At 55.3% G+C, this 57,671-nt stretch carries 53 protein-coding genes, 1 tRNA gene, 2 pseudogenes and 1 other annotated feature (1 of these 57 running past the window's edge); of the genes and pseudogenes, 30 read left to right on the forward strand and 26 right to left on the reverse strand.

The window, feature by feature from the left end; translation table 11 throughout:
- The first annotated feature begins 139 nt into the window (after positions 1–139).
- From HGP12_RS31705 to HGP12_RS31725, 5 genes are all read left to right on the forward strand, one after another.
- Positions 140–634, forward strand: a complete 495-nt coding sequence (locus tag HGP12_RS31705) for a maturase (RefSeq protein ID WP_246703624.1) — start codon at positions 140–142, stop codon at positions 632–634.
- A gap of 132 nt (positions 635–766) precedes the next feature.
- Entirely contained in the window at positions 767–3,901 is a 3,135-nt protein-coding gene (locus tag HGP12_RS31710) for a xanthine dehydrogenase family protein molybdopterin-binding subunit (protein WP_168841984.1), read from the forward strand.
- The gene (locus tag HGP12_RS31715) at positions 3,898–4,422 is read left to right on the forward strand and encodes a (2Fe-2S)-binding protein (protein ID WP_168841985.1); all 525 of its coding nucleotides are present in this window, start codon (positions 3,898–3,900) and stop codon (positions 4,420–4,422) included. The genes HGP12_RS31710 and HGP12_RS31715 overlap by 4 nt, the downstream gene beginning before the upstream one ends.
- Positions 4,415–5,404 carry a hypothetical protein gene (locus tag HGP12_RS31720; RefSeq protein WP_168841986.1) on the forward strand — a complete coding sequence of 330 codons (990 nt, stop codon included), beginning with the start codon at positions 4,415–4,417 and terminating at the stop codon, positions 5,402–5,404. The genes HGP12_RS31715 and HGP12_RS31720 overlap by 8 nt, the downstream gene beginning before the upstream one ends.
- A gap of 214 nt (positions 5,405–5,618) precedes the next feature.
- Positions 5,619–5,674: a sequence feature (sul1 is cis-regulatory element that is thought to sense ions involved in sulfur or methionine metabolism; They are found in Alphaproteobacteria), on the forward strand.
- 67 nt (positions 5,675–5,741) lie between these two features.
- Positions 5,742–7,229: a SulP family inorganic anion transporter gene (locus HGP12_RS31725; RefSeq protein WP_168841987.1), complete on the forward strand. Its 1,488-nt coding sequence runs from the start codon at positions 5,742–5,744 to the stop codon at positions 7,227–7,229.
- A gap of 299 nt (positions 7,230–7,528) precedes the next feature.
- On the opposite strand, the gene HGP12_RS31730 is transcribed toward HGP12_RS31725, so the two are convergent.
- Positions 7,529–8,233, reverse strand: coding sequence for a DUF4336 domain-containing protein (locus tag HGP12_RS31730; protein WP_312862960.1), 705 nt, complete (start codon positions 8,231–8,233; stop codon positions 7,529–7,531).
- 335 nt (positions 8,234–8,568) lie between these two features.
- Complete coding sequence (locus tag HGP12_RS31735; RefSeq protein WP_168880095.1) at positions 8,569–8,919, reverse strand: hypothetical protein; 351 nt, start codon at positions 8,917–8,919, stop codon at positions 8,569–8,571.
- Positions 8,920–9,671: 752 nt separating this feature from the next.
- Here HGP12_RS31735 and HGP12_RS31740 point away from each other — a divergent pair.
- Complete coding sequence (locus HGP12_RS31740; RefSeq protein WP_168880096.1) at positions 9,672–9,983, forward strand: hypothetical protein; 312 nt, start codon at positions 9,672–9,674, stop codon at positions 9,981–9,983.
- Between the two features lie 38 nt (positions 9,984–10,021).
- Here the strand turns inward: HGP12_RS31740 and HGP12_RS31745 are convergent, their stop codons facing one another.
- Entirely contained in the window at positions 10,022–11,890 is a 1,869-nt protein-coding gene (locus HGP12_RS31745; protein WP_168841991.1) for a chloride channel protein, read from the reverse strand.
- Between the two features lie 255 nt (positions 11,891–12,145).
- Between HGP12_RS31745 and HGP12_RS31750 the strand changes: the two genes are divergently transcribed.
- Positions 12,146–12,643, forward strand: coding sequence for an invasion associated locus B family protein (locus HGP12_RS31750; RefSeq protein ID WP_168880097.1), 498 nt, complete (start codon positions 12,146–12,148; stop codon positions 12,641–12,643).
- Positions 12,644–12,893: 250 nt separating this feature from the next.
- Here HGP12_RS31750 and HGP12_RS31755 read toward each other — a convergent pair whose 3' ends face one another.
- The 3 genes from HGP12_RS31755 to HGP12_RS31765 form a co-directional block, all read right to left on the reverse strand.
- Positions 12,894–13,034 (reverse strand): hypothetical protein, encoded by a 141-nt coding sequence (locus tag HGP12_RS31755; protein WP_168841993.1) that lies wholly within the window; start codon positions 13,032–13,034, stop codon positions 12,894–12,896.
- 148 nt (positions 13,035–13,182) lie between these two features.
- Positions 13,183–13,458, reverse strand: a complete 276-nt coding sequence (locus tag HGP12_RS31760; RefSeq protein ID WP_168880098.1) for a hypothetical protein — start codon at positions 13,456–13,458, stop codon at positions 13,183–13,185.
- 77 nt (positions 13,459–13,535) lie between these two features.
- Complete coding sequence (locus HGP12_RS31765) at positions 13,536–14,885, reverse strand: chloride channel protein (protein ID WP_168880099.1); 1,350 nt, start codon at positions 14,883–14,885, stop codon at positions 13,536–13,538.
- A 330-nt stretch (positions 14,886–15,215) separates the two neighbouring features.
- On the opposite strand from HGP12_RS31765, the gene HGP12_RS31770 reads away from it, so the two are divergent.
- Positions 15,216–15,638 carry a MarR family transcriptional regulator gene (locus HGP12_RS31770; protein WP_312862961.1) on the forward strand — a complete coding sequence of 141 codons (423 nt, stop codon included), beginning with the start codon at positions 15,216–15,218 and terminating at the stop codon, positions 15,636–15,638.
- Positions 15,639–15,725: 87 nt separating this feature from the next.
- On the opposite strand, the gene HGP12_RS31775 is transcribed toward HGP12_RS31770, so the two are convergent.
- Together HGP12_RS31775 and HGP12_RS31780 are read right to left on the reverse strand one after the other, a co-directional pair.
- Positions 15,726–16,025, reverse strand: a complete 300-nt coding sequence (locus HGP12_RS31775) for a hypothetical protein (RefSeq protein ID WP_168841997.1) — start codon at positions 16,023–16,025, stop codon at positions 15,726–15,728.
- A gap of 13 nt (positions 16,026–16,038) precedes the next feature.
- The gene (locus HGP12_RS31780; RefSeq protein ID WP_168880101.1) at positions 16,039–16,452 is read right to left on the reverse strand and encodes a response regulator; all 414 of its coding nucleotides are present in this window, start codon (positions 16,450–16,452) and stop codon (positions 16,039–16,041) included.
- A 544-nt stretch (positions 16,453–16,996) separates the two neighbouring features.
- On the opposite strand from HGP12_RS31780, the gene HGP12_RS31785 reads away from it, so the two are divergent.
- The 3 genes from HGP12_RS31785 to HGP12_RS31795 are packed head-to-tail and all read left to right on the forward strand — an operon-like array spanning position 16,997 to position 20,050.
- Complete coding sequence (locus tag HGP12_RS31785) at positions 16,997–18,178, forward strand: NEW3 domain-containing protein (RefSeq protein ID WP_168880102.1); 1,182 nt, start codon at positions 16,997–16,999, stop codon at positions 18,176–18,178.
- On the forward strand, positions 18,175–19,107 hold the full coding sequence (locus tag HGP12_RS31790) for an ABC transporter ATP-binding protein (protein ID WP_168880103.1): 933 nt from the start codon (positions 18,175–18,177) through the stop codon (positions 19,105–19,107). The genes HGP12_RS31785 and HGP12_RS31790 overlap by 4 nt, the downstream gene beginning before the upstream one ends.
- Positions 19,108–19,141: 34 nt before the next feature.
- Positions 19,142–20,050 carry an ABC transporter permease gene (locus tag HGP12_RS31795; protein WP_312862963.1) on the forward strand — a complete coding sequence of 303 codons (909 nt, stop codon included), beginning with the start codon at positions 19,142–19,144 and terminating at the stop codon, positions 20,048–20,050.
- A gap of 388 nt (positions 20,051–20,438) precedes the next feature.
- On the opposite strand, the gene HGP12_RS31800 is transcribed toward HGP12_RS31795, so the two are convergent.
- The 4 genes from HGP12_RS31800 to HGP12_RS31820 all read right to left on the reverse strand — a co-directional run bounded on the left by HGP12_RS31800 (position 20,439) and on the right by HGP12_RS31820 (position 26,032).
- Positions 20,439–20,819: a DUF4174 domain-containing protein gene (locus HGP12_RS31800; protein WP_168880105.1), complete on the reverse strand. Its 381-nt coding sequence runs from the start codon at positions 20,817–20,819 to the stop codon at positions 20,439–20,441.
- A gap of 650 nt (positions 20,820–21,469) precedes the next feature.
- On the reverse strand, positions 21,470–21,868 hold the full coding sequence (locus HGP12_RS31810; RefSeq protein WP_168842004.1) for a type II toxin-antitoxin system VapC family toxin: 399 nt from the start codon (positions 21,866–21,868) through the stop codon (positions 21,470–21,472).
- Positions 21,865–22,131 carry an AbrB/MazE/SpoVT family DNA-binding domain-containing protein gene (locus HGP12_RS31815; RefSeq protein WP_168842005.1) on the reverse strand — a complete coding sequence of 89 codons (267 nt, stop codon included), beginning with the start codon at positions 22,129–22,131 and terminating at the stop codon, positions 21,865–21,867. Before HGP12_RS31815 ends, HGP12_RS31810 begins: the two co-directional genes overlap by 4 nt.
- 346 nt (positions 22,132–22,477) lie before the next feature.
- A complete protein-coding gene (locus HGP12_RS31820; protein ID WP_168880106.1) occupies positions 22,478–26,032 on the reverse strand; it encodes a DEAD/DEAH box helicase in 3,555 nt (1,184 codons plus the stop codon).
- A 324-nt stretch (positions 26,033–26,356) separates the two neighbouring features.
- Here HGP12_RS31820 and HGP12_RS31825 point away from each other — a divergent pair.
- Positions 26,357–26,452 (forward strand): annotated as a pseudogene (locus HGP12_RS31825) (IS6 family transposase); the annotation flags it as partial.
- A gap of 179 nt (positions 26,453–26,631) precedes the next feature.
- Here HGP12_RS31825 and HGP12_RS34375 read toward each other — a convergent pair.
- Positions 26,632–27,315, reverse strand: coding sequence for a DUF746 domain-containing protein (locus HGP12_RS34375; RefSeq protein ID WP_246703626.1), 684 nt, complete (start codon positions 27,313–27,315; stop codon positions 26,632–26,634).
- A gap of 127 nt (positions 27,316–27,442) precedes the next feature.
- Positions 27,443–28,360: a DUF1003 domain-containing protein gene (locus HGP12_RS31835; protein ID WP_168880107.1), complete on the reverse strand. Its 918-nt coding sequence runs from the start codon at positions 28,358–28,360 to the stop codon at positions 27,443–27,445.
- Between the two features lie 472 nt (positions 28,361–28,832).
- On the opposite strand from HGP12_RS31835, the gene HGP12_RS31840 reads away from it, so the two are divergent.
- The gene (locus HGP12_RS31840; protein ID WP_168880108.1) at positions 28,833–29,807 is read left to right on the forward strand and encodes a phytanoyl-CoA dioxygenase family protein; all 975 of its coding nucleotides are present in this window, start codon (positions 28,833–28,835) and stop codon (positions 29,805–29,807) included.
- Positions 29,808–29,839: 32 nt separating this feature from the next.
- On the opposite strand, the pseudogene HGP12_RS31845 reads toward HGP12_RS31840, so the two are convergent.
- The 5 genes and pseudogenes from HGP12_RS31845 to HGP12_RS31865 form a co-directional block, all read right to left on the reverse strand.
- Positions 29,840–30,352, reverse strand: a pseudogene (locus HGP12_RS31845) (DoxX family protein).
- A gap of 15 nt (positions 30,353–30,367) precedes the next feature.
- The gene (locus HGP12_RS31850; protein ID WP_168880109.1) at positions 30,368–31,123 is read right to left on the reverse strand and encodes a DUF2063 domain-containing protein; all 756 of its coding nucleotides are present in this window, start codon (positions 31,121–31,123) and stop codon (positions 30,368–30,370) included.
- Between the two features lie 10 nt (positions 31,124–31,133).
- The gene (locus HGP12_RS31855) at positions 31,134–31,988 is read right to left on the reverse strand and encodes a DUF692 domain-containing protein (protein ID WP_168880110.1); all 855 of its coding nucleotides are present in this window, start codon (positions 31,986–31,988) and stop codon (positions 31,134–31,136) included.
- Positions 31,989–32,131: 143 nt separating this feature from the next.
- Positions 32,132–32,416 carry a DUF2282 domain-containing protein gene (locus tag HGP12_RS31860; protein ID WP_168880111.1) on the reverse strand — a complete coding sequence of 95 codons (285 nt, stop codon included), beginning with the start codon at positions 32,414–32,416 and terminating at the stop codon, positions 32,132–32,134.
- A 46-nt stretch (positions 32,417–32,462) separates the two neighbouring features.
- Positions 32,463–32,729 carry a DUF2282 domain-containing protein gene (locus tag HGP12_RS31865; RefSeq protein ID WP_168842012.1) on the reverse strand — a complete coding sequence of 89 codons (267 nt, stop codon included), beginning with the start codon at positions 32,727–32,729 and terminating at the stop codon, positions 32,463–32,465.
- Between the two features lie 285 nt (positions 32,730–33,014).
- Between HGP12_RS31865 and HGP12_RS31870 the strand changes: the two genes are divergently transcribed.
- The 7 genes from HGP12_RS31870 to rfbC all read left to right on the forward strand — a co-directional run bounded on the left by HGP12_RS31870 (position 33,015) and on the right by rfbC (position 38,156).
- Positions 33,015–33,581 (forward strand): sigma-70 family RNA polymerase sigma factor, encoded by a 567-nt coding sequence (locus HGP12_RS31870; RefSeq protein ID WP_168880112.1) that lies wholly within the window; start codon positions 33,015–33,017, stop codon positions 33,579–33,581.
- Complete coding sequence (locus HGP12_RS31875; RefSeq protein ID WP_168880113.1) at positions 33,568–34,203, forward strand: NrsF family protein; 636 nt, start codon at positions 33,568–33,570, stop codon at positions 34,201–34,203. The genes HGP12_RS31870 and HGP12_RS31875 overlap by 14 nt, the downstream gene beginning before the upstream one ends.
- A gap of 159 nt (positions 34,204–34,362) precedes the next feature.
- Positions 34,363–34,436: transfer RNA gene (locus HGP12_RS31880), tRNA-Gln, on the forward strand.
- A 176-nt stretch (positions 34,437–34,612) separates the two neighbouring features.
- Entirely contained in the window at positions 34,613–35,680 is a 1,068-nt protein-coding gene (gene rfbB, locus HGP12_RS31885) for a dTDP-glucose 4,6-dehydratase (RefSeq protein ID WP_168880114.1), read from the forward strand.
- Positions 35,677–36,579: a dTDP-4-dehydrorhamnose reductase gene (rfbD, locus tag HGP12_RS31890; RefSeq protein WP_168880115.1), complete on the forward strand. Its 903-nt coding sequence runs from the start codon at positions 35,677–35,679 to the stop codon at positions 36,577–36,579. Before rfbB ends, rfbD begins: the two co-directional genes overlap by 4 nt.
- A gap of 85 nt (positions 36,580–36,664) precedes the next feature.
- Positions 36,665–37,552: a glucose-1-phosphate thymidylyltransferase RfbA gene (rfbA, locus tag HGP12_RS31895; protein WP_168880116.1), complete on the forward strand. Its 888-nt coding sequence runs from the start codon at positions 36,665–36,667 to the stop codon at positions 37,550–37,552.
- A gap of 55 nt (positions 37,553–37,607) precedes the next feature.
- A complete protein-coding gene (gene rfbC, locus HGP12_RS31900) occupies positions 37,608–38,156 on the forward strand; it encodes a dTDP-4-dehydrorhamnose 3,5-epimerase (RefSeq protein ID WP_168880117.1) in 549 nt (182 codons plus the stop codon).
- Positions 38,157–38,170: 14 nt separating this feature from the next.
- On the opposite strand, the gene HGP12_RS31905 is transcribed toward rfbC, so the two are convergent.
- Positions 38,171–38,539, reverse strand: a complete 369-nt coding sequence (locus tag HGP12_RS31905; RefSeq protein WP_205926775.1) for a phosphomannose isomerase type II C-terminal cupin domain — start codon at positions 38,537–38,539, stop codon at positions 38,171–38,173.
- Positions 38,540–38,835: 296 nt separating this feature from the next.
- Here HGP12_RS31905 and HGP12_RS31910 point away from each other — a divergent pair, with 296 nt between their 5' ends.
- The 10 genes from HGP12_RS31910 (at position 38,836) to HGP12_RS31955 (ending at position 51,069) form a co-directional block, all read left to right on the forward strand.
- Entirely contained in the window at positions 38,836–39,942 is a 1,107-nt protein-coding gene (locus tag HGP12_RS31910; protein WP_168880118.1) for a glycosyltransferase family 4 protein, read from the forward strand.
- A 199-nt stretch (positions 39,943–40,141) separates the two neighbouring features.
- Positions 40,142–41,515: a phenylacetate--CoA ligase family protein gene (locus tag HGP12_RS31915; protein ID WP_168880119.1), complete on the forward strand. Its 1,374-nt coding sequence runs from the start codon at positions 40,142–40,144 to the stop codon at positions 41,513–41,515.
- Complete coding sequence (locus HGP12_RS31920) at positions 41,512–43,104, forward strand: hypothetical protein (RefSeq protein ID WP_168880120.1); 1,593 nt, start codon at positions 41,512–41,514, stop codon at positions 43,102–43,104. Before HGP12_RS31915 ends, HGP12_RS31920 begins: the two co-directional genes overlap by 4 nt.
- Positions 43,094–44,230 (forward strand): non-hydrolyzing UDP-N-acetylglucosamine 2-epimerase, encoded by a 1,137-nt coding sequence (gene wecB, locus HGP12_RS31925; RefSeq protein ID WP_168880121.1) that lies wholly within the window; start codon positions 43,094–43,096, stop codon positions 44,228–44,230. The genes HGP12_RS31920 and wecB overlap by 11 nt, the downstream gene beginning before the upstream one ends.
- Positions 44,231–44,568: 338 nt before the next feature.
- The gene (locus HGP12_RS34380) at positions 44,569–45,411 is read left to right on the forward strand and encodes a glycosyltransferase (protein ID WP_312862962.1); all 843 of its coding nucleotides are present in this window, start codon (positions 44,569–44,571) and stop codon (positions 45,409–45,411) included.
- Between the two features lie 292 nt (positions 45,412–45,703).
- Positions 45,704–46,486, forward strand: a complete 783-nt coding sequence (locus HGP12_RS31935) for an ABC transporter permease (RefSeq protein WP_168880122.1) — start codon at positions 45,704–45,706, stop codon at positions 46,484–46,486.
- A gap of 11 nt (positions 46,487–46,497) precedes the next feature.
- Positions 46,498–47,211 carry an ABC transporter ATP-binding protein gene (locus tag HGP12_RS31940; RefSeq protein ID WP_168880123.1) on the forward strand — a complete coding sequence of 238 codons (714 nt, stop codon included), beginning with the start codon at positions 46,498–46,500 and terminating at the stop codon, positions 47,209–47,211.
- A gap of 120 nt (positions 47,212–47,331) precedes the next feature.
- On the forward strand, positions 47,332–48,087 hold the full coding sequence (locus HGP12_RS31945; RefSeq protein WP_168880124.1) for an SDR family NAD(P)-dependent oxidoreductase: 756 nt from the start codon (positions 47,332–47,334) through the stop codon (positions 48,085–48,087).
- Between the two features lie 105 nt (positions 48,088–48,192).
- On the forward strand, positions 48,193–49,959 hold the full coding sequence (locus HGP12_RS31950; RefSeq protein WP_168880125.1) for a glycosyltransferase: 1,767 nt from the start codon (positions 48,193–48,195) through the stop codon (positions 49,957–49,959).
- Entirely contained in the window at positions 49,960–51,069 is a 1,110-nt protein-coding gene (locus HGP12_RS31955; protein WP_168880126.1) for a glycosyltransferase, read from the forward strand.
- A gap of 63 nt (positions 51,070–51,132) precedes the next feature.
- Here HGP12_RS31955 and HGP12_RS31960 read toward each other — a convergent pair whose 3' ends face one another.
- From HGP12_RS31960 to HGP12_RS31985, 6 genes are all read right to left on the reverse strand, one after another.
- Positions 51,133–52,119, reverse strand: coding sequence for a glycosyltransferase family 2 protein (locus HGP12_RS31960; RefSeq protein WP_168880127.1), 987 nt, complete (start codon positions 52,117–52,119; stop codon positions 51,133–51,135).
- A 2-nt stretch (positions 52,120–52,121) separates the two neighbouring features.
- Positions 52,122–53,696, reverse strand: coding sequence for a glycosyltransferase family 1 protein (locus HGP12_RS31965; protein ID WP_168880128.1), 1,575 nt, complete (start codon positions 53,694–53,696; stop codon positions 52,122–52,124).
- A 24-nt stretch (positions 53,697–53,720) separates the two neighbouring features.
- Positions 53,721–54,824 (reverse strand): glycosyltransferase, encoded by a 1,104-nt coding sequence (locus HGP12_RS31970; protein ID WP_168880129.1) that lies wholly within the window; start codon positions 54,822–54,824, stop codon positions 53,721–53,723.
- On the reverse strand, positions 54,821–55,624 hold the full coding sequence (locus HGP12_RS31975; protein WP_168880130.1) for a glycosyltransferase: 804 nt from the start codon (positions 55,622–55,624) through the stop codon (positions 54,821–54,823). The genes HGP12_RS31970 and HGP12_RS31975 overlap by 4 nt, the downstream gene beginning before the upstream one ends.
- A gap of 282 nt (positions 55,625–55,906) precedes the next feature.
- Positions 55,907–56,977 carry a glycosyltransferase gene (locus tag HGP12_RS31980; RefSeq protein WP_168880131.1) on the reverse strand — a complete coding sequence of 357 codons (1,071 nt, stop codon included), beginning with the start codon at positions 56,975–56,977 and terminating at the stop codon, positions 55,907–55,909.
- Positions 56,967–57,671, reverse strand: the 3' portion of a protein-coding gene (locus tag HGP12_RS31985) for an iron-containing alcohol dehydrogenase (RefSeq protein WP_168880132.1). 408 nt of this gene lie beyond the right edge of the window; only the last 705 of its 1,113 coding nucleotides appear in the window; the start codon falls outside the window, past its right edge; it ends in the stop codon at positions 56,967–56,969. The genes HGP12_RS31980 and HGP12_RS31985 overlap by 11 nt, the downstream gene beginning before the upstream one ends.

A 57,671-nucleotide genomic window follows, 5' to 3' on the forward strand; every position in this document is an offset into this window, starting at 1 on the left:
TCCGACCAACCAGCCGCACGGCGAATTTTTGACCTTCATTCATAACTAGGTGTCCACCTCTTTTAGGCGGACACCTCATGCCAAAGCTCACTCAACTAAAGAAGGTGCGGAGAAACTCGCGCTTACGCTTGAGGAGTTCATGCTGTCGCTCCATCCGGACAAGACCCGCCTGATTGAGTTTGGCCGCTTCGCTGCAGTCAACCGCAAGCAACGCGGGCTCGGCAAACCGGAGACCTTCGCCTTCCTGGGGTTCACGTTCATCTGCGGGAAAACACGCAAAGGGCACTTCCAGCTTATGCGGAAGACCCGAGGCGACCGCATGCGGGCGAAGCTCAAGGACATCAAGGCGGACCTGCGGCGGCGGATGCACTGGCCGATCTCCCACCAGGGAAAATGGCTGAGGCAGATCGTCGGCGGGCATTTCGCCTACTTCGCGGTTCCAACGAACATCCGGGCGCTCACCGCGCTTCGGTATCGGGTGATTGGTCTCTGGCGGCGATGCCTACCGCGGCGCAGTCAGAGGGCCGACGTCACGTGGGAACGGATCGTGCAGTTAGCCAACAACTACCTACCCAAGCCTTGCATCCTTCATCCATGGCCAAATGTACGCTTCGCCGTCAAACACCCAAGGTAAGAGCCACGTGCGGGAAACCCGCCCGCGTGGATCTATGCGGGGGGGGGCGCCCAGTAATGGGCGTCCCTACCGCGATACGCCAAGCGTAGCTCATGTCGTGGAATATTGGCGCGTCATTCCCCGATCATCGGCATGATCGCGTTCGCCAGGTTCATAAACCCGTCAAATGGCCAGCTGATGTCGCAATTCGTCTTGACTTACTTATGGGTGCAAATATGGTGTCGAGGCGAGTTCGATTGCACGCTTGCCGGGTGGCGTTTCCTGCAGCGTAAGTGCTTATACAAAAGCACTTATACAAAAGCATATGTCAACGATACGCGTCGTTGGCATTCGTATCCCTTACACCTCGTCTTCGTGCAGTCCGATCGGCTGAAGTGCCCAAAGTCTCTTCACTTTATTGGCGAGAGGTGCGCGATGAACGATACGACTTTCCAAAACCTTCATATAAGTTCATCCATTAAGCGACGCCGTTTCCTGCAAGGTGCGGCAGGTCTTATAGCGGTTACCGTCCTTGGGCCGCCAATGAGAGCCACCGCCAGTCAGTCATCAAGCAATTCGACAGGCGTGCAGACACCTGTTCCCGGCGTGGCCAGTGAGCGGATCGACGGCCGCGCGAAGGTGACCGGCCAGAAGGTGTTTGCCCGGGACTTCAATTCCGCCGATATGGGATGGGCAGGGGATCAGTGGTACGCGCTCTATCTGCCGGCTCTGACGACCGAGCACAAATTCCTGAATGTGGATTTGAGTTACCTGCCTGATGATGCAAAGCCAAAACGGGTCGTGCTCGGCAATCAGCTGAAATCAGCGGTTAGGTCTGCTCCGTTGGCTCGGTATCGTGATCTGCAGGTCGAGGCTGAGGCAATCGATCAACACAAGGGACTGACGGAGCTCTTTAAAACGCCGCTTGCCGCGTCTGTCCAGGCCTTTGCCTCAAAGGGATCCTCGTCGGTAGAATTCGATGTCATCGTTAAGCCCGGCAACGTTCCGAATTTCCTCGGGCAGGCGGTCGCCTTGCTCATGTTCGACAAGCGGGAGACTTATCGGGCGGCAAAGCGCTACATGCAATTCAACGACGCCAGCTTTCAGGTGTACGCGTTGGATGATGCGTCTTCACAGGGCATGGGCGCGCCGTGGTCGCCTCAAACGACCTATGTAAAATACTTCGAGGATAGCGAAACCTTCAGCTATGCCACAGCCGATCCAACAACCTATCAGCAGAACGTTCCCACCTATCGCGACAAGATCAACCAATATCTGGCACAGAATCCGGATCTGATCCGCCAGCCTTTCACCGTGGACACGCAAGCCATGGATCCGATGTTCATGGAGCCGGAAAGTGGGCTCGCCTATTATGACACCAAGTCTCAAAGCCTGTCTCTCGTGCTCGGGACACAGTCGCCGGACGGCGATGTCTCGAGTGCTGCATCCATGTTCAGCGGTGCGGACTCGCCCATTGTCGTCAAGGAGGTCGTACTCCACAGCTGCTACCCCGGCGGCGGCTTTGGTGGCCGTGACAGCTCGCCCTTCTCTCAACTATTGGCTTTGACCGCGGCATTCTCCGATGGAGTTCCCGTCAAGCTCGCCCATGATCGTTTCGAACAGTTTCGCTACGGCCTGAAGCGTCCCGGCGCCGCGATCAAGGGTGAGTTGGTTGCCGGACCCGACATGAAGTTGCGCTTGGTCGAAGCGACAATGAATTTCAATGGAGGAGGGCTGCGCAACCTCTCCCCTTATGTTGCTAATCTGGCGGCGCTCTGCGTAGGTGGATCTTATGAACTGCCGATGGCAAATGTTTTCGCGCAGTCAAAGCACACTCAGGATATTACCGGCGGCTCTCAGCGCGGATTTGGTGGCCCGGAAGCCTTTCTTGCGATCGAGACGGCGCTCGACGATATCGCGGCATTCAAAGGCTGGGATCCGATCGCGTTGCGGCGCGCCAATATTACCGACACCGGGGGCCGAACCATCGTCGGCGGTCCGATCGATCAAGAACTGCGCCTCGCGGAGATACTCGATCGAGCGGAGGCTCATGCCCTCTGGGCAGACCGGGAAAAAATCAAGGCTGACTATGCCGCTCGCGGGCTGACCTACGGCACGGGCATAGCGTTGTCCATGCAGGCTTATGGCACGTCTGGCGACGGAATGGTCGCAGCTGTCCTGGTTGATCCCGACGGTAAGTTGACGGTCCAGTCCGATGCCGTCGACATGGGAAATGGTTCGGCAACGACGTTGGGCGTGGTCATCGGGCCAATTCTCGGCGCGAATGCGTCTGACGTCGACATGGGTGGCTATCTCCTGTTCGGTCAAACCGGACTGACCACCAAGAGCAATGGAAGCGATTGGAATAATCCGCACTGGACGGCCAAAGGCGTTGGTTCCTCTTCCGCCTGTCTGACTGGCCTCCATCAGGTCCACACCGTACAGCAAACGGCGCTTGCCTTCATGCAAGCCAGTATTCTGCCCGCAGCTGCAGCAATCTGGGGGCTGCAGGATCTTGGTCTCGACGATGTCAAATGGGACAATGGGCGGTTGGCCTTTGTCAATGGTGGGACCGAGCCGATAACGTGGGCTGATCTTGCAAAACTCATCTACAGCAAGGGCCTGCCGAGGGGAGCGCTCGGGCACGCGTTCATTCAGGGAAGTTGGGTCGAGGCTGACTTTGCAGGGCCGGGCGGCAGCATGCATTTGCAGCTCGACGGTTTGTCCTTCTATTTGCCAAACGCCAAGGATCCGACGTTTGTCGGTCGAACGAACACGAAGCCGCCACCCGCAATAGCACAGCGCTACTCCCGTTATGTTTGGGCACCTTGTGCAAACGTCATCGGGCTGACGGTGGACAAGGCCAATGGCTCGGTAAAGATCGAGAACGTCCTTTCTATCCTCAACGCCGGCAGATTGCTCGTGCCCCAGCTTGTCTCCGGACAAAGCCAGGGTGGGATCGCGATGGCGATCGGCTATGCGTTGATGGAAGACATGCCGAACGGCATGGCGGGACCCGCTGACGGAACCTGGAACCTGAACCGCTATCACGTGCCCCGTTGGAGTGATGTGCCATTAAACACGGCTTATGAGGCGGGCAAGCGTGCGCAGGAGCTGGTGACATTGCCGGAGAGTGCTGGCGACCGTGGTGCAGGCCGCGGCATTGCGGAGGCGGTGATGTGCTCCGTTGCACCAGCGATTTCCAATGCCCTGCATGACGCATTGGGCCGTCGTTACACATCCCTGCCGATTACGCCGGCGAAAATTCTGGAGGGACTGCGAGCATGACGATTTCCTTCAAAGTCAACGGCATCGCTCATGAGGTGGATTCGGCTCGCGCGGACGATCGGCTGATCGACTTCCTTCACGACGATCTCGGCCTAACCGGAACCAAATTCTGCTGCGGGATAGGCATCTGTCGTGCCTGCACAGTAGCTTCCATCCACTCGCCCACCGAAGCGGCGACACCGGTCATCAGCTGCTCCACCGCACTGGCGATGGTCGATGGCACGGAGATCACCACGATCGAAGGCATCACGCCAAACGAAGGATTGCTTCCTATTCAGGAGGCATTTCTGCAGGAGTTCTCGTTTCAATGTGGCTATTGCGCTCCCGGCTTTGTCATAGCATCACAAATCTTTCTGGATGGGCTGCGGCAGCTGGGTAGTTTGCCAAGCGATCTCGATGCGGCAATCGAACAGGCCGTCGGTTCCCATATCTGTCGCTGTACCGGCTATGTCCGTTATTACGACGCCATCCGCAAGACAGCCGAAGCGATGTTCGCAAAGGAAGGTTCGCACAATGGCTAGCTATCCTTTCAATCGCCAATGTCTATCCCTTCTATTGTTGTTGTCAGCCGGGCAGCTGCTGGCAGGCAATGCGCGGGCCGATCAGGCCGACGCGGGTTCGACCAGGGAACTTTATGGTGCGGAATGCCGCAAGCAGGTGGGGGATATCCCCGAATTCTCCTGTAGCGATGGGGTTCCTGTGCCGATTACCGTCGATGGCAAGAGCGTGCCGGCAACGAAGAACATGACGTGCGATCGGCCGGCCTTGCTTCCAAATGGAGCGGAGTCTGATGGGCAATGCGTGCCGAACTCCCGCATCCTGTCCCTATCAACGAAGACCATGCAGATCGCGGTCATGTGCCGGCAAAAGATCATTCGACCGGCGGACAAAATGGAGTTCGATGAAATCGATATCGTGGCTCACAACCCGACAACAGGTGCTACTTGCTGGTTTCAGGCGGAAGGGAAGCCCAATCAACCCGTGAGCGGCGAGAAAGTGCCGTCTCCGACATCCCAGCCTCCAAGCGAATTTTGGAACACGCCGGAGACCACGTTCAAAGGCGGCTGTGGAAGCTGCCACGACAACGACCCATTCATGTTCTCTCCGTTTGTGGGCCAAGTCTGGAACCATATGCCCGTGAACCCCTTCGGCCCATACTATCATGTGGATCTTACTTCCCCTCATCGGATAGGTTTCAGCAGTTGGCCAACCCAGGCCCTCAATCCGACCGACAATACGTGCCTTGGCTGTCACCGGATCGGTATCGCGGAAACGTGCCGACAACTGACGGACGAGATGACTGGGCGTTTTCCCGAGGGGGCCGATGATTGGGCAAGTCGCTTTCCGGGCTCGCATGCAATGCCGCCGGATATCGGCATCACGCAGACCAGCTGGAATGCAATCTATAAATCCTCTGTGGATCAGATCAGATCGTGCTGCCAGAAGCCTGACCAGCCGGCATGTCGCGTAACTTCGATCCCCGCCTATCCGCCACCGAACTAAATGATTGCCCGCTCCGACGGAAGAGTGAAGGGTTTGCAGCGCCGATGGCCTTTCGCATGTCGCGGCCGATTTTTTCCACCTCCTTGACGATCTGCTTCAGGGTTTGCCGGTTCTCGTGACGAGATCGACGCTGCTGCCGAGAACTGGGTTGGAGTACATTGTACGCAATACTGTATTGCGCCGCATCATTTTGTCGGATACGAACAAGCATCCACAAGGACCCGGTGAGACCCCGGGTGGCTCTTCTGGCCGCCGATCCGCTAGACAACACAGCAACGCAACCTTACCTCCCAGGGCCGGCCCTCCGGTCGTTGCATTCAACTGTGAAATTTCTCCAATGCGATCTCTTTCAAACTACCATCACGAGTGGTTCTCCAACATTCGTGCCGATATTCTTTCGGGTATTGTCGTGGCGCTGGCGCTGATTCCGGAGGCCGTCGGCTTCTCAGTGATTGCTGGTGTCGATCCTAAGGTCGGACTGTTCGCATCTGTCGCTATTGCGTGCGTGACGGCAATTTGCGGCGGCCGGCCGGCTATGATCTCGGCGGCGACAGCATCGACCGCCGTGCTCATGGGGCCTCTCGTGCGCGATCACGGCATACAATACCTCTTTGCCGCAACCATTCTCATGGGCGTGCTGCAGATCATTGCCGGGATGCTGAAGCTCGGGCGGCTGATGCGGTTCGTGTCACGATCGGTGATGACCGGCTTCGTCAATTCGCTGGCGATCCTAATCTTCATTGCGCAGTTGCCGCAGCTGATCGGCGTGCCCGAGATCACATATCTGCTGATCGCCATTGCGCTGGCGGTGATCTATCTCTTCCCGTACGTTACCAAAGCCATCCCGTCGCCGCTGGTGGCGATCGTCGTCGTCACTTGCGTGACGCTCGGCTTCGGCATTCATGTGCATACGGTCGCCGATCTCGGCGAGATGCCGACGTCGCTGCCGCCCTTTGCGTTTCCGGCCATACCGTTAACATTCGACACGCTCAAGATCATCTTCCCCTATGCGGTGGCGCTTGCGGCCGTTGGCCTGCTGGAATCGCTTCTGACGGCGCAGATCGTGGATGACTTGACCGATACGCCGAGCAACAAGAGCCAGGAATGTGTGGGGCAGGGGGCCGGCAATATCGTCTCGGCTTTCTTCGGCGGCATGGGCGGCTGTGCGATGATCGGCCAATCGGTCATCAACGTGACCTCAGGCGGCCGCGGGCGGCTTTCGACCTTCGTCGCCGGTGCCTTCCTGCTGGTGCTGCTACTCGTGCTCGACGATATCCTGCGCATCGTGCCGGTGGCAGCCCTCGTTGCGGTGATGATCATGGTGTCGATCGGCACATTCTCGTGGAAGTCGATCATAGATATCAAGCGGCATCCCGGCACCTCATCGGTCGTCATGCTGGCGACGGTTGCGACCGTGCTTGCCACGCAGGATCTCTCCAAGGGCGTCGTGGTGGGAGTGCTGCTGTCCGGCATCTTCTTTGCCCGTAAGGTGGCACGGCTCTTTAGCGTGAGGCGGCTTGAGGATCCCGTGAGCGGTCTTGTGACCTACAGCGTCGAAGGACAGATTTTCTTCGCCTCGGCTGAAAGCTTTATCGGTGCCTTTGAATTCGGGGATACGGCAAGGAAGGTGATCATCGATGTCAGCAAGGCGCATCTTTGGGATATCACCGCAGTCGGCGCTCTCGACAAGGTGGTTATCAAGTTCCGCCGCGCCGATGTAGATGTGCGGGTGCTTGGCTTCAACGACGCGAGCGCAGACATGGTCGACCGCTTCGCACTACATGACAAGGATGAGCGGGCCGCCGCCAGTGCTTCTCTGCACTAATCCATCGCGATGTTGTCGGGTGCTTCATGCGGCCGGCAACATTTCCGGCCTCGCTTGGTTTTTCTGCTGGCCAAATTTTGTGTGGTCTTTTCCGCCGCATATGGAGAAGATGTGGGCAATGCGGCAAAGGCACCCACCCACGCATAACGCCTCGCGACGGACTGCCATTCAGGTGACGTTCGGGCGATTCAAGGAGAGCGTTTCGCCAACCATTTCGAGAGGCGAGGGCTCCAATAGAAACAAAAAACGTTTGGTAAATGGGTGAGCCTCCAGCGCCTCATGTAGAGCAAGGTGCGACGCTATCCAAGCAACCAAGCAAATGCGCGGCGCAGTTCCTGGGCGCCGTCAGCCTCGTACCAGCGCCCGTGCGCCAGGATAATACGCTCCGGATTCCACTCGATCATCTGTTCTACAGCAGTTTTGAGCCGCCTGCGGTTTCGCAGAAATGTCATTCTCATGTCTCTGGGCATGCTGCCATGCGGATCCTGCACACCGCCGAGCCATGTCAGCCAGCGCATGAGAGAGCCATTGAGCCGACAGAGTTCAAAATTTTCGATCAGGTCAGTCAGCACCAATGTACGGCTAGCACGATGGAAAAATTCGATCTCAGTCATGAAGCTGCCTTCAATGGGCAGGGTGATGAGTTCCTGATCCCAGGGGTAGCCGTTCGTCGATGACAGTGCATGTGCGGTAAAATTGATGCGCCCCTTGGACTGTTCATGGATATAGGGAGCAAGATAGATCTGCGCGCTCGGATAGGCATCTCTCCAATCGGGGATCCACCAATAGTGAATGCGGTTCGGTCCTACGATCCAGCGCGGAGAGCCCAAAGCTTCCAATTCCTTCTTTAGGTGGAGGGATAGAGCCGTCGGCGAATGAAGGAAGAGTCCATCGGCAAGCCTCATCACAGTCATTCGCGTCGGGAATGACATCTTCGGCCATGGCATGCCAAATCGAATGAGCGGACCATCCACAATCCAAACATTCTCGGCAACCGGCTTCAAGATGCCAATCGGCGGATAAGTTCCTTGGGGGCACAAGACAAAGCTCCTCCTCCTTGCGCTTAACTTCGGCAAACGGACGCGGGTAATACCCAGTTCCAGCCGCGCAGCGGCAGTTCGGCCGCCAAGCGCAAGAGATTGGTGATCGACATGGGCGCTTCTCGGAAGGCCGTGGGCTATCGAATACCGCCAGGGCAGGTTGGATGAGCCGATACGAAGCTGTCTTGCTTGCCAAGAGTGGCGTTCGAGAAAGCAAATTGTCGTTGTTATGTGGCACGACCGAATATCCGCTAACGATTGATAAGCCCCCTCCGCATCCATCTATTGGCAATGGAAATTCATTTCTCGAAACGGCTGTTCCGGGCATCCCAAAGATCGTCATTGTCGAGAACATCGAGAGCAAGGTCATCTTCATCGAGTTCGAGATCGCTGAGAACAAGAAGGTGGCTGCCGTGACGTAAGTCTCGCAAGAGAGCGCTCCTGTCGTCGTCCTCGAAAAGCAATGTCGCGAGCTTGTGCCAGAATCCGTTCTCCTCACTGGTCGCGAACGCTATGGCATCGGCTCCCGTCAGCACCTCGATCTTTGTCGGAGAGATGCCAACGGAAACCAGACGCTCAATCGCCTCGTTTGCACTGGCACGGTCATCGAAAAGCGCCGCTATTGCATTCGTCTTTTGCTTTGGCGCCATCGGTAGCAAACCTGTCCACACTGCGAGGTGAGAGGCAATTTATATCACGTCATGATATACTTCGTACAGATCGATCACAATCCGCAAGGAATAAAAATCATCCGAATCCAGAACTCCAAAGCGGCTTGTCCGATAGGATGCCATGCCAGCTTTCTTCGCCGGCGACAACGCAGCGCAAGGCGAGACAATCAAGTCGCGTCGATTTCAACCGACTATCAGCGTGGCCCTTTCAATTTATATCATACTATGACATATATTATGGAGAGGAGCGGAAGGAAGAGCGGTCGGTCCGGCCAGTGAAAGACGGGGCGCTTAACCACGGAGGAGTTTCTGGTGGAACGACTTGATGCGAGAATTGATGGTTCAATACGGCTTGATCGTGATGTGCGGTTTTACGGAATAGTCACCGGAAGTCTCACGGTCCCAAGGGGACGGACATTCGAACTTCACGGGACGATTTGCCATGATCTCATTGTCGAACCCGGCGCAATCGTCGTGGTCTATGGCATTGTCGGTGGAGTTCTGAGAAACGAGGGCGGTGATGCTCGCGTCTTCGGTTCCGTTGGATCGGTGATGGACTCTGACGAGACGAGGCCGACGGATCTGTCGTCTCGAACCACTGCCGCGCGAACCGGATAAGAGCTGCCCGCGCCCATGATCAGGGCGGCTGCAACTGATCAGCTCAACGACTGGCCGGCCGACGTTTGCAATCCGAACTCCTCGGATCCTTGTCAACCCCTGGGTATTTGAACATGGCTGAGGTGGTGCACTTCAAACCGATAAAAGCGCGATCCAGACGACGGCGCGTTGAGGCTGCCGGCCGTGAGGCGAACTCCCGCCTACCGGAATTGCGTAGTTCATCGAAAGTTCAGACCAATGCCAATGTCATAGGAAGCAATCCGGAAACAACGCCCTCCGTGATGGCCCTTTTAAAGACGGTCGTTGTGCCTATCGTCATTTTGCTTTGCTCAATCGCAGCTTTCGCTATCTTCGTCGCCCATGTCAGCGGGCAACCTGGCTATTCGGCAAGGAATAACGTGTCGTCTCCTTCGTTGGTCGAATAGTCGGCTCAAGCCCGCACGGAAAGTCAACGATCACTGCTTCATCTGGGATAGATCTTGAGACCGTCAGCCACCGAATTGGCGACGTGTTCTCTGGTAATAACGCCAACGACGTCGGCTTCTCGCGGGACCCCGTGTCCACCAACAACCACGGCCATGAACGCGTTCCTGCGCCATATGCGCTGAATAACCTCGGAGGCGATCATTTCGGTCCCGACGATGGTAAAATCGCGGCTTGCGATGTCGCCGAGGCTTACGCCCGTATGCCGCTCCTCCAGGCCGCGTCGTAATCCCGTATTGATGCGTATGACACCAAACACATGGCCGCCCTTGATGACCACGACGTGGCGAAGACGCCCCTCATCCTCGTGCTGGCGCAGGAACTCATCGAAACTTTGCTCGGCTTGCAAGACCAGAATATCGCTGTCCATCACTTCGCGGGCATGACGCACGAGAAACATGTTGGCATGCAGTGCCTTGGGTATCGGCTGTCCCCGGCGGACCAGCTTAAGCGTGTAGATGTTCTCTCGAGAAAGCAGCCGCCGGACACCGACGCTCGTGGCAACCGCAAGGATCATCGGCATGACGATGTCATATTCCCGGGTCATCTCGAATGTCATGGTGATGGCGGTCATCACCGCACCGGTGCCGCCGCCGACCATCGCGCCCATGCCGACCATGGCAAACGCCGGGATGCTGACCGGAAGCGGAATTCCGAGCATCTGAACGAGAGCCGCGAAGCCGCCGCCGATCGTTGCGCCCATGAAGAGCGATGGCGAGAAGATGCCACCGGAAGACCCCGCACCCAGACTGGTTGATGTCGCGATCAGCTTGCATGCGAACAGCAAGGCCAGGAGCGACAGAGATGTCATGTGCCCAACCAGAATGCTCTCGATCGTCGCGTACCCAACACCATCGACATAGTATTCGCCGAGCGAGTCAAAGAGAACGTACATGAGAAGGCCGAGAATCCACATACCGAGGATATGGCGCGTGTAGCGGCCCGGGATTCTGTCGAAACAGTCTTCGGCCAAATGCAGGCCGCGAATGAAGGCTGCGGCCGCGACGCCGGTCAATCCGCCTAGCGCAGTATATAAAACCAGCAGAACAATCGCGCTTGCGTCCGTCGTCAGCGCCTGCAAGGGCGGAACCAGAAACGCGGGCTGCTGACCGATAAACCAACGCCCGACGAACGTTGCGGCTCCCGTGGCGATTGCTACCGGCAGAAAGGTGCTGACGCTGACTTCCGGCATCATCAGCTCGATGGCAAACATGACGCCGCCGATCGGTGTATTGAACGTTGCCGCGATACCCGCGCCGGCGCCCGCCGCAACCATGACGATGCGCTGGCCGATCGGCATGCGAATGATCTGCCCAAGGGTCGATCCCAGTGCTGAGCCGATTTGGATGATGGGGCCTTCGCGGCCGACCGACGAGCCACTTCCAATCGCGACCGCAGAGGCTAGCGATTTCACAACAGCGACAATCGGCCGGATCCGGCCTTCGTGATGATAAATGGCGTTCATGACCTCCGGAACGCCGTGTCCCTTGGCCTCAGGTGCGAAGTTGCTGACGAGAAATGTTACGACAATTCCCCCAACGACCGGCGCGCCAATAACGAATACACCCCATCGGCTGGGTGCGGTGAAGACGTTTGCATCATAGACGATTGATAAAGTGCCGTTGAAGAACAGGTTGTGCAGAAGCGCGATCAAATCGCGAAAGAGGACCGCCCCCAACCCTGTCACGATGCCGAGGCCGAGTGCCAGAGCCGACAGCAGAAGCAAGCTCAACGGCAAGTCTTCGCTATGCTCCCGCTCACCATTCTTTGAAACGCGTCGGATAAGGGCATTGTCGGTCGGCTGAACAGCCTTTCCATAATCAAGGTCCGGATTCTCTGCTTCGACCATGGGGCGTGCCTTTTGGTGGACTGCGCGGTTTGTCGTTTCGAGGCCGATGCAAACCTGGGTGCTGATAGGTGGATCATCGGCATGCATATATATCATGACATGACATAAAATCCGAGCTATGAAAAGCCACCGATTCGCTTCGGCGGATCGGGTCCAAATCAATCTTGAAGGAAATTATCCGCGGCGAGCCACGCACCGGATATGCGCGTGCTAGCTCGGGCCGGACCTCCTTAACAGAGGAAATGATAGGAAACGATGACTGTCAAAATTCTTGCAGCCTCCCTCGTGTTCACCATGTCCGCAATCACAGCAGCGCACGCCGCACCGCCCGTTCGGCTCGATCAGTTCGGAGCATGGGGTGCGTTTTCGTATAAATCAGGTGGCGATACGAGTTGCTATATCCTGTCGACGCCGACGGTCCAGATGCCCGCCAATGTGGATCATGGCGACAATTTCTTCATGATCGCGCATTCACCGGGAAAGGACTACGTCCCGGAGGCAATGGCGGGTTACGATCTCAGGCAAGGTGCGCCAATGACGGCCGTGATTGGCGGCAAAGCCTTTGCGATGTTCACCCAGGACAGGCACGGCTGGGTTCAGAACGAAGCTGACCAGCCGTCCATGATCCAGGCGCTGAAGTCGGGCGACAAATTGGAACTGCATGCCACTTCGAAGCGGGGAACCGCCACCAGCTATTCTTATTCCCTCTCAGGCATCACCGCCGCGTTGAAACGGATCAGCGCCTGCAATTGACGTCTAGTAATTTCTCTCACTGGACAACTGCCCGGGGGCTGATTGTGGCGTTTGCCTCACTTAGGCCGGCACAAACATGATCCGCTACGCCCGTGCATCTAACGGAGCCCAGACCTCGATCGCTATCATGTCACGCAGGTCTGGGCTCCGAGCCGACGGGCTCGCATTAAGCTGGCGCACCGAGAATCCAAACACGCAAGAAACGGCCCCAAATCGGTCTGCTGCCGACGGGGCGATTAACGAGATCACCCTAGACCTTGGTGATCTCGCCGTATTTTTGATGACTTTCTGCCATCGGGCCATAGAATCGCATCAGAAGACCAAGTGCAGTCAGCACGATGAGAAACGCGCATACTAAAAACATTATTCTGCGCGTGATCTTGCCTGTCATGAACGATCATCCACTTCCATTGAACAAAACCATCAACTGAAAGCCGCTGAGGGCTTTAATATTGTATTTTCAGTTTCATCTTCAGAACGAGATATGCTAAGTTGCGCGAAGACGACAATCTATGATTGCTTCTTCACAGGGCGTAAGACTATTCGATCTTGTCATCGAAAATCTTGTTTCTATCGACCTTTACGATAACTTTTTCGGGACGCTCTCCTGCCTTATCCAGGAGAAAGATAACTATGCATTTATCCTTGGTTGAGCGAAAGGACAGGAGCCGGCCTTTTGTTTTGATCAGAACCTTCTCGACGACATCCACGCAATCGAGCGGTTGATCCGAAACGAAAGTCGGCTGGGGCGCTTCAACGTGCAACGAGATCGCAGCGACTGGGCAGATCACGGTTGCAGTCCAGAATGAGGTCATATCGTTGAGCTCCATTCCCGAGGTGCGTTGACACTTGTCGTTTGCAGGGCCTTGCTCGACAGCCCCTTCCGAGCCAACTAGGTGTGGGACATATTTCTTTCCGTGCTACGCCGGGCGCGGATCGCCGCTGCGATGAAGACGCGCGACAGGCCGTGATAGAGCGGCTCGCGCGACAGCAGCCGCGACGTCACATAGCCGATCATCGACACTGCCATGATCGGGATGACGGCCTGATGGTCGCCGGTCATTTCCAGGATGATGACGAAGGCGGTCATCGGCGCCTGAACCACGCCGGCGAAATAGCCTGCCATGCCGAGAATTGCTGCAAGCGCCACACCGCCGCCGACCAGCGTGCCGACCGTGCTGCCGAAACCGGCGCCTACGGCAAGCGACGGCGCAAAGATGCCGCCGGGAATGCCCGAGATCATCGACAGGAAGCTCGCCAGCAGTTTTTCGAGGAAGAAGAGTGCGGGCAGGGCATGCCCTTCGACCGCGCTGCGGGCCTGCTCGTAGCCGGTGCCGAAGGTCTGGCCGCCGGAGAGCACGCCGATGGCGGCAACGACAACGCCGCAGAGGCCGGCAAGGATCAGCATGCGCTTGAGCGGCTGCGGCTGTGCCCAGCGGCGGATGCGGATGCCGGCATAGAGTGCCAGCCCGCTGAAGGTAGCGCCGAGCGCGCCGCCGCCGACACCACAGATCAGCATGACGATCCAATCCCGAAACATCATTGGGGCGGCATCGGCCGTGCCGAAATAGTTGTAGCTGCCGGAAAGGCCGAGTGCGGCAAGGCCGGAAAGAATGACGGCGGTCAGAACGAGGCCATTGGCGCGGGATTCATAGGTGCGGCTCATCTCCTCGATGGCAAAGACGATGCCGGCAAGCGGTGTGTTGAAGGCGGCGGCGATACCGGCGGCGGAACCTGCAAGGATAAGCCCCTTTGCCTGCGCCATGCCACCGAAGCGGGCAACCGCCAGCATGAATGAGGCACCGACCTGCACCGTCGGCCCCTCGCGGCCGATGGAGGCGCCGCTCAGAAGCCCCAATATGGTCAGCACGATCTTGCCGAAAGCCAGCCGCAGCGAGAGCAGCTTCGTGCGATCCTCGTCATGATGCAGATGCCGCGCAGCGATCGCCTGCGGAATGCCGCTCCCTTGCGAATTGGGAAACAGGGTCGCGGCGAGATAGGCTGATAGCACGAAGCCGAGCGGCGTCAGCAGCAGCGGCAGCAGCCACATCCATTCACCCGATTGAGTCACACCGGTAAAGGCGCGCTGCGCCAGATCGGCAAGCTTGGCAAAGCCGACGCTGATCACGCCGATCGCCAATGCGCCCGTCCAGAAGACCAAACGCGGCCGCCAGAGATTGAAAGAGCCCCAGATGACACGGGAACGACGGATTAATTTCGGTCTGCGGAAGTGCGATGACATCATTTGCTCAAGGAAATATGGAAGCGGCAACTGCAGGTGCTATATGTCACGAAGTGATATAAAATACGAGACTTTATTGACGTGCCGAATTCGGATCAGAGCAATCAGGACGCAACGTTACCCGATTGAGGAGACTGAAGACGAAGCCAAGCGATATCGCCTTGTCCACGCTTGACGGGCAGCAGCGACATGCAGGTTGAATATCACGGCTACCGTGCGCGCTTGCCAGTCGTGGTGTGCGTAAAATATATCGTCTCGAGACATATATAGGAAAGAATGCGCATGCGCTCCGACAAGCGGCCAAGACGATCTCATAAACGGGTATTCGAGGTGAACGAGCCTCTGGATCCCGACGTATATCAAGGTCTTGCCGGCGTGCGGCTTGCCATGAGGCGGTTTCTTTCCTTCAGCGAGGCAGCACTTTCCGAAGTGGGCGTGACGTCGCAGCAATATCAGGCCTTGCTGGTGATCAAGGTTGCCCCGACGGGCCGGGTCATGATGCGGGAGCTCGCCGAACAGATGCTGTTGCAACACAACGGCGCGGTTCAGCTGGTAAACCGGCTGGAGGCCGCAGGCCTCGCGATCCGCATACCGTCCGCGGAAGACAAGCGCAGCGTCTTGATCGGCCTCACTGAGATTGGCGAAGAGTTGCTTGAGCGATTAGCGGCGATCCATCTGAAAGGCATGTTCGAGAATGAGGAACTGCTGGTTGAATCCTTAAGGCGGCTTCGGCGCCTGTCGCGATCCGATTGATCAGCGCCAAATCCGCTCTTGGCCGAACGGGTCCAACCGCGGCCGGCACCAGAGCGCAGTCCATGACGCAAGATGGCCCGAAGCACACTATTGTTTCACCTTGCGGTCCTCCAGCGCGCGGCAGACTTCCTCCATCATGATGTGCGCAGCATTCATCACGGCCGGGGAGAGCGATTTGCCGCGGCGTGCATCCCGCCCGGCTTCGATCAACCCTTTGAGTTCAGCCATGTTTTCGAGGAGACTGGACAGCCTGTGCTGCAACTCGGCCGGCAGCTCGCCAGCCCTGGCGATTTCCATCTGATCGTGTCCATCCGGAATCCCATGATGTTGCAGCAACTGCTCAAGGCGCAATGAAAGAAGGCTGAGAGATTCGCGCGTCGCATCCATGATGCTGGCCTTCCTAAAGCTGGCCGCGTCTGTCGGACGTAAACAGGCGTAGTGCTGGGGGATGAGCTACAAGTTGATGCTTGTAAGTCGACATAAACCCCAGCACCTGCTTGATTGTCGCCGGTTGCGCGGGCTTGGAGATGACGCCGATCACCCCAAAAATGCCATCGGCAACAACCTCCGGATTGGCCGTCACCATGACGACGGAGATACCGAATTCGCCGGCCAGAAACTGCCCGATGCGCGGCCCGGTCGCGCCGTCTACGAGGTTAACATCGACAAGGGCGAGATCCGAATGTGGCGCCAGCCGTTTTGCGCTATCGAAGCTGTTGGCTATTCCGGACGTCACATATCCCAGATCATGTATCATATGCTGGAGATCGATTGCGATGAGCGGATCATCCTCAACAATCAGCACACGTTGCATTTTTCCTTACCCCGCCCTCTATCGCAGATTTGCTACCCTTTATGCGCCCACGTGCGATCGGCATCGCTATCCACGTCTCACCACCCGGCCGAAGCAATGAAATAGCGTCACAAGATCCCCGAAATTTTCCATATATTCATCCCCTATTCAGAATCACTAAAAATCACTTGAGTTCAAAATATCATGGTATGATACAAAGTGCGAGAAGAAAGCGGTCAGGCAGCTGCCTGCGAACACGTGCTATTCCGAACCCATCAGCCAACCAATCAAGCGATATTCCCAATTCACGGATTGTAAATTAAATATCTGTTTCTCATAGATATATTTGCAATTTTCCGCTTGGTTTGCTGGGGCCGCCTCCAAACCATAGCTCCCCTTCAGAGTTGTCACGACCTGTCAGAAGCTCGCTGGCAGCGAGCCATCACATTAAGAAGATTTAATGTCGTTGCCCGATTGTTGTCACAATTGCGCCGGATCGTTTCAGCGTCTCGGCGCGTCAATAACAGCCGAGCCAGCGTGCCATTATTGATTTGGGAGTGATGCGATGAGTCGCTTTCGTCATTTCCTGCCGGCCTTAGTGCTTGCCGGCGGGATGGTTTCGTATGCCTCCGTGGTCTCGGCGCAGACGGCGTCAACCAAGCCCACAGGCTTGTGGCTGACGACGGATTTTCCGGTTCTGACCGAGCGTATCGGTGAGGACACCAGCCTGCCCTTGACCCTTTCCAATTCCAACTTGCCTCCGGCGCGCGTTGCCTTTTCCGTCAACGGCCTCCCGGAGAACTGGAGATGGGAACTGGATGGCGGCGGCAGGCCGGTCAGTGCGGCGATCGTCGGCGCCGACGACAGCCAGAGGCTGACCCTGAAGGTTACCGCGCCCGAAAACACCAAGCCGGGAACCTATAATTTCACCGTTCGCGGCACATCCGATACGAATGAAGCTCTGCAATTGCCGATTTCCATGACACTGGCTGCCGCGGAACCGGACAAGGTGACGCTGACCCCGAGTTTGCCGGCGCTACGAGGAACGCCGCATTCGAATTTCGACTTCGATGTCGCCATCAAGAACGACAGCCAGGAGAACCAGACCCTCAATCTTGTGTCGGACGCTCCGTCCGGCTTTGCCGCTACATTCAAAGAGCAATATGGCAGCCAGGAGCTGACCAGCCTTCCCTTCAAGCCCGGCGAAACCAAGACCGTAGAGGTTTCAGTCAAGCCGCCGCAGAATGTTGCGGCCGGCAAGTATCCGGTCATGGTTGAAGCATCCAGCCCGAAGGTAGAGGGCAAGACGCAGCTGGTGCTCGATGTCACCGGTGAACCGTCGATATCTCTATCAGGCCCGGATGGCCGGCTTTCCGGCAGGGCGGTGGCCGGCAGGGAACAGGTCTTCAACTTCACCATCAACAATTCCGGCACGGCGCCTGCCAACGATGTCAAGCTTTCCGCAAGCGCTCCCAGTGGCTGGAATGTTGAGCTCGACCCGAAGGCGCTCGATGTCATCGCACCCGGAGCACAGCAGACCGTCGCCGTCCACATGACGCCATCGAACAACGCGATTGCTGGCGATTACATGGTCAGCATAAGGGCAGATGGTAACGGCGCATCCGACAATGCGGACTTCCGTGTCACCGTGACGACGTCAACCATCTGGGGCGCTGCAGGCCTCGGCGTCATCGGCGCCGCCGTGATCGTACTCGCCATGGCCGTGACAAGGTATGGACGCAGATGAGTGCGCCGGTCATCGAGGCTGTGGGCCTCACTAAACATTACGGCCGCTTAGTCGCCGTCGAAGGGCTCGACCTGGTCGTTAACAAGGGAGAGATCTTCGGCCTGCTCGGGCCGAACGGCTCCGGCAAGACGACGACGATCCTGCTTCTGCTCGGCCTGACCGAACCCGACGGTGGTAGCGTGCGTGTGCTGGGTCACGACCCCTTGCGAGAGCCGCTGGAGGTCAAGCGCAGGGTCGGCTACTTGCCCGATGCCGTCGGCTTCTACGACAGCATGAGCGCGTGGGAGAACCTGCGTTACACGATGCGCCTCGCCGGTATCGCCGACGCAAAAGAGCGCATTGCGAGCGCCTTGGCGCGCGTGCGCCTCACCGAGGTTGCCGATCGACGCGTATCGACGTTTTCCCGCGGCATGCGACAGCGGCTCGGTATTGCCGATCTTCTGGCCAAGGGAAGTGAACTGGCCATTCTCGATGAACCAACATCCGGTCTCGATCCGCAATCGACCCAGGAGTTGCTCGACCTCATCGTGCAGCTCGCTGGCGAAGGCATGACGATCGTACTGTCCTCGCACCTTCTATCGATGGTCCAGGCTATCTGTTCCCGGGTGGCTTTGTTCCATCGCGGTAGGATCGGGTTAGTTGGCCGTGTTACGGATCTCGCCAGCCAGGTTCTGGGTGGTTCGTACATCATCGAGGTCGAAGCGGACGGGTGTGATGCTGCCAAAATACTAGCGGAAATTCCACAGATTACGCGGGTGACGGCCATCGCATCTGATGTCACCCGCGTCGACGCGGAGATCGATATTCGCGCCGAAATCGCGAACAGGATCGTTGCTGCCGACGGTCGTCTCAAGCGATTGTCAATGGATCGCTCAAGCCTTGATGAAGTCTATGTGCGCTATTTTGAACAGGTGGATCATGCGGCGTGAAGGTTCCCCATTTTCCGGTCTATCGACGGTTGCCATGAAAGAGGCTGCCGATCACATGACGAGTCCGCGCATGCATCTCGTGATGCTGCTCGTGCTCCTGACTGCGTTCGGCTCGATCTACGCGGCGATCGGCGAGATCAAGAATGCGCTGAGCGAAGATCAGTTTCTCTTCCTTCGCATCTTCACGACGGCCCGCGAACCGCTCCCATCCTTCGTCGCCTTCCTGGGCTTCCTCTTGCCGCTGGTGGCAATTGCACTTGGATTCGACGCCATCAACGGTGAATACAATCGCCGGACGATGAGCCGCATCCTGTCGCAGCCGATCTATCGCGATGCCCTGCTCGCCGGAAAGTTCATCGGTGGGCTTCTGGTCATTGGGATCTGCCTCTTAACACTCTGGCTGCTCGTGACCGGCATGGGCATTCTCATGCTCGGCCTGCCGCCATCGGCGGAGGAAATCATGCGCGGCCTGGCCTTCCTAATCGCATCGCTTGCCTATGCCGGTGTCTGGCTGGCAATCTCGATGCTGTTTTCGACGCTGTTCCGGGCGCCTGCGACCTCTGCGCTGGCGGGTTTGACGCTCTGGCTCGTCTTCACGATCTTCTGGAGCATGATCGGCCCACTCGTGGCTGGTACCCTAGCGCCCGTCGATCCGTTCGATCCGACGACGGCGGTGCATCAGGCGGAAATCGCCCACGCCATTGCGCGACTATCTCCCAACACGCTGTTCGGCGAGGCGACGCTTGCGCTTCTCAATCCCGCGACCAGGGCGTTGGGACTTATTTTCGTCAGCCAGCTTCAGGGAGCCTTGATTGGTGCACCATTGCCCTTCGATCAAAGCATCCTGCTTATCTGGCCGCAATTTTCCGGGCTAATCGCCGCCATGCTGCTCGTCTACACAATCGCCTATGTCGTATTCCAAAGGCAGGAGATCAGAGCATAGGGGCCAACACGATAGCACAATAAGGTTAGGGCCTTTTATGCGGTGACGATGGTGCGCACAGCTTGAACCGGATCGAAGCCCAGTATCTCAGCGAGTTCCAGAAACTCGATCACATTAACCTGTCGCTGCCCGCGCTCAAGACGGGTGACAAAGGACTGACTGGATGTCGGTGACAACCACTTCGACAAACAAACGCTGCTTGAACTGAGTGGCACGATTACTTCAACAGGCCAGGGCACTCACTATCCGAGATTATGAAATCGTGTCCAAGCTTGACCTGCAATTGCGTTCCCGGGCGGGGTTCGCATACCCCAAAGGCGCTCCGTCGGACATGCACGCCAGCGGCTTGATCACTTGTCGATGGGTACCCTTAGCCGCCGAGGGATCTCTATAGGAGGGTAAGGAGAACCGCACTGCTTACCGGTTTTGTAGACCGAAACAACGCCTTACCCTCCTTGCTGACCAATACGATGCAAAAGTCCACCACTGAATTGGCGCCAAGTTGGGAACGAAAGACTTTTGAACGCAATCCACTCACGGCGCCAAATAAAGGCGTCACCTTGCCGTCGTGCACGCGCACCACCGCAAGGTCAGCTTCTTTGAGCCCCTTGCGATCTTCAAGGATCAGACGCTCCTGCTCACGACCTGCTTCCCGGGCTAGATCGCTGAAAATCACCACCACCGGCTTCTTACCCCGAAAAATCTCAAGCCCCTGGTCGGATTTGCGCGGCTGCAGCTTCAGCTCACGATATTCATCGACAATCGTCATCGGTCTATCCTCTACCGAAGTTCTGGGGGACTACGCATTCGAAGAGGAACCCGCCCTGGCTGGCTTTGTTCCGATTTCTTTCCGTCAACAAATCAGACACCGGGTCGCAATCCGCGAGCGGGCTCTATCGACCGGTGGGACGTGTACCTCCGATGCCGACGTGCAAATCGGGGCAAGCCCCGATTATTTACCAGAATAAACCAGATTAACTGAGACTGAAGCTGCTCATCGACGAATGTCTCAGTCCCACGCTCGCCACCATCGCTCGTGAGCGTGGGCCGAAGAATCAACCTGCGTTCCGTGGTTGGGCATGTCCGGACAGGCCGACCGTAGTGTCGCACGACAAGCAGTCGACGATGGCTACATCCTTGTAACGCATAACACCGCCGATTTCTTGCCGCTCTATCAACAAGAGGAGGTTCATGTCATATTTGAGCAAGCACTGCTTCATTGAGCTGTCGCTACGCGCGTGAAAGTTGTCTCCGCATGCGATTTGAGTGATGGGAGAGGTCGGCGCGCACGGCGACTTTATTGACGATGCGGCGTTCGGCGGATCTCAAAATGTAATCCGGTTCAATGCCGGCAATGGCGCAGTGGTCGGCGTCGATGGCTATGGCCAACTTAAACGATATTAGGACTTAGTGGAGCTTCTAAGACAGGAGTTCCGTGGCTTCCCCTTGCTCCGAAAGCAGTTTTACAGCCTTCTTGTCAAACGACACGAAGGTTTCGCCGCCCAGCCAACGTCCCTCGTACGCCATGATCCCGTCGGCGAAATCACCTCCGGCTTCCAACAGCGCCAGCCCGGCCTCTACTGCTTGGCGATTCATAACCACGTTCCCAGCGTCGAGTAGAGCTCGGATCGCAGCGGCCACATCCTGCTTCTCCAGTTTGGCTCCTTGCTGCAATATCCAAACCAGCTCGCACAGAGATGGCAGCGACACCGCGATCAAGGTCGCGCCCTTGAGCAGCTTTCGGGCTGTTTGGCACTGGGCGGGATCGTCTTGCAGGATCGCCCGCGCGAGTACGTTCGTATCGGCGGTGATTTTCATTCGTCGCCCAGCTGTCCGGCCCACCCGGTCGCCGCAATCTCGTTCATTTGCTCGATCGTCAGTGGTTTTTTCAACTTCACTTTGCCGTCGAGGGCATGGAAGAAGTCTTCTATGCTGCCTGTTGCCCGTGCGGCCCGCACCCGCAGCTCGCCGTCGGGGAGCTTTTCAAAATTGATCCGATCTCCGGGCTTGATGCCGAGGTGTTGCAATAAGTCCCGCTTGAGCGTGATTTGCCCCTTTGCCGTGACTGCGAGCGATGCCATCACAACCTCCATTGAGCTTACTTAGGTGTATTTGGTAATGCAAAAATCAATTACCGTCAATACAGAACCAGTTCCAGACTGAGCTGAAGTCGCGCAATTCCTGATTTCTCGATCCGGATTCCAGCAAAGGCAGTTTCGCTTGAGGAGGCCCGGGGCGCGCTCTGAAAGCTAGCATCGCGATGCGTTGGCGAAAGCCACATAACGGATGAATTATCGCATTCGGTTATCCAAACCTTGTCGGGCATGGCATGAACGAGCAGCACTGGGGCGTCCAACAGGATGTCGTCCGCTGTGGCTTTCCAACTCCGATCTCGCCGTCGCGGCTGATCTGGTCAAAGCTTCCTCGCTAGTCTTGAAGCGGCCGAAACAGGGCTGCGATCTCGGCTTCGCCGAGGACGAACGGGTTGCTTTCGCCGCTGTCGAACAGGGCATCGGCCACGGCTTGCTTTCGCTCCTGCATCCCGCAAATGGCCTGCTCGACCGAGCCTTCGGCAATCAGCCGGTAGACGAAGACCTTGCGATCTTGCCCAATGCGGTGAACACGATCCATAGCCTGACGTTCGACCGCGGGGTTCCACCACGGATCATAAAGGATCACCGTATCGGCCGCAGTCAGCGTCAGGCCAGTTCCTCCCGCCTTAAGACTGATCAGGAAAATCGGCACGTCGCCGTTCTGGAAACTGTCGACGACCTCATCCCGGTTCACGGTGCGTCCGGTCAGCCGGGCATAAGCCCAGCCTTGGGCCTGAACATCGGCTTCTATCAAATCCAGCATTTCGACAAATTGCGAGAAGACCAGAACCCGACGCCTTTCCGCCACCAAATCCGACAGAAGTTCGATCAATCGTTCCCGCTTCGCGCTCTCGGTCACGGCTTTGACGTCGTCATGCTTGAGAAGCGTTGGGTCGCAACAAATCTGTCTCAGCTTTAACAAGGCGTCGAGAATAGTGATATGGCTTGCCGCCAGCCCTTTTTCGGCGATCGTTTTGCGAACCCGCTCGTCCATGGCCAGACGCACCGCCTCATAGAGTGAGCCTTGTTGGTTGCCTAAAGGCACAAGCTCGGTGATTTCGGTCTTCTCCGGCAGATCGATTGCAACCTGTTCTTTGGTTCGCCGCAGCATGAACGGTCGGATGCGGACATTGAGGGCGGCTTGCGCGCGCGAGTCTCCCTGCTTCTCGATCGGAGTGACAAAACACGATCGAAAATTCTTTCGATCGCCGAGAAGACCGGGAACCAGCCAGTCGTAAAGCGACCAAAGATCCATAAGGGAGTTTTCCATCGGCGTGCCGGTCAGAGCCAGCCGCATCCGGGCATTCAGGCTACGGATCGCCTTGGCAATGCCGGAGGCGGGATTCTTGACGGCCTGTGCCTCGTCCAGAATGACGACATCCCATTGCCGGGATGCCAGAACACCCAAATCGCGGTGAAGCAGCGCATAGGTGGTGATCACGACATGATGATCGTCGATGATCTCGACGTCTTTCTGCCGGCCTGGCCCATGCAGGGCCAGGACCTTGAGATCGGGCACGAACAGTGCTGCCTGTCGCCTCCAGGTGTGAACGAGACTGGTTGGCACCACAAGCAACGCCGGAATCTTCGGTGCATCTTGTCCCAAAAGGCGCCGCGCCAGAAATGCCAGCGTCTGTATCGTCTTGCCCAATCCCATGTCATCGGCAAGAACGCCTCCGAACCCGGTCTCTCCAAGTGCACATAACCAGCCGTAGCCGATCGCCTGATACGGCCGTAACGCTCCATGGAAACTGATAGGCGGCTCGACGTCCGGCGTATGCGAAAGGGCTTGTAGCCTGCGCCCGAGTGCAAGTAGTTCTGCGCCCCCGTCAAAAGCAACTCCGCAGCCATCGAGCGCATCGATGACATCGTGAACGCGACCTGCTTCGGCACGGTGAAAGCCGTCGAGAAGGCCGCTCGCCGTCAGAAACACGCGTAGAAGCGGAACAAGTAAGGGCGCGTCGAGAGCGACGTAACGTCCGTCTTCCAGTTGTGGATAGAGTTTCATCCCGTCAAGGACGGCGCCAACGGCATCCTCCCAGTCCTCATCGTCGCGATCGATAAAGTCCAGTTGCGCCAACAGTTGCAGAATTGTCGGCACCAGATCGACCTTGTGACCATCCGCCATCAGGTTGAGGCCGAACGAAAACCAGTCGTTATCTGCGGTCATCGTCTGCGGCATGGCCGCGCCGCGGATTTCGACAACCCCTTCATAAAAGGAAAACGGCCAGTCGGGGGAGATATCAATCTGCCAGCTTTCAGCTTTCAGGCGGGGAACAACCGTTGCCATGAATTGCAGCACATCGACTCGCGGCGCATCAATATCAGGATCTCCAAAATCGTCGAACTCCTCGTCATCTGGATCCGAGAAGTAGAGATCCTCATCCCTGGCATTACGCGGCCATGTTTCCATCATGTCCGCCGCATATCTCGCCCCGGCGTCCTCAAGCCGGCTGTAGGCCCGTTCTTCTGCCTGCTTATCGCGCAGGAAGGTGATCACCTTGCCACCTTCCAAAAATCGCTCTTTGTCACCGGATCCGCCTTCGACGACGTGTCCGTTATAATCGAAGCTGAGCCTGATCGTCGGCAGGCGCACGGTTTTCGTATTCCAGCCATAGGAATCATGCCGCGTCGCCTTGAAGACAAACAGCTTCAGACAGGGAACAGGAGCACGGCCCTGGCGGGTTTCGGCCGCGATCATGGACGGCTCCGGGATATCAGCAATACCGATCTCGAAAACCCCTTGAGCGACCGCGACGGCATGCTCGGGAGCGATGGCCGGCGCCTTCAGCAGAACCGAAAGCATACGAGGCGGAGTGTTGGTCACAAGAGGCCCAATCTCGCCAGTTTGCGTATCGATGAACATGGGGGGATCGATGGCGAGTGGGTGAATTAATTTCTCCTGCTTATCCTTCAGGACGAGCGTCTGGCAACCGTCTGCCTGCGTGTCCCAGAAAAACCGCGCCTGTCGTTCGCTCCCCATGAACAGGGCCGGTCCCTGTGGATCCTTCCATCTACCGCGTCCCGTCCGTACGATCATGTCGATGAGTGAAACGAGTTCCTCTGCGGCTGGAACTGTCGTTGCAGGATAGTAATATCCAGTATGAGCCGTGACACCGAGAATGCGGATCCGCCCGAGGATCCGCAGATCCTGCGGACGGATGAATTTAGGACAATCGATGCTCGTTAACCGAGAGGTGTCGTAGCGCCTTGCCTTTGCGTAACCGCCTGACTTCAGCACGGACGTCTTCATCGTCTCAACGGTCAAGCCGCTCCTCGCATTCTCATCGAGAATATAGAGCAAGCGATCCCTGACAGTCGCCGGCCAATCTTCCGGATCGTCATCACCTTGAGCTTTTGCACGCCGCAACATACCGAGCCATTGGGAAACCAATGTCGGCAACTCCTGCGGCAAGGCGGGTTTCCGACGATCAGCTGACAAGATCGCTTGGTCATCCCTCACAAAACTTTTGGTATGCTGGGCAGCGATGTTGTGGCACACCGCCGCCACATGTTTGCAATTGATGCCGACCGGGCAACTGCATCTGCCGCTTAAGCCCTGCTCGTCGCGGATCGGAGAAATCGTCTGGTTATACGTTTTTCCGCCGCTGCCGCGAACCGATGCGGTGATATTCCCGTCCGCCTCATGGCGAACGCGTGAAACTCGCCCCTGTCGTGCATAGGAAACGCCACGCTCCCAGGTACGCGCGTCGAACAGGGATCGAAACTGCCGTTCAGTCAAATCCATCGAGCACCAGGTCCAAATCGTATCCATTCCCCAGGGTTTGTTAACGCCAACAGCCCAACGGGCACAAGCCGAAACCTGCTGTAATCCTTGGTATGCCGGGATTAGATCACCCCCAGCCCCCAGCCCTGAGCCCTCAGCCACCTGCGTGAACAGCGAACCTGTACATTTGATGAGGCTGTGCGATCCGCGGTTACTCTGGTCGAATGGATGAAGCGCCCAAAGATTTTCGCGTTCGATGGATCACAATGTCGTTAGCCGCCCGGCTGTCACCTGTCCTGCGGACATGAGCGATCGATGTTCGGCAAGATCAATGGAGAATTCCCAAGAGAAGGTGGCTGTTCGTTTCTGTCGATCGGACAGGACAGGCCGCCGTCAGAGGGCGTTTATTTCAGCGGCAAAAACAGCTCCGCGACCGGCGACGTCACGTTGTCTGCAGCTTAACGGTTGGCGGATACTTCGGCGAGGATGAGCTCGACGACGATCAGTTACAAGAACCACCGCTTTCCGCCGCAGATCATCGCCCGTGCGGTGTGGCTGTATTTCCGGTTTCCGTTGAGCCTGTGACGTGCCACTGAACTTTCATCCAGCGGCGATCAGAGCTTCGGCGGTGGCGCGTCAGATCGCTTACCAACCAACTTCGAGTACCCGGAGGCAAAGCTCGGGCGCGGGCGGTTCGTAGAGGCGGTTTTTCCAAGACTTCGAGGATGAGCGCGGATTGATCACCCGATGACCATCATGCATCAGCTCTTGCGGCGCGACGATGGTGGTCGCTCCGAGATGCGATGCTCGAGCGCAAAATCTGGTCCCTGGTTGTGAAGCAGGTCGGACAGGCGGCGGTAATGCCCACAGGCGTCGCATCGGCATCTCCGCTCTCCTGTGTCGGCATCAAAGCCCCGATAATGCATGCGATCGACCGCGCCACACCGCGGGCATGGGATTTCAGGACGGATCTCCATACCCAGCCGGACCTTCGCCTCCCAATGTCCTGTCGGATCGAGCTCGAGGATCCACTGGCGTGTCCGCTTGATCCAACGCGCCACCGTCACCGCTTTGACGCCAAGGGCGTCTGCCGCGTCGTTGACCGGCCGCTGTTGCGACAAGAGCTTGATGAACAGTGGAAGGTTGCGGAACTTTAGCCCCGATAGCGGTGTACCGGTCGTACGGCGGAAGTGGACGTCACAGTCGAGGCATCGAAAGACGGGGATCACCGGTTTAGGGTGTGCGGCCCGCGTGGCAAGAACAGTTTCCGTACCCTGGCAATGGGGACATCGTGGCGGTACTTCGGACAGTGACAGGATTTCATCGAGCTGGCCTTCCAGCCAAGCGGTGAGTGCTTTGTCTTCGGTATCGGGAATCTGTCGATAGTGCCCAATGAGTGGCAGCATGGGGTCAAAGACCCGTTTGGGGGTCAACGTCGTTGTCATCCATCTATCGGTATTTCGTTGGTTTCTCGTAAGGTGCTGCCGCCCGAGTTCAGTGGGCTACCGAGGGAGTATCCATGAAAATAGATCTTTCAACTCCGCCCGTAATGCGCAGCCGCTTGGTCCATAGTCAGTTGGCGGATTCGTCCGGATCGGCGTCCTTGGCCTTGGTGAAGAGGCTCTTCAGCGCGCTGGTCTTCGCCTTTGCAGCCTTATTGGCCTTGATCGCCCGGGTGGCGGCCTTCGCCTGTTCCAGCATCATCTCGATCTGGATCTGCTGAATTTCTGTCAGCCGCTCCCATTGGCGATTGAGGAGATGATCGACCTTTTCATGCAGGTGGCGGATTTCCAGTTCTGCCTTCAGGTTGACCTTGTAGTCGTTGAGCGCGCGCAGGCGATCTTTCTCTTCCTGGCGCCGCTGGCTCATCATGATGACGGGCGCCTGCAGCGCGGCGATCGTCGAAAGGACGAGGTTGAGCAGGATGAACGGATAGGCGTCAAAGGCCTGCTTTTCGCCCATGACGATATTGACAGCCATCCAGACGGCGAGAAACAGACAGAAGGAGATGATGAAGACCCAGCTGCCGCCGAAGGAGGCGACGCCGTCGGCCATCCGGTCGCCGATGGAGCGGTGGTCCTCATAATCCTCTTCGATGTTTTCGGCGAGCGTATCATGCGTCTTCAGGCTTTCGACGACTTCGTCCTCAAGTGTGGAAAGTTCGCCGCGCTCGTCGGTCAGCAGTTCGGCGATATACTGAGCACGGTAGTCGTCCATCACCTTGCGGCTGATATAGTCGTCGGCGCGAAGTTCGGGGTGCTTCAGCCGCATGAAATCCGCCAGCGAGGGACGAAGGTCGTCGACATGCACCGCATCTTTTTTCTTGAGCACCTGACCGGTGATGGCGTCGATAAGCTTGACGGACTTGGCCTTCGCCTGGGCGAGGCTCTTCGTATAGTCGTTCATCTCCACCACGGTGGGGCTCTCGCCCTCGCCCGCGTCGAAATCGACTATGCCTTCCGCCGGTTCAAAGGTCTTCGTTTCTGCCATATAAGGAGGCCCTTTTTGAGGTTTTCGCTCATCTAACCAATAATGCGAACAGGAATATGACTATCGGAAGACTGTCGAAATCGCAGCCGCCACCAAACCATGTCGTCGGGTGGTCTCGATCCCGTCGTTCCGCCTGCGTGTTTAATAGCGCTATTGTCCTAAGCAACGGCAAATGAATCTGGTTTTTGCGCATCGGGCCGCGATGTTTTTCGATCCAGCAGCCCCAAAAACAACCGAACCGTGAGCTTTAGTAAACGCTTGCGAAAGCCCTGCGTGTCGATGCGGAAATTTCTATCGATCAAATCAGGTTTATGAATTTCCAGGCCCTTGACCGAGGGCGATGGGCTTCTATTTGCCGCAGTGCAGCAGACATTCGCTACAACGAATAAATGTTAAAGTTTCAATGAATTATCGTCAACAGTGTGTTGGGCCTGTTGCCACGGGTTTTTGCAAACGTGCGGAAAGGATAGCCATGCACAATTCCCCGGCAAGAGACTTGCCCCCTGCAAAAGATTTGGAGTCTATCGCCCGGCAGGGCAGCCGCTTCAAGCGTATGGCTGTCAGGATACCAACTTACCTGACCGATCTTAAAGAAAATCCGGCCTGGCTGCCCATGTTCCTATTGGCCAGAACCCTGCCCTTTCGGCGGATCCATTGGCTTGCGACCCGGCAGTCCGTAAAACTTCCCGTTTCCGGCGCTTCGATGTTTACCGATGTCGAGCGCAGCGCCGTCGTCAATGCCTTGCGGACGGATGGTATCTATCCGAGCCTGATGCTGCCGGATCACATCCATCGGGAGATTGCCGAATTTGCTGGAAATACCGGCTGCTACGGTAATTTCAACAGGCAGCTCGAATTCGTCGCGAGCGAACATGGGCAAGCGGAAGCCCGCTTCGGGCGGCCGATTCTCAGCGGGCACTTCTTCGAACGCTCGCTCGATTGCGAGGCCGTCATGGCGGTGCAGCGCGATCCGCTGCTGATCGATGTCGCCCGCCAATATCTCGGCGGGCAGGCCAAGGTGATCACCACCCGCATCTGGTGGAGCTTTCCCACGCAGGCTTCCGAAGCCGACAGAAGCCTCGCCTCGCTCGACAAGTATCACTTCGATCTCGACGATTGGCGGATGCTGAAATTCTTCTTCAATCTCGTCGACGTGGACGAGGACACCGGCCCGCACGTCTTCATCAAGGGAAGCCATAGGCGCCGCCGGGCCCGGCATCAGCTGACTTTGCTTGTGGGGCATCCGGCAAACGAGGTGCTCGATTATTATGGGCAGGCGAATGCGCTGACGCTGACCGGCAAAGCCGGATCCGGCTTCGTCGAGGATCCCTTCGGCTTCCATATGGGCACGGTGCCCACGCGGAAGCCGCGCCTGATGATGGAGGTGGGTTTCGGCGTCTCGAAGCCCTCGCAGCGCCGCTTCCATGGGGAGCCGGTCCTTCGATAGACTTCGTTTGGCCGTCATGCCAAGGAGCGCCGCTACCGGGCGCTCCCCTCGATCCCGCCTCGGGACGAGCGGCCAAACCACCTGGCGATCAGATGATCGAGAGCGATGCGCCCAGGCCCGCCAGCAATGATCACCAGAAAGCAGGTTGCCCAGGTGCCGTGCGTCGGCCAGGCATCGGGATAGACGAAAATCTCAATCACCAGCGTCATGCCAAGCAATGCCAGCGCCGAAAGCCGGCTTGCCAGGCCGATCACGAGCAGAAAAGGAAAGAAATGCTCGCTGAAAGCCGCGATATGAGCGGCGATCCAGGGATCGACCAGCGGTAATTTATACTCCGTCTGGAAGAGATAGACGGCATTATCGGTCGCATGCCAGCCTTCCACTTTCGTCTGTCCCGACTGCTAGAAGACGGCGGCGACCGACAGCCGCGCAATGAGCGCGATCAGATCATGCGGAATGCGGTCGAGAAGCTTTAAGCCGCCATAGAGCCTTTGGGGCACGGTTTCGCGTTCGGCCGGAGCGGCCGTCATCATCGGGTTCTGCATCTTGGTTCCTCTCGTTCAGCGAATGGCCAGGAAAGCGCCTGCCGTAAACGCACCGGCGAGGTTGGCGGAAAGATCGAAATCCGCGGCTTCGGCAAGAGACGTCTCGAAGGCGCTGCCGAGATCGGCGCCGGCAAATAGCCGCTCCAGGAAGACGGCGCCGCCTGGAGGCAGGCGATGCACTTCGACGATCATCTCCGGGCGGACGACGAGAGCATCCTCGGCCGTCCAATCGGCAATATCCGCAAGCTCGATTTCGCCGGTGTTCATCGCCCAGATGGTGACGGCCGGATGGGCGCAACGCACTATCGAGGCGGAGGGATGCGGCACGAAAGCGAGATCGGCCAGGCCCGCCGGCTCGATGTTCGCCAGCAAAGCGGCGTTGAGCGGCGTTGCATCGGCGGCATGATAGGCGTGGCCCCGGGCTGCCTCCAATCTCATAACGTTGGGCAGATAAGGGATTTCCCGCGCCGGCTCGAAATCCTCGGCGAAGTCGGGAAAATCATCGCCATAGGCAAGCAGCAGCGGCGATCGCGGGGGATGCAGGCGGACGAATTCCTGCGCCATGGCTGCAAAAAACTCCTCACCGACGATCCTTTCGGCTGCCGGAAAGCGTGAGGCGAGTGCACTGATCAGGCCGATCGCGACATTGTTGCGATAGACGCCAAAGCGCCGCGCCGGCTCCGGGCCGCTCCAGGCTGTAAGCCCCTTGGGCACGGCCAGGTCAGAATCTATGAGGGCCGCGGCGAATTCGGTTTGCGTGGCGAGAGACATAATCCTCTCCTCATGCCGCTCGGCGATTGGCCGCGCGTTTGAGGATGGCGTCAGCAGCCTCGGCCTCGGCTCTCAGAACGGGCCATTCCGGCACGTCGTTATCCCATTCGACCAGGCTGGCAATCGGCCCCGTCCGGCCGATCAGCTCTTCGTAAAGCTCCCAGACCGGATCCTTTACCGGGGTATCGTGGCTGTCGATCAGGAGCGGCGCGCCGGCATCGTCGATAGTCTCCGAATGGCCGCTCAGATGGATCTCGCGCACCCATTGCACCGGGAAGCGCTCGAGATAGGCCCGTGCATCCATATGGTGGTTGGTGGCGGCGACAAAGACATTGTTGACGTCGAGCAGCAGGCCGCAGCCGGTGCGGCGGGCGACGTCCGCCAGAAACGCCGTCTCCTCGATCGTGCTTTCCTCGAAGAGCAGGTAGGTAGCCGGATTCTCCAGCAGCATCTGCCGGCCGAGCAGCGCCTGAACCTGATCGATATGGTCGCAGATCTGCGCAAGCGTCGCCTCGGTATAGGGCAGGGGCAGCAGATCGTTGAGAAAGGTCGTGTCGTGGCTCGACCACGCGAGATGCTCCGAAAAGCTCTCCGGCTCGTAGCGATCGCAGACGATCTTCAGGCGGGCAAGATGTTCGGTATCCAACGGCTGCATCGAGCCGATGGAAAGACCGACACCATGAATGGACAAGGCATAATCCTGGCGCAGCCGGCCGAGCTGGGCATGCGGCGGGCCGCCGGCACCCATATAGTTTTCGGCATGAACCTCGAAAAAGCCGATCGGCTGCGTTTCGGCATCGATCGCGGCGAAATGCTTCGGCTTGAAGCCGACGCCGGCGCGGCGGGGAAGTTCTGACGGTTTCATTGTGGCCTCCGGGTAAGAGCACTTCCAGCAAAAGTGCGAAGCGGTTTTGCGTCCGGAATTGCGTGAAAACAAAGAGATCATTCCGTCGGGAGGTGAGCGGCGCCTGTGAGAAGATGCGCCGCCCGCGTGTTCGCGCTGCCTTGTCAGACGGGTGCCGGACCCTGCACCAGGGTACCGTGGCTGTTCGGCGTCTTGATCGTCTCGCAGGTTCCGGCGGGAACCAGCTTCCACGAGTTGCGCTGATAGTCGACCTTCGCTGTTCCGGCGCAGGTCGTGCCGGGGCCGGCGGCGCAATCGTTCTGTCCCTTGAGGGCGACGCCGTAGCATTTTTCCTTGGCGTCGGCGGCCGAGGCGCTGGTTGCGCCGGCAGCCAGCGTCACAGCAGTGGCAACCAATGCCGCCAGGGCGAGCGCGGATATCTTGTTCATGACATGCTCCTTACGACGGGTGATCGGCTGGCGATCCGGTTTCGGATCAGGCCGGGGTCAGCGAGCCATGGCCCTTCGGGGTCTTCATGGAGGTGCAGGTGCCTGTGGGAACGAGCTTGAAGGACATCTTGTCGTAGCTCATGGTCGATTTGCCGGCGCAATCATGCTTGCCGGCGGCGCAGTCGTTCTGACCCTTGAGGGCAACACCGTAGCATTTTTCCTTGGAGTCGGCTGCCGATGCCGGAACGGCGACGGATGCCAGTGCCGAGGCGATCGAGCCCGCGATGGCCAGGGTGATGATGCTGTTCTTCATGGATCTGTCTCCTTGATGGATGCGAGCCGCCATTGGCTTGCATCGAGGCTACGGAGCGTCACGGTCGGATGTTACAGCCATATCGAAATTTTTTCGAGATGGCGTCCATCATACCGCGCCGGCTATCTGCCAGTCGGGTTGATATGCTCCCCGTAATGGCGAGCCTGATACGGGTATCGAGGAAAGGCGCGGGTTCGGCGGCTCCCGATGGAAACGAAAGGGCTTGAAAAATAAGTGCCGTTGCCGGTAACGAAAGCCTGCGGATCCGCGTAGAGGAGATGTCGGATGAATCATTCGGCGCGGGAAGAGGAATGGGCAGTCTGGATGCGCGCCGCCATCAGCGGCGATGCGCAGGCGTATCACCGTTTCTTGTCCGCGGTGACGCCGCATCTGCGCGCCATGGCGAAAAGGCGCTGCGATCAGCTCGGTGCCCCGGCGAGCGAGGCCGAGGACGTGGTTCAGGAAGTGCTGCTGGCTGTCCATCTGAAGCGCGGAACCTGGGATTCATCGCGCCCGATCGGGCCCTGGCTGTCGACGATCGTGCGTAACAAGCTGATCGATAGCCTCAGGCGGCGTGGGCGGCATATGAGCGTACCGATCGACGATGTGATCGATTTTCTGGAGGCGGAAGACCATGCCGACGCCTTGGATCGGTTCGATGTCGATCGTATCTTAGAGCAGTTGAAGGATCCGCAGAAAACCATCGTACGCTCGATTTCCGTCGAGGGAGCCAGCGTGCGGGAAACGGCGGGTCGGCTGAAAATGACGGAAGGGGCGGTGCGCGTGGCGCTGCATCGCGCGCTGAAGGCGCTTGCGGCCATCTATCGGAGTGAGACCAGTGAAAACCGATGACCTCATTAATCTTCTGGCGCAGGACGCGCCGGTCCGCACACGGATCGGCAAGGCCCTGACCATGGCGGTCGTCGCGGGCATCCTGATCAGCGGTGGCATTTTCTTTGCGATGATCGGCTTTCGGGCCGACATAGACAGCGCGATGCAGACCGTCCGCTTCCTGTTCAAATTCGTGGTGACCATTGCGCTTGCCGTGACCGCTTGCGCCGTCGTCTTCCGCATCGGCCGGCCAGGCGTATCGCTGCGCATCTGGGGCTGGACGCTATTGGCGGCGCCGCTCCTGCTGCTTGCCGCCGCCGCCGTCGAAATGGCCATCATGCCGGCTGACAGCTGGAGCGCGCGAATGATCGGGCACAATGCCCGCTTTTGCCTGACGCTCATTCCGCTTTTGTCGATCGGGCCGCTTGCCTGCTTCCTTTTTGCGCTACGCCATAGCGCGCCGGAAAGCCCGGGTGCGGCCGGTGCCGTCGCCGGGCTCGCCGCCAGCGGTATCGCCGCGACCTTTTACGCCTCCAACTGCACGGACGACAGCCCGCTTTTCGTCATGCTCTGGTATCCAATCGCGATCGCCATGGTGACATCAGTCGGATACGTCCTCGGCAAACGCCTATTGCGCTGGTGAAATGACCAGCCCCATGCTTCCGGCATGGCCATCATTTCGGGCATGGATGCGCATTGCCAAAAAATCGCATTTGCTTGCGGTAAACTATTTGCATTTGCGACGAATTCGATTATAGAGGCGCAGCCTTCACCGCGAACGGTTTTATCGCCTGGCGGTCGTTGGGGAATAGTTCAATGGTAGAACGACGGACTCTGACTCCGTTAATCTTGGTTCGAGTCCAGGTTCCCCAGCCAATCTCAAGTTTCCTGATTTAAATACATATTTTGATTCGTCTCGGCTCGAGGCGGATATCAATCTTCCGATGATTGAAATCTTTTCGAAGGACAAACGCCTTCTTGTCGTAAGATTTGTTTTGTCGCTGATTCGTGTCGACAATTTAGCTTTGTGCCTAAAATAGAATAGGCTTTAGATGACGATATTGGTTTCGGGCGGAGCCGGTTTTATCGGTGCAAATTTTGTGCTGGACTGGCTTGAGGGACATGACGAGACGGTCGTCAACCTGGACAAGCTGACCTATGCCGGCAATCTGGATACGCTGAAGGGGTTGAAGGGTGATGATCGCCATGTGTTCGTGCATGGCGATATTGGCGATCGCGAGCTGGTGAGCGATTTGCTGTCGATTCACCGGCCGCGTGCGATCCTCAATTTCGCAGCCGAAAGTCATGTCGATCGCTCCATCCATGGCCCCGGCGATTTCATCCAGACGAATATTGTCGGTACCTTCAATCTGCTGGAAGCCGTGCGCGGCTATTGGGCTGGATTGCCGGAGGGGGAGAAGCAAGGCTTCCGCTTTCTGCATGTCTCGACGGATGAGGTCTACGGCACACTGTCGCAGGATGATGCGCCGTTCAACGAACTCAATCGTTATGAGCCGAACAGCCCCTATTCGGCCAGCAAGGCGGCCTCCGATCATCTTGTCCGGGCTTGGCACCATACTTATGGCCTGCCTGTCTTAACGACGAACTGCAGCAACAATTACGGACCTTACCATTTTCCGGAAAAGCTGATCCCGCTGGTGATCCTGAACGCGCTTTCGGGAAAGAACCTTCCGATCTATGGCGATGGCCAGCAGATCCGCGACTGGCTTTACGTCCGGGATCATTGCAGTGCCATTCGCCGCGTCCTGGAAGCCGGCAAGCTCGGTGAGACCTATAATGTCGGCGGCTGGAACGAGAAACCGAATCTCGATGTCGTTCATACGATCTGCGCCATCCTCGATGAGCTCAGACCGAAGGCTGATGGCGGCCGCTATAGTGATCAGATCACCTTCGTTAAGGACCGGCCCGGCCACGATCGTCGTTATGCGATCGATGCCAACAAGCTCGAGCGCGAACTCGGCTGGAGACCCGAGGAGACGTTCGAGACAGGCATTCGCAAGACAATCACATGGTATCTCGAAAATCAGGACTGGGTTCGTAACGTCACCAGCGGCGCATATCGCGAATGGGTCGGTAAGCAGTATGAGGTCGAGTTGTGAGTTCGATCCTGATCACCGGCGCCAATGGGCAGGTCGGTTTCGAGCTGCAACGCTCGCTTGGTGCCTTGGCGAATGTCGTCGCCCTGACGCGCGCGGATATGGATCTGGCCAGCGAAGCCAGCATCCTTGCTGCTCTTGACGAGCACAAGCCTGGTTTCATCGTGAACCCGGCCGCCTTTACGGCGGTGGATCGGGCCGAGAGCGATAAAGAGCCGGCGATGGCGGTCAATGCCACCGCTCCGGGGTTACTGGCACGCTGGGCCGCCGATCACGGCGCCGTGCTCGTGCATTACTCGACCGACTACGTCTTCGACGGCGCGAAAGCCGATCCCTATCGGGAAGACGATGCGGTCAATCCGCAGTCGGTATACGGCGAAAGCAAATGGCTGGGAGAGGAGGCGGTGCGCGCCTCCGGCGCGCAGCATGTCATTTTGCGCACCAGCTGGATCTATGGTCATCACGGCAGCAACTTCCTGAAGACCGTTCTTCGGCTGGCCGGTGAAAGAAGCGCATTGAACATCGTTGCCGACCAGATTGGTGCGCCGACGTCGGCCGCCTTGATTGCCGATGTCACACGCACGGCGATCGAGCGCATCACGGCCTCGCGAGTTCCCGGCGATCTCTCGGGGACCTTTCATCTCACGGCGCAAGGCAGCACCTCCTGGTATGGCTATGCCGCGCATATCGTTCGTGAGGCGTTAGCAGCAAATGTCAAGCTTGCGCTGTCTCTCGAGGCACTGAAGCCGATATCAACAGCTGACTACCCGGCCCCTGCCAAGCGTCCGGCCAATTCGCGGCTGAATTGCAGAAAGCTGATGGATCGGTTTGATGTTACTCTTCCCGCATGGCAGGACGGTGTCGACGATGTCCTGGCGAGATTGCGGGCCGCGGGGAATTGAAAAGCGTAATCTTGCCGATGATTTCCGGCCATGTGCTCCGGGCGATGATACAGAGGCAGATGGATCAAGGACAAGACGTAAAGCCATGACGAAAGCACGCAAGGGAATCATACTCGCTGGCGGATCGGGAACGCGGCTCTATCCGCTGACGCTCGCGGTCAGCAAGCAGCTTCTGCCGATCTATGATAAGCCGATGATCTACTATCCGCTATCGACTTTGATGCTGGCGGGTATCCGCGAGATCCTTATCATCTCGACGCCGCAGGACACGCCTCGTTTTGAGCAGCTGCTTGGCGACGGCAGCCAGTGGGGTATTAGGCTCGACTACGCCGTCCAGCCGAGCCCGGATGGCCTGGCCCAGGCATTCCTGATAGGCGAGGCATTTTTGGCGGGCGCGCCGTCGACCCTGGTTCTGGGGGACAATATTTTCTACGGACATGACTTTACCCGGTTGCTGCACGAGGCGAGCGCCAAGGAAACGGGTGCGACCGTCTTTGCCTATCACGTGCAGGATGCGCATCGCTATGGCGTCGTCGAGTTCGATCAGGGTGGACGGGCGATCAGCCTGGAGGAAAAGCCGAAGATTCCGAAGAGCAATTATGCGGTCACCGGCCTTTATTTCTACGATGAAAGCGTCGTCGACGTTGCGAAATCCATCCGACCGTCGCTGCGCGGCGAGCTGGAGATCACCGATGTCAACGTTCACTATCTTCAGGCCGGCCGGCTGGACGTCCAGACCATGGGGCGCGGCTATGCCTGGCTCGACACCGGAACGCATGAATCAATGCTGGAGGCTAGCCATTACATTGCAACGATCGAGAACCGGCAGGGCCTTAAGGTGGCCTGTCCCGAAGAGATTGCTTATCGCGGCGGCTGGATCAGTGCATCTGATGTCGAGGCGCTGGCGAGCCTGCTGAAAAAAAATGCCTATGGGCAATATCTCCTTGGGATCTTGCGCGAGCGGGTATTTTAAGTACGGCGCTCTTTACGCCGCACCTCCCTTGCTAACAATCCGAGCAGGACGACGAATGAAGGCCATCGACACCGCTATTCCCGATGTAAAGATTATCGAGCCGATGGTGTTTGTCGACGATCGCGGCTTCTTCTTCGAAAGCTTCAGCAAGGCGAAGTTCGAAGCAGCGATCGGCCGAAGCGCCGATTTCGTGCAGGACAATCACAGCCGATCGGGCAGGGGTGTTCTGCGGGGTCTGCACTATCAGCTGCCGCCGCATGCGCAGGCGAAGCTGGTGCGGGTGGTGGCCGGCGAAGTCTACGACGTTGCCGTTGATATCAGGAAATCCTCACCGACATTCGGCCAATGGGTCGGCGTTCTTCTGTCTGCGGAAAACAAGCGTCAGCTCTGGATTCCCGAAGGCTTTGCGCATGGCTTCCTGACATTGAGCGACCATGTCGAGTTTCTCTACAAGACCACCAACTATTATGCGCGGGAGAGCGATCGCGGTATCCGTTGGGATGATACGCAGATCGCCATCGACTGGAAGGTGACGGAAGCGCTCACGCTCTCCGCCAAAGATCGGCAGCAACCATTGTTGACGGATGCCGAGCTATTCGATTAAATTCGGCTTCGATATCAGACCCGATTGTAATCGTCGCTGAGCCTAATGATATCGTTCTCGTCGAGCAGCTCGCCGTATTGAATTTCGATGAAAACCAACGGCTTATCTCCGGCGCACGAAACCCGGTGTGTCGCCTTGAGCGGAATATCGACTGTATGCCCGAGCCGCAGAGCGTGTTCCGTTCCGTCAATCTCGGCAACACCATGCCCCGAAACGGCGGTCCAACGCTCCGAACGGTGATTGTGATATTGCAGGGATAGCCGCTCTCCCGGATTCACAACGATGCGTTTAACAACGTGGTGATCACCGATATCAAGCACATGCCACGTGCCCCAAGGGCGCTGATCATTGTCACCAACTTGGTATAAGCTTCCCGACTTCAATGAGATTTCCTTTACGATAAGCCGATCGGCGACCGAAAATAATGCGCGGGATTAATTCACTGGGGCTGGCAGAGCAAGGGTTTTCTGCGAATGGTGGCAAAAAGCGCCTTCTCGCACGTTGCTATCCAAGTTGCTTAAGGACACTAGTTCAGAATTAGTCGACCCTCAGTGCGGTCGACGTCGATGCAGCCGAAATATTCCGGCGATTGGCCTGGAGATTGCGTGGCTTCTGATGTTTTCTCCGACTTAACGATGCTCGAGGTGACGCAGCCATCACTTTTCTATACAGGAGTGGAATGCGCGTTTTACATTTTTTCAAAACATATTGGCCCGACACATTCGGTGGGGTTGAACGCACCATTCACGCGATCGCCAAGGGTACCGCCAAATATGGCATAGAATCAGATGTTCTCTCACTTAGTAAAACGCCGTTAGAAAACAGCGTCGAATTCGACGGGCATATGGCGTACAAGGCTAAGCTCGACTTCGAATTCGCATCCACCGGTTTTTCGCGCGAAGCGTTCGGGCGATTTCGAGAATTGAGCCAGAAGGCGGATATCGTCCACTATCACTTTCCGTGGCCAGTGATGGATATCGTCCATCTGACCGTTCCCCCCGGCAAGCCGACTGTCGTGACCTATCATTCCGACATCGTGAAGCAGAAGATCTTGCTGCAATTCTACAAGCCGTTAATGTTTCGTTTTCTGAAAAGCGTCGACCGCATTGTGGCGACATCTCCCAACTACCTCATGTCGAGTGATGTGCTGGAAAGCTTCAAATCCAAGACGACAGTGATCCCATTGGGCCTGGACGAGGCCGACTATCCTAAGGCGGATGAAGCGACGGTAGCCCGTTGGCGCGGTAAGCTTCCCAATCGCTTTCTCCTATTCGTCGGCGTCCTGCGGTATTACAAGGGGGTCCACATCCTGCTGGAGGCCGCGAAACGCAATGGCCTCGATATCGTTATCATTGGCAGTGGGCCGATGGAGGCGGAACTGAAGCAGGCCGCCGGGCAAAATCCGCGCAATATTCATTTTCTCGGATCCTTGTCGGACAACGATAAGATTGCTCTGCTCGAGCTGTCTGCGGGGGTCGTCTTTCCCTCGCATCTTCGCTCAGAAGCCTTCGGGCTTTCTCTGGTCGAAGCGTCAATGTTCGGCAAGCCGATGATTTCATGTGAAATCGGCACGGGGACAAGCTATGTCAACCTGGACAAGATAACCGGGTTCGTGGTGCCGCCCAACGATGTCGATGCTCTGTCGAACGCTATGAAGTCCATCTGGGACAACGAGCACGAAACTGCCGTGCTGGGTGCCGCAGCGCGTGACCGCTATCTTGCTTGTTTTACGGCAGAGAAGATGTGTTCACAATATTGTCGTCTCTATCACGAGTTGGGAAGCTAAAATTGAACTCTGGAATACAAACCCGATATCGATTAGCAGCCAGATTGTTGATTTCCGCGCAGAACTGAGCCCGTTTGTCCACCGAGAAGTGAGCCTGCAAATTCCGAGGCAATCCGCCCCCTTATTCCGAGATGGTTGACAAGAATGGCGCGACCGCATTAGCACCTGCTGAAGACAGCGCTGACGTGGAAAAAAAATTATGATTTTGAGTGCGCTCCGGAATGGAATGCGAGGGATCCTCGCTACCTCAATAGTTTATCCGTTTGCGGAGTACTTTGAAGGGCGCGATATCCGGAGCAAGACCAAGTGGGTCCGCGACGAGTTCGACCGGTCACCGGCCGAACGACTGTCACGCGCGGCTTCTCGGCTTGCCGAAATGGTGGTTTTCGCAGGTGAGATGGTGCCCTATTACCAAGATCTTTTCGCAGAGAGGCGATTTGATCCTACCAAGATCCGCAAAGATCCTCGATATATAGAGGATCTTCCTTACATGACTAAAGATATAATCCGAGAACAAGGGGTACGGCTTCTTCGCAAGGATTATGCGAGCATTCGTTTGCACGGAGCGAAAACCGGAGGTTCAACAGGACCCTCCGCAATGATTTATTACGATCAGGAGGCCGTTGATTGGTCATCCGCCGTCACACAGGCCAGCCGTCAATATGTCGGCAGCCCGCACTGGCGAAGCGAGTTGCATTTTGCCTCAAAATTTCCCGAAGTGTTTCCGTGGCGAGATCGATGGCGCGAACACGTAAAGTGCTTTGCCATGAACCGCGACAATATTTTCTTCGCGACCTTTTCAAATGAAGAATTGGAAGCCATTTGGCGTAGGATTAAACGGATACGGCCACATCTTGCTCATGCGCATCCATCGACGGCCTATCGGCTAGCGGAACATGTCCAAGCGACGCGCGGACGGGATCGAGCTTTCGAGGTATTCGAGTCATCCGGTGAGCTGTTAGAGCCACGTCAGCGGGAGAGAATAGAACGGGTCCTTCAATGTCGAGTAATCAACCGCTATGGCCTGGCGGAGGCAGGGGTCATCGCTTATCAGCTTCAGCCCGCGTCTACCGACATGAGATTTTATGAATTTTACGCTTGGCCAGAAGTTCGCCCAACAGAAGACAGCGGCTTTCCGGAAATTCACGGTTCCCGAAACGGCGAGCTTGTCATTACTCCCCTTTTCAACAGGATGATGCCGCTGTTGCGATACAGAACAGGTGACAACGTCGTTATAGCCGAGGGTGTGGAGGGCCTAGTAATCTCCCAAATGGTCGGTCGTATTCATGATGTTATAACAATTGCGGGCACCCCACTTCCAACACATTATATTCAAGATGTGCTCGATCGTGTCGGAGGAATTCGCGAGTTTCAGATCGAAATGCGCGAAGGTATTCCCGTTTTTCGCCTAGTGCTTGAAGCTGAGGTGGATGAAAATGTTGTCAGAGACCGCATTTACTCGTGGTGGTCAGACAAGGTCAAAGTCGAGTTCATTTCATTGGCCGAACTCAAGTTGGTGGGAGTTCGGCAAAAATTCCGGCACCTTCTCCCGGAAAGCGCATCTCGCTCATGATTACAATTTTTGCAGATGTCACCAATAAATTGGCGTCGGATGTTATCACTGAAGCGCTGCGGCGCTCCACAACTCGCGGCATGGTAACAGTTAGCACATCGGATGATACTTCGATAATTGTCGATGGCGGTGTCTTCGTTTTTGTATCTCCGGATCATAGTCGATACGGCCAAATCGAGAAGGCGCTTAGCCTGAACTCCAAGATCTTGATCTTTGGATCTATGCCTACCGACCTTGCCTCGTTGTGTGGCCTTTCGGGCGTTGGTGAAATTCCGGCTTCTTGGCTGGACGCTGCAATGTGCCAACCTGCGTGTGCTTATGAATTTGCTGAGTCCGAGGCGGCTGTGCGGTGGCATTCGCATCCACTGGGAACTTTTTCGCCTTTTCGCTCTCGTCCCTTTCTTCGTTTTGACTTTGCTAACGAGTGGAACAATCTGGGATATGGGCGGATAGCAGCGGACGGAGGACCGTGGTCCATTTCGATGGCTGTGGAGGCCTCTCAAGCTACCGTAATTGCATCCGCATTTACTTCCACCAACAGCGAAGAAATGCCGTTTGTCACGCTATTTGAAACCGAGACTTCGTCGTTGCTCTGGTGGAATCGCGCGACGGGTGGAGTGGATAGCCTTGAGTGGGTTGTTGTAGAGACATTCCTAGCCGACTGGCGACACGAAGTCTTGCCTTGTGTTCCTGTGGTGAGCGAGACACCCTGTGGCTTTGATGGCGTCGTCACGATGCGTCTTGATTGCGATGAAGACATTGCGTCCGCGCGACCACTCTTTGAGTTATACAGAAGCCGCGGCTTGCCCTTTTCAGTGGCAGTAAAGACGGGACAGCAGGAAGGCGACGCTCATGTCGCCCTTCTAAAAGACATAATTGATGCAGGAGGGGCGGTATTGTCCCATTCTGTTACGCACGCACCTGAATGGGGTGGTTCCGAAGAAGCATGTTTTCTTGAGGCGCGAACGTCATCCGATTGGCTGGAGGAGCGCCTCCCAGATGTAACCATTCGGTATGCTGTTTCGCCGTTCCACCAGAATCCAAGTTATGTGCCGCGGGCATTGCGCCGAGCCGGCCTTCAAGGCTTCGTAGGCGGCATCATAGCGAACGATCCTGAAATGTTGCTGGCGCGAGGGGGGACCATACCTGGAGATTCGTCTGGTCTAATAACTCATAGCCAACAATGTATGCTGCATGGCGACTGCCTCCTCAGCAAGGAGGATCCACTGGCAATTAACAAGCAAGCATTTGATGCCGCGCGCAAAGCCAAATCTATGTTTGGTTATCTCGATCATCCGTTCTCGCCGCGATATGAATACGGATGGGGTTCTGAAGAAAAGCGCTTAGCAATGCATGCCGACTTCTTGAACTACATTGGAAACGCAGGGCACGATCAAAGCACGCTGTGGCTGAATGAAGTAGATGCCCTGGACTGGATTTCCGCAAAAATGCGGTTGTCATTGCGTAAAACCGAACGCGGATTCGAAATCTCTGAGGGCACGGCATTTGCTCTTGAACGCAATCTCGAATTTCGAGTTAGCTGGCGCGGCAGGAACATGCCTCTCTCGGAGATCGTTGATGGTGAGTGAACGTCATATAATGGTCATCGTGGGTACGCGCCCGGAAGTAATTAAGATGGCTCCTGTTGTTAGAGAACTACAATCACGGGCCGGCACACTGAGGTGCACTCTTGTTTCGACCGGCCAGCATCGCGAGATGTTGCAACAGACGTTGTCGAGTTTTAACCTCTCCTGCGACGTCAATCTGGAAATTATGAAACCTGGTCAATCGTTAACTGGCTTAACCAGTTGGGCAATTTCGGCGTGCGACGAGGTCTTCCGAACTGCGCGGCCGGATCTGGTTCTTGTTCAAGGCGACACAACAACAGTTTTGAGCGCCGCCCTAGCCGCACATTACAACAGGATCCCTGTTGGGCACGTTGAGGCCGGGCTGCGGACATACCATCGCTACAACCCTTTTCCAGAGGAGATGAATCGCAGGCTTCTAGCATCCCTCGCCACATTACATTTCGCTCCGACGAAACGTGCGGCTCGACAACTACAGAAGGAGGGTGTTGCGGCCTCCAAGATTTTTGTGACCGGCAACACGGTTGTCGACGCGTTGGAGGAGCTTCGGCAATCCGGGTATCAACAAGCTGTCAGTGAAGCCGTGAATAACGCCGTCTCCCTCAGTAATGGGCGATTTGTACTTATAACATCTCATCGTCGCGAAAGCTTAGAGGGAGATCTCCACATCATTGTGGCAGCCGTGAGAACGTTGGCAAAACGATTTCCCGATCGCTTATTCTTCTTTCCGGTCCATTTGAACCCAAATGTGCGCTCGATAGTAGTGCCGGCGCTTTCAGGTATCGAAAATATAACTTTATCCGATCCAATCAGTTATCCCGATATCCTTCACTGCTTGTCGGCAGCAGAGTTGGTCCTCACCGATTCCGGTGGGCTCCAGGAAGAGGCACCATCATTCGGAACGCCTGTTATCGTGCTTCGTCGAACTACGGAACGCCCTGAGGGAGTCAAGGCAGGTTTCGCGCGTCTCGTCCCCATCGTACATGACAAGATCGTATCAGCCGCAGCACGTTGGCTCCGCGAGAATCGACGCTTGCAGCTCGAGGGGCGCCCAAACCCATATGGAGATGGAAAAGCAGCGTCTCGAATAGTTGAGATTCTTTCGCAAGAGTCCCCGGTGACGTTTTGAGCGAGCGCAGGCTGACCTTCATCTTGTTCTCGACCGCTGATTGGCTCGCGCCATATTGGACGAACAAGCAACATGTAGCTAAAGGCCTTGCCGAAAGAGGTCACCGGGTTCTCTATATCGAATCGCCTGGAATTCGGCCCCCAAGAGGAAATGCCAGGGATATCAAGCGAATGGTAGCCAGGCTGCGGCGGGGGGTTTCGGCGCCGACTGAAAGGGGCGGAAACCTATGGGTTCTTTCGCCGCTCACAGTTCCGCTCGGCCACAGATTTGCGATAGTGAGGAGGCTAAATGGTTGGCTTTTACGCTGGGCAATACAGAATTGGTGTTCTCAAAGTTCTGTGGGAGATATCGTTCTATGGACCTACCATCCTTATATTAGCGGCGTTAGCGAAGCCATTCCCGCGGCCGCAATGGTCTATCACTGCGTCGACGACCTGGCAGCAATTCCTGGTGTAGACGCCACCATCTTTAGAATGATGGAAGACGATCTGTTAGCCCGGGCGGATTTGGTGTTTACAACAAGCCCGTACTTGCAGGATCACTGCGCAAGAATCGCTGGACCGAGGGCAATTTACGAGAGAAACGTGGCGGATATCGAGCACTTTGCCCAAGCCCGGCAAAAGGGGTCAATTCCGGATGACCTAGGGTGTATCAATGGTCCGAAACTCTGTTACGTGGGTGTGCTTTCAGACTATAAGCTGGATTTCCATTTTATCGAAAAATGCGTCCAATTAAGTCCAGATTGGAATTGGGTTTTCATAGGTCAAGAACCAGAACGCCAAGCTAATCCAATTGTTGCTCGTTTGGCGAAGCGGTCGAATGTACATTTCCTAGGCTACAAAACATATGATGTCCTGCCTGATTATCTGCGTGGGATTGATGTCGCTCTACTCCCTAATCTAACATCCGGTTATATGTCGGGAGTATTCCCCATGAAACTGTATGAGTACCTTGCGGCTGGCAAACCTGTGGTAGGGACGAGAATAGCAGCTTTGTCACAATTGGCCGAGCAAATTAGCATCATTGATACCCCGCAAGAAATGGTAGAAGCGGTAGCAACAATACTCGCGTCCCCGCCCGAACCGATAGCATTGGGCCACCCGGATCTGGCTAATTTCAGTTGGAATGCGCGCCTGGACAGGATGATGCAACGTCTGGTTCCGATCATAGACGCGCAATGACGAAATGGAGCCCAACATGACATTCCAGTTCGCGATGCGTTTCGTGGAGATCACGTGCGTCCGGGAATTACACGTTAAACGGGCGTTGGTATAAATCTCTGTCGTGTAAATCCGCCGCCGTCCACGGCTCCCCGGCTAGATTCGGCCATGTTCTTTTGATAAGTAGGCGCTCGGATTGCTGACGATGGAGACGTAGAGTTTGACAACTTTAATAGGTGCACAAGATGAAAGGCCGTCTGTAAATTCTGACGCAGGAAATCCGGAGCCTGAGCGGATTGTAAGCGGAGAAAACATGGCGGCTCTGGCGCAGCATGATCTTCTAGCCGGATTTCTAAAACGCGATCTTTGGCTCAAATTTGCCCTTCACGATATTAGGCAACGTTTCCGTCGATCTCTCTTGGGGCCATTTTGGATAACACTGAGTACCGGCGTGATGATTGCGTCTTTATCTGTGGTCTTTGGCAGTTTGTTTGGTCGGGACTTGACTGATTTCGTGCCTTATGTTGCGACTGGCCTCATCTATTGGACATTTCTCTCGTCAATGATCACCGAGGGGTGTGTGGCTTTCATCGAGCGTGAGGGATACATTAGAAATGTCCCCATGCCGCTTATAGTTCATTTTTATAGAGCGTTTGCACGGAACACCATTGTCCTCGCGCACAATATGGTGATCTATGTGCTAGTTTTTGTATATTTTCGACACTCCCTGAACCACAACTATCTTCTCTTTATACCGGGATTTTTGCTCTTCTTGCTTAATCTTGCATGGCTATCGCTTCTCGCCGCGCTGTTTTCGACGAGATACAGAGATATCCCGCAGTTGATCAATAGCGTGATACAAATCATATTCTTTGTTACGCCTGTTTTTTGGTCAGTCCGGCAGTTTCCGAAGCGGCCGGCGGTAATAGACTTCAACCCAGCCTATCATCTATTAGAAATCGTCCGCGCGCCTTTGCTTGGGGAGGCACCGGAATACACGTCGTGGATCGTCTGCAGTGTAATGGCAGTCGCGGGTAGCTTTGCGGCTCTTGTTGTTTATCGGAAGGCATATGGGCGCCTTCCTTACTGGGTCTAAGGATACTGTGGATGCCGCATATATCTATTACGAATCTCAGTGTTGAGTTTAACGTCTACGGAACAAATTCGCGCTCTTTGAAGAAACGTATTCTCTCACAAGCCACGGGGGGGCGTATCAGCTCAGCTAAGGGCGATCATGTTCAAGTTCGCGCCTTGAATCAGATTAACCTTGAGGTGTGCGACGGCGAGCGCATCGGCTTGATCGGCCATAACGGCTCCGGAAAGTCCACTTTGTTGCGGGTGCTTGCGGACCTGTATAGACCGACTAGTGGCACAGTCCGCACAGTTGGAAACATTGGAACACTGATTGATCCGAGCGCCGGTATGGACCCGGATTCAAGTGGAATCGAGAATATTTACCTTCGAGGGTACGTGCTGGGCCTTAGCGCGAAACAAATCTCAGAACGGATTGACGAAATCGTCGAGTTCACGGAGTTGGGTGACTTTATTAATTTGCCGCTCCGAACTTATTCGGCGGGGATGTTCGCTCGCTTGTCATTTGCAATATCGACCTCAATCAAGCCGGACATTTTGCTGATTGACGAAGGTATTGGTGCAGGTGACGCCGGATTCATTCAGAAGATGCGCGCTCGCCTTGATAAGTTTGTTAACGATGCGAGCATTCTTATGCTTGCCTCGCATGACCAAAGTTTAATCGAGCGGTTCTGTAATAAGACAATTACGTTGGAGCACGGCAATATTGTCGATATTTCATCGAGCTAAAATAGTGTATCCCTAACGCCGAGTTCGATTAACGCAGGTCGAAGTTGCGCTGGATGCTTTACCGTTGGCACGGCCGACGGAGGTATCCTCGCGCCTCTTCCTAATTTTTGGAGTACTTATGTGAATTCCAATCGGTTAAAGCGGATCGCGGTTACCGGAGCAAACCGCGGGATTGGCAAGGCGACAACCGCTGCGTTGGTAGAAGCCGGTTACGAGGTGCACGCTCTTGTCCGGTCGCATCAAAGCTCCACGTCATCTGCAGAACATTTGAATCATCCGCATGTGATCGTCCATGACTACGATCAAAGCTTAATAGCAGTGAATGACAGTGGATTTCCTAAGACATTAGAAGGTCCGTTCTTCGGCTTGATCAACAACGCAGCCATTTGCGAGCAAGAGAGCCTTGCTGATTCGCGCCGTGACACATTTGATCGTATAGTCAACACCAATTTGACGGGCGTATTTCACCTTACTCGGCTACTTTTGCCAATGATTGCGGATGGTGGTCGTATTGTGAACATATCCTCCCAGCTTGGTATCGAGGGACGTGCGGACTTCGGCGCATACTGCGCGACCAAGTTTGCACTTATAGGATTGACAAAAACTTGGGCTAAAGAACTTGGCACAAGAAAAATCACTGTGAACGCTGTCTGTCCCGGTTGGGTAGAGACCGACATGACGCATCTCGATATCGAAAAACTCGCACGAAAAAAGGACGTCTCTCCAGAGATCTATCGGAAATACGTTGAGGATCATATTGAGATGCGGCAGATGAACTCTCCGAACGATGTTGCCGCATTGATTGTTTTCCTACTATCGCCCGCAGCGGGAAGAATCTCTGGAAGAGATTGGCTCATGCATAACAACTTTGGCTAACGTCAGCTTGAGCGTGGGTAGATTTAATCAATAGCGTCGCGATTTCTAGTTCAATTACGGCGCTATTAATGCGCGCAAATTCTCTTTGCGCTTGGAGTGATAATTTTGCCTATAGAACCTCGCAGTGAATCTCGAGCAGTTGTTGATTTGCGGGAGGCCCGTACACCGCAATCAGGATCAGGCGGCGCGTTTTGGGTCTTTAGCTGGATCGCGAAAGAAATTGCGGCTCGCTACGACACCAAACTTTTGGTCAGCTCCAATTTTGATAAAGAAGCATTCGGGAACATTCCGGGCGTCGAGTATCTGGTAGAGACGTCGGATAACACGCTGCTCCGCTGGAAACCAGATTTCTACTTTTCACTCACAAACGGAAACCTCGATACACCACCCATTCCGCATGAATGTTTGATATTTGGAATCATTCTTGATGTCCAACACAAAGACGCGCCACAGTTCTTACCAAGCCATATACGAAACCAACGCGAAGTCGATTTTCAGCGCACGGTTGCGCAATCAGATGTTGTGATAACTATATCAGAGGCGCAGAGAAATGCGATTTCGCGACTCTACCCAACGGCCAATGTCCGTTGCTTGCGCCTTCATACGAACATCTCCGAGCAATCCAATGCCATTGGTTCCCTCGGAAAAATTGTCAATGGTATAATTCCAGTTAAGCCATTCCTATTTTATCCCGCTCTTAACTGGGCTCATAAAAATCACTTTCGATTGTACGAGGCTTTCGATTTTGTGAAATCCTGTCGTGCGACACCTCTACAACTCGTCCTCAGCGGTGGTTACCAGCGCGATACAGATTTTAGTTTGATAGAGGAAAGGCGCAAAGCGTCCCCTTTTGCTAACGACATTGTGCAATTGGGTTTTGTTGATGAGATTACGAAAGTCGAACTCTATCGGAACTGCCAGCTGGTGCCTTTCGTCTCCCTCTATGAAGGGTTCGGATTGCCTCTAATAGAGGCGCAGAGACTGGGTGCGCCGGTGATCGCGGCGAGGAATGCCGTTTCTGTTGAAGTCCTTGGCGAGGGCGGGCACTTTTTCAGCGATGCGCAAGATAGTTATGCGATCGCCGACGACATTATCGCTCTTTTGGAGACTCCGCCGTCGCGCGGCATTCTGGAAGAAGGTAGGCAGAACAGTCTAAGCTATACCCCCGAAGAATCCAGAAGATCACTTTTTCAAGTGATTGAAGACGCGACATTAGAGCGGCAGCGTCTCGCAAGTCCCGTCGTTGATGTCGTTCGTATTGGTGCCGCATCCCACCACCTGCATGTGGTGTTGGTTGGCGGTGAGACCTATGGATTTGACGTGATTGCGCAGGAAATAGCACGATTCAGGGCTTCGATCGATCGGGAGGTCGAATTTACGGTTGTTTGGCCCCAGGACCGCGCCATGGAGTGGAAAGCAAGTGTACTCCAGTCAGCCTTGCAAGGAATTAACGTGTACTATGGCGCACCGAAGCTATGGGGCTGTGCAACGTCGGCGGCAACACGATATGGTGGCTATGCTTCACACGTACTGGTAGCGAGACCTGATCTTTTGAAGTTGATCAGCGCTAACCGGCTGAGATTGATCGTTGAATTTCTTGCGGTTCACCATGTAAATCATTTGCTCATTCTTACTTCGGAGGCGCAGGTGCCGAATGCAATAACTCTGGAGGATAACAGGTCCATGGAGGAGTTCTACCTAGAATTCTTTCAGGCCAACGTGGATCTACCCGAGAGGTTTGGCTATTTTTTTCGCTCAGACCTGAACGATCTGCCAGCGTTTCGTCCACTGGAAGCGCAATTTGCCACATCGTTTATCAGCAAGATACGAGCGGGCTTTGTCAGCCTTCCGCACGTTCCGGAGATTGAGTGAATGCCATTGTTGGTTTGTGATATTTCTGAAATCAAGCGCCGTGTGACCTACTCCGGTGTTCATCGGGTGGTGCAGAATATCATTTCCACAATCCCGGAGCGATTTTCTGCCAATGTAATTCTGGGCTTCTTGGATGCCGATGGGCAATACCATTTTGCCGACACTGACGGGAACCCGTTGGAGGTTTCGGGCGAATTTGGCCTTTTCAATCTTGATCTAACACTCGACTTCTCCGAGGAAAAGGCCCGCCAGATTTCCCGTTGGGGGCGGAGAATGAAGTTTATGGCGACATTCCTGCCCGATGTGCTTCCAATGACGAGTCCGGCTTACTTCGAGGCGGAAATGGCGGTTCTTTTTCGGAAATACTTTGAAACCATCGCTCGCCGGTCGGATCTGATCTTGACCAACTCTCAAGACTCGATCGAATCCATCGAAAGTATTTTGTCGCAGGACGAAACCGCGGAAGCGCGTCCGCGAATCGACCGCTTCCAATTGGGGACAGATTTTCTACCTGTTCCCATCGGAGATCTACTTCAAATCCGGCGCCCCGTTTGGGAAGCGGCAACTTGTGCAAACCAGCCAGTGTTTTCTTGGTTGTCGACAATCGAGCCTCGCAAGAATCTCGCGACTGTCTTAAGCGCCGTCGAAATTTTGGCTCAAGAAGGCAAGCCCTTTAAGCTCATAGTTATGGGAAAATTCGGATGGCACTGTGATTTCGAATTTCTTAAGCTGCAAGAACTGTTGAACAAGTATCCGCAACATCTTCACTTTCTACATTTTCCATCAGATTTTGAGATCCGCTACGTTCTAACAAAGAGCCTCGGCTTAATTGTTTCGTCCTTCGCTGAGGGCTTCGGTCTGCCATTGATAGAAGGTGCGGCGCTCGGAAACCACATTATTTGTTCCGATATACCGGTATTCCGATCGATCATGGGCAAATCGGGGATCTATTTCGATCCCCATTCTGTACGTGAGCTCGTGACGCGTATGAGGCATGTCATGGATTTATCACCGCTGGAGCCAGGAACACATGAAGTCGAGCCGGCCAATTGGAGTGAAATTTCTGACGAGCTTTTCTCCAAGATTTTTGCGCAGATGAGCCAGAATTAGCTCCAAAATTCGCGGACAAAATTTCCAGCCTAATAGACGAATCCTAAACTTGGCGGACCGCGCTCAGACTACACCCTCTTTCAGCCATTTAATGGCCGTGCCGAGACTCACGCTGCGAAGCGGACTGTCTGCCTCCAATAATTGATCCAACAGAATAACGCTATTCCTCAAATATTCAGCGTCGCCACCGCCGCCATAAGTGCTGATGTGATGCTTGACCGTTGGGCCATAGAAGTTGCTTTTTATTGAGCCACGAAGCGCCAGATAGGATTCCAAAAGCAACCTGAAACGGTCCGGTTCGCTGGGCGGTGAAGACTGTATTTCGCGCCGGGCTCGCTCGTCCTGCTCGTGCTTCCGAAGATGATCCGAAATGTCATTGTAGAGTATAGGCGCGTGAACAGTCGCGTAACTGGGGATCCCATTCGCTCGCGCTCTTAGTAGGAACTCAGAGTCCGCATGGTAATGCGGGTAGTTCACCTCATCATAAAGTCCAATCCTCTCAAATACAGCGCGGTTGATGAGAACGCCATTACCCGCCGCGAAATCTACCTCGATAATATCGCGACCCTTCACTTCCGGCGGAAGCTCTTCAAATCTCATGTTGTGGAACCGCAACTGAAATAGATTCATTTTATTCCAGTCATGGTAAGCTCCAATTGACCAAATTAACCCACGGTCATGTTCAAAGTCTTGGCGAGCGGCCAGGATCATCGTCGAATATTTATTCGATATGCGGTCCAGCTCGCCCACAAACGAATTATCTATAATGGCATCATCATTGATGGTGAGAATCTTGTCTGCACCTTCATCGAGGGCCCGCTGGATGCCTCTATTGGTAGCTCCGGTCCAGTAGTCGTCGTCCGTTGCCCGCACAATCGTGGTAGTTGGATATTTCTCCAAAATACCATCGGCGGTACCGTCGGTCGAATTGGAATCGACAATATAAACGGAGAGATCAACATTGATTTGCGAATAAAGAACCTCCAAAAAGCGCAACGACTTTTCACGGCGGTTCCTTACGGGAGTAATAACGGCAATTTTGCTGGGCATGGTCATATCACCAGGAATTGGTTTCTTTCGTCGAAGCTCGAAGCGTTTCGATAGACTATCACGCTCGGAGGCTCACTATGGTTAAGTGCAGATGCCGAGCCCAGCGATGTTGTATCGATTTCATGCTGAGCGCCAAAAATGAATGCCGCCTCAGTAGGCGCTACGGAATGTTGATGAGATCTAAGCTGCAAATGGGCGATAGCGATCTGCACTTTCCGCCAATCGATCGTGCTCGACGACGGATTGGCAATCACATGAAACGGCGTTCGTTTTCCTGGGCTCGACGAAAGCCTGGCGAATTCCACTAGGCGAGACAAATCGATCACGTCTCCGGTAAAAATCGCTTCGATGACGTCGCCGGAAATCTCCTTCTTCAATACGCGAGCGGGCACGTATTCAGACGCCGGAGAGGGATGGTGTAACGTGGCGACATCCTCGGCAAGAGCCCTGCGAAAAGCCAAGGACTCCGGCTGCTTGTTGACCGAAAAGTCCGCAACGACATGCGTAAATAGGGCAAGCGCATCGTCTAACACACGTTCGCGACTAAACGGTGACTCCACCACCTGCAATGGATTTGACAGGATCGCGGCAATATCTTCATAGATTTTCTGGGGATCTTTGGGATCCCTGAAATAAGCTACGCTTTGTCCGCAGATCTCCTCCAGTGCCGGGAGCGGACTGCAGATGACGGGTGTTCGAAACTGTAATGCCTCCACGACTGGAATACCGAACCCCTCATACAAGGAAGGAAATACCATAGCCCTTGCATTCTTCATGAGAGATGCCAAGTGTTCGGAGCTAACAAAGCCCAACGCGTGGATATATTTTCGAACCTCTCGGTCTTGCAACGACTGTAGCGCCGGCAGTGATTCGGACAACGAGTGATCAGCGCCCGTCATGACCAAATGCGGGCAATTTTCTGGCCCGAGAGATTCAAATAACAGGGAATAGGCTTGAATAAGCGATGTATGGTTCTTGTGGGGCCAGGGGATCGCCGGGTAAATTAGGTACCCAGAGCCATTGTTAAAATCGGCCTGCAGAACCCGCTGATCAGCGGCCGGCGTATAATGGTACCATGTATACGGCGCCAGATAGACATAATCAACATTCGAGGCACCCCAATAATGCCGAAAATTGCGAACCTCAGCATCGGTCAGAGTCACAACTTTGTCACAACGCTCGATTGCAAACCCGTATGCGACGTCTCGAGCGGCAACCATTTCAGGGCCGAGAAATTCTGGATGAACCGAGTGTTGCAGATCGTAAATCGAACATACGACGGGTCGATCCGTTCGCACATCGGGTACGTGCATTCCATTTAACGGATCATAGAAGATGTCAGCCGTTTCCAAAATCCTATTAACGGACTCGGAAGTCAGCTCTGCAAGCTTAATGCAATTGGCACTGCTATAATATTGCAGCGAATCGTAGTTGTTTTCACTGCATATTATAGTGAGATCAGCCCTGTGCTGCAGCAGCTCAAGCAACCCATGAATGTATTCCCCTGCGCCGCCCGCGCCTTTGTCGCGGGCGAGAAGATGGTAGCATTCAACGGCAATTCGCAATTTATCTTTCATCGCTATTAGATATCCAAATCCATCTCAATCGACCGTGCGCTCTTGCTGCAAGGACATAATTCCTGATAGCCAGCGGTCTACCCTGTCACCATTGCAATACTCCTCAACTCTTCGCGGAACATTGTTTGTGAACGGCTTTTTTTCGATCTCTGCATGACGTTCCAGAAACGCGTCAAGATCTCGCGCAACCAATCCGTCGTCGTCTTGTTCGGTTAGTCGATAGTTTCCTCCCGCACGAACGCAAAGCTCGTTGACCGCCGGCTGAGCATAGCCATAGACGGGAAGGTCGAAATAAAAGGCATCGGCCACGGGGATACAAAACCCTTCATGAGTCGAGAACGTGACGAAAGCGTATGCCCGTTCGTATAGCCAACGGAGCTCAGAGTCCGATACTTCATTGAAGACATGCCATTTTTGCTTTGCCGAACCACTAGATGCGATGGTGCTCCGGATATCTTCCTCATACGCTTCAACAACCGCTCTACCCACAAACGCGAGATTAAATTGTGGCTGTCTTTCTTGCAGTCGAGCAACAACTCTAAGCAGGCGGCTTATATTTTTGTTTGGAGCTCTGCGTCCAACAAATAATAGAAGAGGCTCGGCCGGATTCAGGTTCATGGAGGGTTGCTGCGATGTCATGTTTTTCCATGACCGGATATCAGGAATCGGGGGAACTAGCTCAATTCCCCTCTTTGGCTCTGTAGGGACATGCTCTTTTATCACATCAGCGGTGAACATTGAGTTGGCGGCAAGACTATCAAAGCCGCCGAGAAGCCGGAACTGTCCATATCCGAGTAGAACGTTTCCGTATTCGGACGGATTCCATTCCCTGAAATAGGCGGGATCAGTAATATTGTGAACGTAACAATGTTTGCGGAGCGGATAAGACAATATCTCCTCTAATGCGGGATCAAAGGTGGAGAAGTGGAAGAGGATTTGATCCTCGGGAGCCAGATCGACGCCAAGACGCTGGATCGGTCGCACCAGTGAATCAGCAAACACCGTGTTTTCGGCGTAGCAGACTGCTCGGGTGCCGAGTTCATTAAGTCGACGAGCTGTGTGCAGCGCAAAACGTCCCACAGCATCATGCTCACGGATATCCCGTGCTACGACACGAATAACCGTCATCGTGAGACCGTCATTTGCTGTAGTTCTTCATATACGCTTACCAAGTGTTCGCACACCTTCGCCCAGCCGAAGTTAGCTCGAATGTGATCGCGGAGCATTGAATTCCCGTCGGTTGCGAGTGATGAGACAAGCGCGTTGCGGATATCCTCTACCGATGCCGGATTGACGTAAAGCACCCGATCACCGAAGTATTCAAAAGCGCTGCCGATCGAGGTAATCACAATGCGTTTGACACCCAAGGCGGCCGCCTCGAGTGCGGCCAAGCTTGGTGTCTCCAGCGTGCTCGGCATTGCAAAAACCGTAGACTTGCGCATCGCGAGATAAATTTCAGGCGCTTGAAAAGGAAAACCACCTAGATACCTAAGCTCGCACTTTGCAGCCTCTTGAACCCGGGTCCAGTATTTTTGGTCGCGAATATGTCCCAAGAGGACTAACGGGATATCGAGCCCTTCCATCGCCTGGGCCAAGAGGAGCTGGTTTTTTCTAGGTTCAATATTCCCTACACAAAGAACAAATCGGTCGGGGAGTTGTTTGCCCCATGCATATACCGCATCGGATATGATGTCGTTATCTATAACCTCGAGATCAACTCCGTTATAAACAGGTCTACACTTTTCACCGACGCCCGGAAAGAAGCGATCGAGCATCGACTGCTCGGAGAGTGAGTTAGTTACAACGACGTCCGCAAAACCGAGTATTTGTTCTATATCGGGAAGAGGATAATTTCTCAGCGACGCCTCCTCAAGCCAGAGGCTGGATGAAAGAACGACGGGTACTCTCCTAGAGGCAGCATAGCTCATAATATACTGACTTCCAGATATGCAGCTGAAGTGGTGTAAGATATTCGTTGAGTCGAACTGGCGCTGCCACGGGTTGTGTCGAAAAATACTCACGCGGTTCCGATCACACCAGCGAACGTAGGCTTCGATTTGGGCCTCCCCCCCACCAGGAGTCTCATACGCCCAGGGATAGGTTGAATACGTCACATGCACGAATGAGTTCACCCCTTAAGATTTGCGAGTTCGGCTACGAAGTAGTAGCCAGTTTCCATCTGAAAAATTCGTATATGAAAGGAATCAACGTCATTGTCGGATTTGCTCGTCAAAGTTTTTCAGAACGTATTTCTCAAAAATCTTACTAACTGACCAAAAGAGCCGCGATGAAATATGGGAATATTTTTCACGCATAGCCTCGACTTGGAGTTTCCGACAGAAGTGAAACACTTCGTCCCCTTCAGTTGCCGCCGCAAGAAAAGTCAAATAATACAATGAAATCCTTGCCAGTATTCTATTAAGAATCCCTGCGTTGAAGCCCACGGCCGTTCTCAACGATGGCCAATAAACCAACCCTCTGGGGTCGTTCCTTAGCGCATAAAAGCGGCAAAATAAGTTCATGATCTTTCGGAGCTCCGATTTCGACGCGTCATCGCGTCTTACGGCTGCGCCAAAATCGTGCATCTTCTTAAAATGGCTGCCGTACTCGGTTTGAATTTCTATTGAGGGGTATATGCGAAGCGTCGCTCCATTCCGTACACAACGATGAGTGAATTCGCTATCGCCATGATATTGAGGGCAATTTTCTTCATCAAACGGCATGTTCTTTTCCAATGTTGCCCTAGAGAAAAGCACGCCATTGCCACAATTGGAGTCGGCTAACAATCCGTTCGTATACACATCTTCGCTCAATTGGGGGCGACCTTGTAAGAAGCGATTGCATTGATAGATGTGTGGCCCAGCCTGATAAAATAAACCGCCATCACAAAATACAGTATCTGTTTCGCGTAGCACAACACGCGGAGCTACAATATCTGAGCCCCGAAGCGCCGCTTGTACCAGGTTTTCAAGAAAGTTGTTCGAATACCAGCTATCATCATTTAGCAGCAAGACATGCGTGCACTGCGATTGCAGAGCCGCGATTATGCCGGCGTTTATCGACCCCGTCCAAAAGTTTTCCGAGGAAACGGGCAGATATTCGGCGATACCAGAGCGGGCACACAACTCCTGCACATCGGCCGACTGGGCCGCGTCCACAACAATAACAAGAAATTGGGTGAAACTCTGCTGCGCCAATAATTTAAGGCAGCTTTCGAGCATCTCTTTACGGTTGAACGTGGGAACGATCACCGCAAGGAGAGGACCTCCATCAAGAACCATTTTCGCTCGGGTCAACATTAAGGAGCAATGCTCTTTCGACGAGATCCCATGTAATGCTGAAGCCGCTTGGATTGGGTGCGACCGCCATGGCTCCAATATCGCGAATAAGTCCCATTGTTGGCAATCCGTTTAGATTATATTTGTCAACCCTCATCACATCTAGGATTTCAGGTATTTGCCTGGCGGAGGGAACGTATGTTGGCAATCCAACGTTCTCAAAAAGTTTGCGATGGAAATCTATGAGCGATGCGGGTGCGATTCCAAGCAGATCGGCGATTATCGCACTGCAAACCATGCCAATGGCAACAGATTCACCGTGCAGACAATCGGGATAGTTTAGATGTTCAATGGCATGTCCGATGCTATGGCCGTATTGCTTTATTGCTTCCTGCGCTAGGCTTTTTCCGCTGGACCCCATGGTCTTGATTTTGTTCTCCACCGAGCGTTGAACGAACCAGTCAAGAAAAACAGAATCGTCAAATGTCCGGAACTTTGTCGAAAACTCAAAAATGAATTCCTTATCATGGCAAAGTCCGTGCTTGAGCCCCTCGGCCATACCGTCAATCAAATAACGCTTGTCCAAGGTTTGGAGAAACGCTGTATCAACTAGTACAGCGCTTGGAGGATAGTACACACCGACGAGATTTTTTCCGCGCGATGTATTGAGGGCTTGTTTGAAGTCAATCGCAGCATC

The organism is Rhizobium sp. P28RR-XV (assembly GCF_012641385.1).
GTDB lineage: Bacteria > Pseudomonadota > Alphaproteobacteria > Rhizobiales > Rhizobiaceae > Rhizobium.

Bases quoted from the DNA above. Each gene is read 5' to 3' on its own strand.
- HGP12_RS31940 (WP_168880123.1), top strand. From the start codon at position 46,498: ATGCCGCATATATCTATTACGAATCTCAGTGTTGAGTTTAACGTCTAC.
- HGP12_RS31860 (WP_168880111.1), bottom strand. From the start codon at position 32,416: ATGAACAAGATATCCGCGCTCGCCCTGGCGGCATTGGTTGCCACTGCT.
- HGP12_RS31810 (WP_168842004.1), bottom strand. From the start codon at position 21,868: ATGAAAATCACCGCCGATACGAACGTACTCGCGCGGGCGATCCTGCAA.
- HGP12_RS31795 (WP_312862963.1), top strand. From the start codon at position 19,142: ATGAAAGAGGCTGCCGATCACATGACGAGTCCGCGCATGCATCTCGTG.
- HGP12_RS31745 (WP_168841991.1), bottom strand. From the start codon at position 11,890: ATGGTCGAAGCAGAGAATCCGGACCTTGATTATGGAAAGGCTGTTCAG.
- HGP12_RS31865 (WP_168842012.1), bottom strand. From the start codon at position 32,729: ATGAAGAACAGCATCATCACCCTGGCCATCGCGGGCTCGATCGCCTCG.
- HGP12_RS31710 (WP_168841984.1), top strand. From the start codon at position 767: ATGATCGCGTTCGCCAGGTTCATAAACCCGTCAAATGGCCAGCTGATG.
- HGP12_RS31870 (WP_168880112.1), top strand. From the start codon at position 33,015: ATGAATCATTCGGCGCGGGAAGAGGAATGGGCAGTCTGGATGCGCGCC.
- rfbC (WP_168880117.1), top strand. From the start codon at position 37,608: ATGAAGGCCATCGACACCGCTATTCCCGATGTAAAGATTATCGAGCCG.
- HGP12_RS31760 (WP_168880098.1), bottom strand. From the start codon at position 13,458: ATGACCTCATTCTGGACTGCAACCGTGATCTGCCCAGTCGCTGCGATC.
- HGP12_RS31840 (WP_168880108.1), top strand. From the start codon at position 28,833: ATGCACAATTCCCCGGCAAGAGACTTGCCCCCTGCAAAAGATTTGGAG.
- HGP12_RS31910 (WP_168880118.1), top strand. From the start codon at position 38,836: ATGCGCGTTTTACATTTTTTCAAAACATATTGGCCCGACACATTCGGT.
- HGP12_RS31915 (WP_168880119.1), top strand. From the start codon at position 40,142: ATGATTTTGAGTGCGCTCCGGAATGGAATGCGAGGGATCCTCGCTACC.
- HGP12_RS31750 (WP_168880097.1), top strand. From the start codon at position 12,146: ATGACTGTCAAAATTCTTGCAGCCTCCCTCGTGTTCACCATGTCCGCA.
- HGP12_RS31800 (WP_168880105.1), bottom strand. From the start codon at position 20,819: ATGACGATTGTCGATGAATATCGTGAGCTGAAGCTGCAGCCGCGCAAA.
- HGP12_RS31955 (WP_168880126.1), top strand. From the start codon at position 49,960: ATGCCATTGTTGGTTTGTGATATTTCTGAAATCAAGCGCCGTGTGACC.
- HGP12_RS31715 (WP_168841985.1), top strand. From the start codon at position 3,898: ATGACGATTTCCTTCAAAGTCAACGGCATCGCTCATGAGGTGGATTCG.
- HGP12_RS31850 (WP_168880109.1), bottom strand. From the start codon at position 31,123: ATGTCTCTCGCCACGCAAACCGAATTCGCCGCGGCCCTCATAGATTCT.
- HGP12_RS31785 (WP_168880102.1), top strand. From the start codon at position 16,997: ATGAGTCGCTTTCGTCATTTCCTGCCGGCCTTAGTGCTTGCCGGCGGG.
- wecB (WP_168880121.1), top strand. From the start codon at position 43,094: ATGGTGAGTGAACGTCATATAATGGTCATCGTGGGTACGCGCCCGGAA.
- HGP12_RS31835 (WP_168880107.1), bottom strand. From the start codon at position 28,360: ATGGCAGAAACGAAGACCTTTGAACCGGCGGAAGGCATAGTCGATTTC.
- HGP12_RS31780 (WP_168880101.1), bottom strand. From the start codon at position 16,452: ATGCAACGTGTGCTGATTGTTGAGGATGATCCGCTCATCGCAATCGAT.
- HGP12_RS31765 (WP_168880099.1), bottom strand. From the start codon at position 14,885: ATGTCATCGCACTTCCGCAGACCGAAATTAATCCGTCGTTCCCGTGTC.
- HGP12_RS31920 (WP_168880120.1), top strand. From the start codon at position 41,512: ATGATTACAATTTTTGCAGATGTCACCAATAAATTGGCGTCGGATGTT.
- HGP12_RS31855 (WP_168880110.1), bottom strand. From the start codon at position 31,988: ATGAAACCGTCAGAACTTCCCCGCCGCGCCGGCGTCGGCTTCAAGCCG.
- HGP12_RS31725 (WP_168841987.1), top strand. From the start codon at position 5,742: ATGCGATCTCTTTCAAACTACCATCACGAGTGGTTCTCCAACATTCGT.
- HGP12_RS31970 (WP_168880129.1), bottom strand. From the start codon at position 54,824: ATGACGGTTATTCGTGTCGTAGCACGGGATATCCGTGAGCATGATGCT.
- HGP12_RS31980 (WP_168880131.1), bottom strand. From the start codon at position 56,977: ATGGTTCTTGATGGAGGTCCTCTCCTTGCGGTGATCGTTCCCACGTTC.
- HGP12_RS31960 (WP_168880127.1), bottom strand. From the start codon at position 52,119: ATGCCCAGCAAAATTGCCGTTATTACTCCCGTAAGGAACCGCCGTGAA.
- HGP12_RS34375 (WP_246703626.1), bottom strand. From the start codon at position 27,315: ATGACAACGACGTTGACCCCCAAACGGGTCTTTGACCCCATGCTGCCA.
- HGP12_RS31790 (WP_168880103.1), top strand. From the start codon at position 18,175: ATGAGTGCGCCGGTCATCGAGGCTGTGGGCCTCACTAAACATTACGGC.
- HGP12_RS31815 (WP_168842005.1), bottom strand. From the start codon at position 22,131: ATGGCATCGCTCGCAGTCACGGCAAAGGGGCAAATCACGCTCAAGCGG.
- HGP12_RS31755 (WP_168841993.1), bottom strand. From the start codon at position 13,034: ATGACAGGCAAGATCACGCGCAGAATAATGTTTTTAGTATGCGCGTTT.
- HGP12_RS31775 (WP_168841997.1), bottom strand. From the start codon at position 16,025: ATGGATGCGACGCGCGAATCTCTCAGCCTTCTTTCATTGCGCCTTGAG.
- HGP12_RS31975 (WP_168880130.1), bottom strand. From the start codon at position 55,624: ATGAGCTATGCTGCCTCTAGGAGAGTACCCGTCGTTCTTTCATCCAGC.
- HGP12_RS31735 (WP_168880095.1), bottom strand. From the start codon at position 8,919: ATGGCGCCAAAGCAAAAGACGAATGCAATAGCGGCGCTTTTCGATGAC.
- HGP12_RS31965 (WP_168880128.1), bottom strand. From the start codon at position 53,696: ATGAAAGATAAATTGCGAATTGCCGTTGAATGCTACCATCTTCTCGCC.
- HGP12_RS31720 (WP_168841986.1), top strand. From the start codon at position 4,415: ATGGCTAGCTATCCTTTCAATCGCCAATGTCTATCCCTTCTATTGTTG.
- HGP12_RS31705 (WP_246703624.1), top strand. From the start codon at position 140: ATGCTGTCGCTCCATCCGGACAAGACCCGCCTGATTGAGTTTGGCCGC.
- HGP12_RS31935 (WP_168880122.1), top strand. From the start codon at position 45,704: ATGGCGGCTCTGGCGCAGCATGATCTTCTAGCCGGATTTCTAAAACGC.
- HGP12_RS31740 (WP_168880096.1), top strand. From the start codon at position 9,672: ATGGCTGAGGTGGTGCACTTCAAACCGATAAAAGCGCGATCCAGACGA.
- rfbA (WP_168880116.1), top strand. From the start codon at position 36,665: ATGACGAAAGCACGCAAGGGAATCATACTCGCTGGCGGATCGGGAACG.
- rfbB (WP_168880114.1), top strand. From the start codon at position 34,613: ATGACGATATTGGTTTCGGGCGGAGCCGGTTTTATCGGTGCAAATTTT.